Source organism: Flavobacterium cyclinae, assembly GCF_021172145.1.
Classification (GTDB): domain Bacteria; phylum Bacteroidota; class Bacteroidia; order Flavobacteriales; family Flavobacteriaceae; genus Flavobacterium; species Flavobacterium cyclinae.
The window spans coordinates 2,823,652-2,881,322 of sequence record NZ_CP089095.1 but is presented as its reverse complement, the minus strand read 5'-3'; the positions used below and the strand labels follow the sequence as shown (position 1 = coordinate 2,881,322).

General features: G+C 32.7%; 46 protein-coding genes and 2 tRNA genes (2 of these 48 only partly in view). 31 read left to right on the top strand and 17 right to left on the bottom strand.

Annotated elements, in window-relative coordinates:
* Positions 1-1,742: the 3' portion of a zinc-dependent metalloprotease gene (locus tag LOS86_RS13090; protein WP_231842519.1), read on the top strand. The gene continues 1,570 nt to the left of window position 1, outside the view; only the last 1,742 of its 3,312 coding nucleotides appear in the window; its start codon lies beyond the left edge, outside the window; it ends in the stop codon at positions 1,740-1,742.
* Positions 1,743-1,790: 48 nt separating this feature from the next.
* Here the strand turns inward: LOS86_RS13090 and pth are convergent, their stop codons facing one another.
* From pth to LOS86_RS13075, 3 genes are all read right to left on the bottom strand, one after another.
* On the bottom strand, positions 1,791-2,408 hold the full coding sequence (pth, locus tag LOS86_RS13085) for an aminoacyl-tRNA hydrolase (protein ID WP_231842518.1): 618 nt from the start codon (positions 2,406-2,408) through the stop codon (positions 1,791-1,793).
* A 91-nt stretch (positions 2,409-2,499) separates the two neighbouring features.
* Positions 2,500-3,102 (bottom strand): 50S ribosomal protein L25/general stress protein Ctc, encoded by a 603-nt coding sequence (locus LOS86_RS13080; protein ID WP_231842517.1) that lies wholly within the window; start codon positions 3,100-3,102, stop codon positions 2,500-2,502.
* A 47-nt stretch (positions 3,103-3,149) separates the two neighbouring features.
* On the bottom strand, positions 3,150-4,091 hold the full coding sequence (locus tag LOS86_RS13075; protein WP_231842516.1) for a ribose-phosphate pyrophosphokinase: 942 nt from the start codon (positions 4,089-4,091) through the stop codon (positions 3,150-3,152).
* 166 nt (positions 4,092-4,257) lie between these two features.
* Here LOS86_RS13075 and LOS86_RS13070 point away from each other — a divergent pair.
* Positions 4,258-4,337 (top strand) — tRNA-Leu (locus LOS86_RS13070).
* Between the two features lie 117 nt (positions 4,338-4,454).
* Complete coding sequence (locus LOS86_RS13065; protein WP_231842515.1) at positions 4,455-4,952, top strand: hypothetical protein; 498 nt, start codon at positions 4,455-4,457, stop codon at positions 4,950-4,952.
* 1 nt (position 4,953) lies between these two features.
* Here the strand turns inward: LOS86_RS13065 and LOS86_RS13060 are convergent, their stop codons facing one another.
* Together LOS86_RS13060 and rbfA are read right to left on the bottom strand one after the other, a co-directional pair.
* A complete protein-coding gene (locus LOS86_RS13060) occupies positions 4,954-6,156 on the bottom strand; it encodes an ABC transporter permease (protein WP_231842514.1) in 1,203 nt (400 codons plus the stop codon).
* Positions 6,157-6,549 (bottom strand): 30S ribosome-binding factor RbfA, encoded by a 393-nt coding sequence (gene rbfA, locus LOS86_RS13055; protein WP_231842513.1) that lies wholly within the window; start codon positions 6,547-6,549, stop codon positions 6,157-6,159.
* A 113-nt stretch (positions 6,550-6,662) separates the two neighbouring features.
* Between rbfA and mce the strand changes: the two genes are divergently transcribed.
* The 3 genes from mce (at position 6,663) to LOS86_RS13040 (ending at position 7,602) form a co-directional block, all read left to right on the top strand.
* The gene (gene mce, locus LOS86_RS13050; protein WP_231842512.1) at positions 6,663-7,064 is read left to right on the top strand and encodes a methylmalonyl-CoA epimerase; all 402 of its coding nucleotides are present in this window, start codon (positions 6,663-6,665) and stop codon (positions 7,062-7,064) included.
* Positions 7,065-7,122: 58 nt separating this feature from the next.
* Positions 7,123-7,196, top strand: a tRNA-Ile gene (locus LOS86_RS13045).
* Positions 7,197-7,398: 202 nt separating this feature from the next.
* On the top strand, positions 7,399-7,602 hold the full coding sequence (locus LOS86_RS13040; protein WP_231842511.1) for an Fjoh_0651 family PID-CTERM protein: 204 nt from the start codon (positions 7,399-7,401) through the stop codon (positions 7,600-7,602).
* Positions 7,603-7,611: 9 nt separating this feature from the next.
* On the opposite strand, the gene LOS86_RS13035 is transcribed toward LOS86_RS13040, so the two are convergent.
* On the bottom strand, positions 7,612-8,202 hold the full coding sequence (locus LOS86_RS13035) for a riboflavin synthase (RefSeq protein ID WP_231842510.1): 591 nt from the start codon (positions 8,200-8,202) through the stop codon (positions 7,612-7,614).
* 58 nt (positions 8,203-8,260) lie between these two features.
* Here LOS86_RS13035 and pdxA point away from each other — a divergent pair, with 58 nt between their 5' ends.
* From pdxA to accC, 6 genes are all read left to right on the top strand, one after another.
* Positions 8,261-9,310, top strand: a complete 1,050-nt coding sequence (gene pdxA, locus LOS86_RS13030) for a 4-hydroxythreonine-4-phosphate dehydrogenase PdxA (protein ID WP_231842509.1) — start codon at positions 8,261-8,263, stop codon at positions 9,308-9,310.
* A gap of 81 nt (positions 9,311-9,391) precedes the next feature.
* Positions 9,392-9,931 (top strand): YceD family protein, encoded by a 540-nt coding sequence (locus LOS86_RS13025; RefSeq protein WP_231842508.1) that lies wholly within the window; start codon positions 9,392-9,394, stop codon positions 9,929-9,931.
* A 9-nt stretch (positions 9,932-9,940) separates the two neighbouring features.
* Positions 9,941-10,135, top strand: a complete 195-nt coding sequence (gene rpmF / locus LOS86_RS13020) for a 50S ribosomal protein L32 (protein WP_231842507.1) — start codon at positions 9,941-9,943, stop codon at positions 10,133-10,135.
* Positions 10,136-10,300: 165 nt separating this feature from the next.
* On the top strand, positions 10,301-11,299 hold the full coding sequence (locus LOS86_RS13015; protein ID WP_231842506.1) for a beta-ketoacyl-ACP synthase III: 999 nt from the start codon (positions 10,301-10,303) through the stop codon (positions 11,297-11,299).
* A gap of 23 nt (positions 11,300-11,322) precedes the next feature.
* Positions 11,323-11,811, top strand: a complete 489-nt coding sequence (gene accB / locus LOS86_RS13010) for an acetyl-CoA carboxylase biotin carboxyl carrier protein (protein WP_231842505.1) — start codon at positions 11,323-11,325, stop codon at positions 11,809-11,811.
* A gap of 92 nt (positions 11,812-11,903) precedes the next feature.
* Entirely contained in the window at positions 11,904-13,253 is a 1,350-nt protein-coding gene (gene accC, locus LOS86_RS13005; RefSeq protein WP_231842504.1) for an acetyl-CoA carboxylase biotin carboxylase subunit, read from the top strand.
* Positions 13,254-13,347: 94 nt separating this feature from the next.
* Here the strand turns inward: accC and LOS86_RS13000 are convergent, their stop codons facing one another.
* Positions 13,348-15,249, bottom strand: a complete 1,902-nt coding sequence (locus tag LOS86_RS13000) for a S9 family peptidase (protein WP_231842503.1) — start codon at positions 15,247-15,249, stop codon at positions 13,348-13,350.
* A gap of 85 nt (positions 15,250-15,334) precedes the next feature.
* On the opposite strand from LOS86_RS13000, the gene LOS86_RS12995 reads away from it, so the two are divergent.
* Together LOS86_RS12995 and LOS86_RS12990 are read left to right on the top strand one after the other, a co-directional pair.
* Positions 15,335-16,597, top strand: a complete 1,263-nt coding sequence (locus LOS86_RS12995; RefSeq protein WP_231842502.1) for a dicarboxylate/amino acid:cation symporter — start codon at positions 15,335-15,337, stop codon at positions 16,595-16,597.
* 1 nt (position 16,598) lies between these two features.
* Complete coding sequence (locus tag LOS86_RS12990; protein WP_231842501.1) at positions 16,599-17,282, top strand: VTT domain-containing protein; 684 nt, start codon at positions 16,599-16,601, stop codon at positions 17,280-17,282.
* Here LOS86_RS12990 and LOS86_RS12985 read toward each other — a convergent pair.
* On the bottom strand, positions 17,279-18,733 hold the full coding sequence (locus tag LOS86_RS12985; protein ID WP_231842500.1) for a TlpA family protein disulfide reductase: 1,455 nt from the start codon (positions 18,731-18,733) through the stop codon (positions 17,279-17,281). The two genes, LOS86_RS12990 and LOS86_RS12985, sit on opposite strands and share 4 nt — an antisense overlap.
* 195 nt (positions 18,734-18,928) lie before the next feature.
* Here LOS86_RS12985 and LOS86_RS12980 point away from each other — a divergent pair, with 195 nt between their 5' ends.
* The 9 genes from LOS86_RS12980 to LOS86_RS12940 all read left to right on the top strand — a co-directional run bounded on the left by LOS86_RS12980 (position 18,929) and on the right by LOS86_RS12940 (position 32,201).
* The gene (locus tag LOS86_RS12980) at positions 18,929-20,365 is read left to right on the top strand and encodes an NADP-dependent isocitrate dehydrogenase (RefSeq protein WP_231842499.1); all 1,437 of its coding nucleotides are present in this window, start codon (positions 18,929-18,931) and stop codon (positions 20,363-20,365) included.
* Between the two features lie 134 nt (positions 20,366-20,499).
* On the top strand, positions 20,500-21,612 hold the full coding sequence (locus LOS86_RS12975) for an NAD(P)/FAD-dependent oxidoreductase (RefSeq protein WP_231842498.1): 1,113 nt from the start codon (positions 20,500-20,502) through the stop codon (positions 21,610-21,612).
* A 1-nt stretch (position 21,613) separates the two neighbouring features.
* Positions 21,614-22,351, top strand: coding sequence for a monofunctional biosynthetic peptidoglycan transglycosylase (gene mtgA, locus LOS86_RS12970; protein WP_231842497.1), 738 nt, complete (start codon positions 21,614-21,616; stop codon positions 22,349-22,351).
* Positions 22,352-22,471: 120 nt separating this feature from the next.
* Positions 22,472-25,393: a sensor histidine kinase gene (locus LOS86_RS12965; protein WP_231842496.1), complete on the top strand. Its 2,922-nt coding sequence runs from the start codon at positions 22,472-22,474 to the stop codon at positions 25,391-25,393.
* Positions 25,374-26,126: a LytR/AlgR family response regulator transcription factor gene (locus LOS86_RS12960; protein WP_231842495.1), complete on the top strand. Its 753-nt coding sequence runs from the start codon at positions 25,374-25,376 to the stop codon at positions 26,124-26,126. The genes LOS86_RS12965 and LOS86_RS12960 overlap by 20 nt, the downstream gene beginning before the upstream one ends.
* A gap of 93 nt (positions 26,127-26,219) precedes the next feature.
* Entirely contained in the window at positions 26,220-28,526 is a 2,307-nt protein-coding gene (locus tag LOS86_RS12955) for a T9SS type A sorting domain-containing protein (RefSeq protein ID WP_231842494.1), read from the top strand.
* Between the two features lie 198 nt (positions 28,527-28,724).
* Positions 28,725-30,974: a T9SS type A sorting domain-containing protein gene (locus LOS86_RS12950; protein WP_231842493.1), complete on the top strand. Its 2,250-nt coding sequence runs from the start codon at positions 28,725-28,727 to the stop codon at positions 30,972-30,974.
* A 4-nt stretch (positions 30,975-30,978) separates the two neighbouring features.
* Complete coding sequence (locus tag LOS86_RS12945) at positions 30,979-31,293, top strand: hypothetical protein (protein WP_231842492.1); 315 nt, start codon at positions 30,979-30,981, stop codon at positions 31,291-31,293.
* A gap of 107 nt (positions 31,294-31,400) precedes the next feature.
* Positions 31,401-32,201: a TIGR00266 family protein gene (locus LOS86_RS12940; RefSeq protein WP_231842491.1), complete on the top strand. Its 801-nt coding sequence runs from the start codon at positions 31,401-31,403 to the stop codon at positions 32,199-32,201.
* Between the two features lie 72 nt (positions 32,202-32,273).
* On the opposite strand, the gene LOS86_RS12935 is transcribed toward LOS86_RS12940, so the two are convergent.
* The 8 genes from LOS86_RS12935 to LOS86_RS12900 form a co-directional block, all read right to left on the bottom strand.
* Positions 32,274-34,376, bottom strand: coding sequence for a prolyl oligopeptidase family serine peptidase (locus LOS86_RS12935; RefSeq protein WP_231842490.1), 2,103 nt, complete (start codon positions 34,374-34,376; stop codon positions 32,274-32,276).
* Positions 34,377-34,483: 107 nt separating this feature from the next.
* Positions 34,484-35,044 (bottom strand): type 1 periplasmic binding fold superfamily protein, encoded by a 561-nt coding sequence (locus LOS86_RS12930; protein ID WP_231842489.1) that lies wholly within the window; start codon positions 35,042-35,044, stop codon positions 34,484-34,486.
* Between the two features lie 10 nt (positions 35,045-35,054).
* Positions 35,055-37,436 carry a TonB-dependent receptor gene (locus LOS86_RS12925; protein ID WP_231842488.1) on the bottom strand — a complete coding sequence of 794 codons (2,382 nt, stop codon included), beginning with the start codon at positions 37,434-37,436 and terminating at the stop codon, positions 35,055-35,057.
* A 64-nt stretch (positions 37,437-37,500) separates the two neighbouring features.
* Entirely contained in the window at positions 37,501-37,824 is a 324-nt protein-coding gene (locus tag LOS86_RS12920; protein ID WP_231842487.1) for a hypothetical protein, read from the bottom strand.
* Positions 37,825-38,136: 312 nt separating this feature from the next.
* Positions 38,137-39,126, bottom strand: a complete 990-nt coding sequence (locus tag LOS86_RS12915; RefSeq protein WP_231842486.1) for an aspartate-semialdehyde dehydrogenase — start codon at positions 39,124-39,126, stop codon at positions 38,137-38,139.
* 156 nt (positions 39,127-39,282) lie between these two features.
* Positions 39,283-39,654, bottom strand: a complete 372-nt coding sequence (gene mscL / locus LOS86_RS12910; protein WP_231842485.1) for a large conductance mechanosensitive channel protein MscL — start codon at positions 39,652-39,654, stop codon at positions 39,283-39,285.
* Between the two features lie 67 nt (positions 39,655-39,721).
* Entirely contained in the window at positions 39,722-42,166 is a 2,445-nt protein-coding gene (locus LOS86_RS12905) for a bifunctional UDP-N-acetylmuramoyl-tripeptide:D-alanyl-D-alanine ligase/alanine racemase (RefSeq protein ID WP_231842484.1), read from the bottom strand.
* Position 42,167: 1 nt separating this feature from the next.
* A complete protein-coding gene (locus LOS86_RS12900; RefSeq protein ID WP_231842483.1) occupies positions 42,168-42,800 on the bottom strand; it encodes a thymidine kinase in 633 nt (210 codons plus the stop codon).
* A 101-nt stretch (positions 42,801-42,901) separates the two neighbouring features.
* Here LOS86_RS12900 and LOS86_RS12895 point away from each other — a divergent pair, with 101 nt between their 5' ends.
* From LOS86_RS12895 to LOS86_RS12875, 5 genes are all read left to right on the top strand, one after another.
* On the top strand, positions 42,902-43,879 hold the full coding sequence (locus LOS86_RS12895; protein ID WP_231842482.1) for a DUF8457 domain-containing protein: 978 nt from the start codon (positions 42,902-42,904) through the stop codon (positions 43,877-43,879).
* Between the two features lie 180 nt (positions 43,880-44,059).
* The gene (gene rsmI, locus LOS86_RS12890) at positions 44,060-44,743 is read left to right on the top strand and encodes a 16S rRNA (cytidine(1402)-2'-O)-methyltransferase (RefSeq protein WP_231842481.1); all 684 of its coding nucleotides are present in this window, start codon (positions 44,060-44,062) and stop codon (positions 44,741-44,743) included.
* A gap of 305 nt (positions 44,744-45,048) precedes the next feature.
* A complete protein-coding gene (locus LOS86_RS12885) occupies positions 45,049-45,474 on the top strand; it encodes an OsmC family protein (protein WP_231842480.1) in 426 nt (141 codons plus the stop codon).
* Between the two features lie 148 nt (positions 45,475-45,622).
* On the top strand, positions 45,623-47,323 hold the full coding sequence (gene recJ, locus LOS86_RS12880; RefSeq protein WP_231842479.1) for a single-stranded-DNA-specific exonuclease RecJ: 1,701 nt from the start codon (positions 45,623-45,625) through the stop codon (positions 47,321-47,323).
* Positions 47,316-48,572: an MFS transporter gene (locus tag LOS86_RS12875; RefSeq protein WP_231842478.1), complete on the top strand. Its 1,257-nt coding sequence runs from the start codon at positions 47,316-47,318 to the stop codon at positions 48,570-48,572. Before recJ ends, LOS86_RS12875 begins: the two co-directional genes overlap by 8 nt.
* Here LOS86_RS12875 and LOS86_RS12870 read toward each other — a convergent pair.
* Positions 48,569-49,321 (bottom strand): UDP-2,3-diacylglucosamine diphosphatase, encoded by a 753-nt coding sequence (locus LOS86_RS12870; protein WP_231842477.1) that lies wholly within the window; start codon positions 49,319-49,321, stop codon positions 48,569-48,571. The two genes, LOS86_RS12875 and LOS86_RS12870, sit on opposite strands and share 4 nt — an antisense overlap.
* 150 nt (positions 49,322-49,471) lie before the next feature.
* On the opposite strand from LOS86_RS12870, the gene LOS86_RS12865 reads away from it, so the two are divergent.
* The 3 genes in view from LOS86_RS12865 to LOS86_RS12855 are tightly spaced (at most 45 nt apart) and all read left to right on the top strand, a layout consistent with a single transcriptional unit that may run on beyond the window.
* Positions 49,472-55,312: a T9SS type B sorting domain-containing protein gene (locus LOS86_RS12865; RefSeq protein ID WP_231842476.1), complete on the top strand. Its 5,841-nt coding sequence runs from the start codon at positions 49,472-49,474 to the stop codon at positions 55,310-55,312.
* Between the two features lie 45 nt (positions 55,313-55,357).
* The gene (locus tag LOS86_RS12860) at positions 55,358-56,290 is read left to right on the top strand and encodes a PorP/SprF family type IX secretion system membrane protein (RefSeq protein WP_231842475.1); all 933 of its coding nucleotides are present in this window, start codon (positions 55,358-55,360) and stop codon (positions 56,288-56,290) included.
* A gap of 20 nt (positions 56,291-56,310) precedes the next feature.
* Positions 56,311-57,671, top strand: the 5' portion of a protein-coding gene (locus tag LOS86_RS12855) for an OmpA family protein (protein WP_231842474.1). Its footprint extends 505 nt past the window's final position; only the first 1,361 of its 1,866 coding nucleotides appear in the window; the start codon lies at positions 56,311-56,313; its stop codon lies off the right edge, out of view.

Here is a 57,671-nt window from a genome sequence, read left to right as displayed (position 1 = left end):
ATACTTGGGAGGTTTGTCCATCTGTAGCTAGAGACTTAAATTTTTCATTAACTGTAAGAGATAATGTTTCAGGAGTTGGGCAAACAGCAACAGATTTAATGAAAGTAACAGTTAATGGTGTTGCAGGTCCTTTTGTTGTAAATTCACCTAATACTGCCGTTTCTTGGCAAGCAGGTACCAATCAAAATGTTACATGGGATGTTGCGGGAACTGATGTAAACGGAATTAATGCAAAATATGTTGATATTTACTTGTCAACTAATGGAGGAACATCTTTTCCAATATTATTAGCAAGTAAAGTACCTAATGATGGTTCTGAGATAATTTCTGTTCCAAATACTGTTGGTACAACTAATCGAATTATGGTTAAAGGATGGGATAATATCTTTTTTGATGTTTCTAATTCGAATTTTTCTATTACAGCCCCAACGAGTACTATGAATATTTCGTTTAATGGAGTTGAAGGAGAACAAAATAAATCTATTTGTCAAGGTTCTTCTGTATCATATACAATTAATTATCAAGCATTAGGTGGTTTTTCTGGAACAACAACTTTTAGTGCTTCTGGAAATCCTGCAGGAACCACTGTTTCTTTTTCTCCAACTTCCATTTCAGCAAATGGAAATGTTGTTATGACAGTTTCTAATACAGCAGGAATTACTCCAAATGTATATGGAATTACAGTTACAGCTACTTCAGGTTCTGTTACAAAAAGCGCTATGTTTTACTTAGATTTGTTAAACGCAAACTTTGGAACTCCTAGTTTAACTTCTCCAGCAAATAATGCTGTAGGATTAGGAACAAGTTTTGATTTAACTTGGGTAGCAGATCCTAATGCTACATCTTATGATGTTGAAGTAGCAACAGATATTGCATTTACTAATATTTTTATAGCAACAAGTTCAAATACAAACTCCTTTTCGTTGTCTGGATTAGCTGAAGGCACTGTTTATTATTGGAGAATAAAACCTAAAAACTCAGGTTGTAGCGGAGTGTTTAGTACTGAAAGTAAATTTACAACAGGAGTTTGTTCAGGATCTTTGAATTCTATTGATGTGCCTTTGGTAATTGCCACAACTGCAAATGTTACTATAGAATCTACATTAAATATTCCTTCAGGGGTAGTAATTAGCGATATTAATTTAACGATGAATTTAACACATACATGGATAAATGATTTAACAGCAACTTTAATTTCACCTGCTGGAACTCAAGTTCAATTGTTCGCAAGACCATGTACAAGTGCTAATATTCAAAATATTGTGGCAACATTTGATGATTCAGGTTCTACTGTTGTTTGTGGATCAAACCCTGGAATTTCTGGTGTTGTTCAACCTACTCAGGCGTTGTCTGCTTTTAATGGCGAAAATTCAACAGGAACTTGGACATTAAGAATTTTAGACGCATTTAATCAGGATGGAGGATCTTTAGATAGTTGGAGTTTAAATATTTGTTCAGTTCAAACTTTAAGTGTTGATGAAAACGAATTAAGTATTGGAGATTTACTTGTTTATCCAAATCCAAATAATGGTAATTTTAATATTCAATTTACTTCAACATCAGGTAATGAAATTAAAGTTAATGTTCACGATGTGAGAGGTAGAGAAATTTTTAATAAATCATATAATTCAAATGGATTATTTAATGAGTCTTTACAATTAGAAAATGTTCAATCTGGTATTTATCTTGTTACAGTTCAAGATGGTTCTAGAAAAGAAGTTAAGAAAATTGTAATCCAATAATTTATTTTGAAAATTAACAAAAAAGGGAAGTATTTAATCTTCCCTTTTTTATTTACCATTATAGGTGTTCATGGTGTTGTTTAATCCTGCTAAAGCAAAAGATTTTATGATTTCTGAACTAACTTCAAGGCGCTCTTTTAGTTTTTCTTTTTCTTCTTCTGTCCACTCGCCTAGCACATAATCTACTTGTTGGCCTTTTTTAAAGGCATCACTGATACCAAATCTATAACGAGGATATTCCGTTGAATTTAATAATAATTGAATATTTTTAAGTCCATTATGGCCACCATCGCTTCCTTTGGTTTTGATTCGGATGGTGCCAAATGCTAAATTCAAATCATCGGTTATAACCAACATATTTTCTTTTTCGATGTTTTCTTTCTCTAACCAATATTTTACTGCTTTCCCACTCAGATTCATATACGTGTTTGGCTTAAGTAATATTATGGTCCTTCCTTTGATTTTTAGTTCTGCTACTTCACCCAATTTTACAGTTTGAAAAGAAATCCCTTCTCTATGAGCTAAATAATCTAAAACTTTAAATCCTATATTGTGTCGTGTATTTGCATATTCTGAGCCAATATTTCCAAGCCCAACGATTAGGAATTTTTTCATGGGTAAACTGTCTTCTTTTTGTTTCTTAAATAGATTTGATAACCAATTCATATTGCAAAAATACTGCAAAGTTTAGAATATGGAAAGCATAAAAAAAGCACCAGTAAATACTGATGCTTCTTTTGTATGGTTTGTAAAGAAATTATTTTTTCTTTTTTGCTCCTTTTTCTGCTTTTGCTGCTTCTTGAGCTGCTTTCATTGCCGCACGAGAAATTCTCACTTGACATACTACAGTATTATCTGGGTGCATTAATTTGAAATTGTTAGTTTCAATTTTTGTAACATATAATTTGTTACCCATTTGTAATTCTGAAATGTTAGCTTCAACAAAGTCAGGTAAGTTTTTAGGTAAAGCTTTTACTTTTAAACGACGTTGGTTTAAACGTAAAACACCTCCTAATAATACCCCTGGAGAAGTTCCTGTAACTTTAACTGGTACTTCCATGATAATTTCTTTGTTATCACTTAATTGGAAGAAATCGATGTGTAAAATTTTATCAGAAACTGGGTGAAACTGAATGTCTTGCATAATAACATTGTAAGACGTTCCGTTTAACTCAACTACAACTGTGTGCGCGTTTGGAGTGTAAACTAAATCTTTAAATGCTCTTTCGTCTGCAACAAAATGAACTGGTTGATTTCCTCCGTAGATAACGCAAGGAACCATTCCAGCATCACGTACGGCTTTAGTTGCCTTTTTACCTACGTTTTCTCTTTCTGATCCTTTAATCGTAATTGATTTCATTGTAAAATATATATAATTAATAAATACGTAATAAAGTGGTTTTTAGATTACATCAAAAATTTACCACTAATTGAGTTGTTGTTTTGAACCATGTGCATAACTTCTGCAAATAATGGTGCACAACTTACAACTTTAATTTTTTTAGATTCTTTCTTTAAAGGAATAGAATCGGTAACAATTAATTCTAATAATTTAGAATTTTCTATTTTTTCATATGCCTCACCTGATAATATTGGATGCGTACATATTGCTCTAACACTTAATGCTCCTTTTTCCATCATTACATCAGCTGCTTTTGCTAATGTTCCTCCAGTGTCAATCATATCGTCAACTAAAATAACATTTCTGCCTTTTACTTCTCCAATAAGCTCCATGGTGTCGATTACATTGGCTTTCTTTCTTTGCTTGTAACAAACTACAACGTCAGATTCTAAAAATTTAGAATACGCATAAGCTCTTTTTGAACCTCCCATATCTGGTGATGCGATAGTTAAATTTTCTAAATTCAAACTTCTCACATAAGGTAAAAAGATAGTAGAAGCAAATAAGTGATCTACTGGTTTTTCAAAGAACCCTTGAATTTGATCTGCATGTAAATCCATAGTCATAATTCGGGTTGCTCCAGCAGCTTCTAATAGTTTTGCAACTAACTTAGCTCCAATTGGTACTCTTGGTTTGTCTTTTCTGTCTTGTCTTGCCCAACCAAAATAAGGTATAACCGCAGTAATATGTCTTGCAGATGCTCTTTTTGCCGCATCTATCATTAACAATAATTCCATTAAATTGTCCGAACTTGGGAAAGTTGAACAAACAAGGAATACGCGCAATCCTCTTATTGATTCTTCAAAAGAAGGCTGAAATTCGCCGTCACTATATTTAGAGAACGTTACTTTACCTAGCGAAACTCCATACTTTTCAGCAATTTGTTCAGCTAAATACACACTCTGAGAACATGCAAAAATTTTTGCTTCTGGTTCTTGATACAGCATGTTAAATTATTGTTTAGTAGTTAGTTAGTGTTGTGTTGTGTAAATGAGGTGCAAATTTAGAAATAAAATTGAACTCTGAAAGCATATTTTTAACTATTTTTTTATGAATTGCAGAAATATTTTTTACATTTGCACCCACTTAATGATAAAAGTATCATTTTCCATTGCCCGGATGGCGGAATTGGTAGACGCGCACGACTCAAACTCGTGTACTTAGGTGTGTGGGTTCGATTCCCACTCCGGGTACTTTCACGGAAAACCTCTCAGAAATGAGAGGTTTTTTTATTTAAACGAATTCTGATTATTATTCAATTAAATTTTAATTATTAGTTCTATATTTGAACTTCTTAAAAATTGATGATAATGAAAAAGATACTATTAATATTAGGACTTGTTAGTACGATTTTGTTTGTTTCTTGCAAAAAAGATGTTGAAAGTACGACTACTGAAGAAACTCAAAAATCTGCTCAACCTTTTTCGGGTGAGGCATGGTTGAAGCAAAGGATGGGAACAAAATCGCAACCACAAACTTCACAACCACAATCACAGCAAGCGGTTCAAAATCAACAAACAACTACAACAGCACCAGGAATGAATCCACCTCATGGACAACCAGGACATCGTTGTGAAATACCTGTTGGAGCTCCTTTAAATTCCAAACCGGCACAAAATGCACAAGCTCAAAAACCAACTCCTGTAGTAAGCCCTAAACCTGTTGAGAAACCAGTGATGAATGTGAATTCTAATAGTGGGTCTGCTACAATTGTAGGGATGTCAACTCCTCCAGGAATCAATCCGCCACATGGTCAAGAAGGACATCGATGTGATATTGCAGTAGGTGCACCTTTACCAAAAGAGTAGGTTATTCTTGTAGTAAGGTGTTGTTTACTGTTCCAGAGGCAATCCAAGAAGAAATAATACCCAAAACAAGTATAGTAGAAATCACAATTATTGTATTTTCCCATTCAAAATGAACTGGATAAGGCATGGTGGGTGTAATCATTATGATTGAAAATTCTTGTTGGAGTACAATTATTGCAATTGCTAAAATTAAGCCTAATGTTAACCCAAAAGAAGTAATAATAATTCCTTGGGTGAAAAATATTTTACGTATCGATCTTTGATTTACCCCTAAATGATATAAGGTTTTAAGGTTGTCTTTTTTATCAATAATAATCATTACTATAGCGCCAGCTAAACAAAATAAAGTAAGTATAACTACTAATGTGCTAAATAAATAAATAAATAAATTTTCAGATTGAAGCATTTTATAGAGCGAGTCATTTAGTTGGGCTCTATTTTTAATAGTGATAGATTTTCCTAAAATTCTGGATAGTTCTTCTCTAGCAGAATTTTCACTTGCATTAGGATATAACTTGATTTCTAGATTTGTAATCTCATTTTCTTTTAATTCTAAAAATTGTTTTGCAATATCTATTGAACAAAAGACATATTTGCCATCTAATTCTTCATTAATAGAATAAATGCCTGAAGGGAATAATAAAATTTTATTAAATGCTTCGTTTGGGTTTTCAATATTGCCTTTACCAGGTTTTGGTGCATAGGATTCTAAACCATTATTATAATCAAATAATCCCAATCCTAATTTTCTACTAATATCTGCTCCAACAACAATATTTTCAGAATTGTTTTCAAACCATTCTCCAGCATATAAATGTTTGTTAAAGTCTGTAACTTTAATAAAATTATCGTCTACACCTTTTATATGAGCAACCATTTCTTTGTTGTCATACATAAAATACACCCGTTCCTCTACAATTTTACTAAATGAAGCAATGTTTTTACTTTTTTTGAGCAAGTTTTCTTGATTTTGATCAACAAAAAAAGTTTTCCCAATACTAGTTTCAATTTTTAAGTCTGGATCAGAAACATTGGCAAAATTCAAACTAAAGATTTTTAAACCGCTAAATACAGATAGGAATATAAACAAGGCCATAGTGCTGGCTATAATTCCAACAGAAGCAATTCCGGTAATAATATTGATTGCTTTATTTTTGCTGAAACTTACAGCATATCGTTTGGCTATATATAAGGAAAGGTTCACTTACGATTTCTTTCTTTTGTCTAATAAATCTCTGTTAATGATAGGGTTTTCTTCACCCGATAATGCTTTGTCAATTTTTTCAATATAATCTAAGCTATCATCTATGTAGAAAATTAAATTTGGAACCTTACGCAATTGATTTTTAACACGTTGTGCTAAATCGTGTTTTATTAAAGGAGTATTACTTTTTATTGCATTTAGTATTTCTGGGGCTTTTTCTGTTGGGAAAATACTCAAATGAACTTTTGCGATAGATAAATCTGAGGTTACATTAACTTTTGAAACCGAAATCACTAAATTATTGATATTATTTTTACGGATTTCACCTTGTAAAATCGAAACTAAGTCGTTTTGTAAAAGTGCTCCAATTTTTTTTTGTCTGTTTGTTTCCATGTTGCAAAAGTACAAAAAAAAGCATCAAGCAAAATTTCTTTTGGAAGGATAAGCAGTTCTGAAATATTAATAGTTGATTTTTTCTACCTTTGTTCAGGAAAAATAGAGTATTTATGAGAAAAATTGAACATATAGGCATTGCGGTTAAAAACCTGAAAGAATCTAATTTGTTGTTTGAAAAATTATTTGGGCAACCCCCTTATAAAGAAGAAGAGGTTGTAAGTGAAGGCGTTAAAACCTCATTTTTCATGAATGGTCCAAACAAAATAGAATTGTTAGAAGCTACAAATCCAGAAAGTCCAATTGCTAAGTTTTTAGATAAAAAGGGCGAAGGTATTCATCATATTGCCTTTGATGTGGAGGATATTATAAGCGAAATTAATCGATTAAAAGCAGAAGGGTTTGTTGTTTTAAATGAAATTCCAAAGAAAGGAGCCGATAATAAATTAGTGGCTTTCTTGCATCCAAAAGGCACAAATGGCGTTTTAATAGAGCTTTGCCAAGAAATTAGATAAAGTTAAAAAAAGATTTGCGTGCAATAAAAAATAGTCTTAATATTGCATCCTCAATACTGGTCCTATAGCTCAGTTGGTTAGAGCACCTGACTCATAATCAGGTGGTCCCTGGTTCGAGCCCAGGTGGGACCACTATGTTTTTTGAATGAATGAAAACACTTAATTTAAGAAAATTTTAAGTTTTTTCAAAAAAAAACTTGTAAAGTATAAAAATATTTATATTTTCGTGTTTCATTAATTTTATTATTTAATAATATTAACTTATTATTAATAAATTTATTTAATTAGTAAAAGATAAAGTATAATTTATACTTTTGCCCCTATAAGAACGATTATGAATAAATTATTAACAATTTTCGTAGTACTATTTGGTATTCAAGGCATTTTTGCCGCTGACCCAGCTCCGCCACCACCAACACCGCCACCGCCACCAGGATTACCTATTGATGGAGGAATTGTTGTTTTATTTGTGATGGCAATTATCTTTGGTTATTATTTATCTAATAAATATTTATCTATAAAAAAAGGCTCTTTATAAGAGCCTTTTTTATTTTCTTAATTCGTTTAATCGACTTACATATTTACCTATCACATCAAATTCTAAATTAACGGTTGTACCAATTTTAAACGTATTAAAATTAGTGTGCTCGTATGTGTAAGGGATAATTGCCACACTAAAAGTGTTTAATCCTGAGTTTACAACAGTTAAACTTGTTCCGTTTATGGTAATTGAACCTTTTTCAATAGTGATATTGTTTAAAGAAGCGTCATATTCAAAACTAAAAACCCAACTTCCATTTGCTTCTCTAATTTCTGTGCAAATTCCGGTTTGATCAACATGTCCTTGAACTATATGTCCGTCAAGTCGGTCTCCAAGTTTCATGGCGCGTTCTAAATTTACGATATCACCCGCTTTCCAATTTCCTATTGAAGTTTTATCAATTGTTTCTTTGATTGCAGTTACAGTGTAATTCTTATTATCAATTTTTACTACTGTTAAACAAATTCCATTATGGGCTACGCTTTGGTCAATTTTTAATTCATGTGTAATGTCAGATTCTACCGTAACATGCAGGTTTTCCTGATCTTTTTCGATTTCTTTTATAATTCCAAGGGTTTCTATAATTCCGGTAAACATAACTGATTTAATTTTACTAAATTTGCACTTCAAAAGTAAGCAATAAATCACATTTGTCATGGTTAAAAAAGCAGAAAATATAATTGTAGGAATTTCGATTGGAGATTTAAATGGTATTGGAAGCGAAGTTATTTTAAAAACATTCGAAGATAATCGAATGTTAGAATTGTGTACACCCGTAATTTTTGCAAATGCTAAGATTGTTTCTTTTTTAAGAAAGGAACTAAATATTGATGTGGCCATTCACGGAATAGATAAAATTGAACAGTTAGTTGTTGGTAAAATTAATGTGTTGAATGTATGGCGTGAAGGTGTAAATCTTGAAATGGGTAAGAATGATGATGTTGTTGGGAGTTACGCCATAAAATCGTTTGCAGCAGCGACAAAAGCTTTGAAGGGAGGTTTTGTAGATGTTTTAGTAACGGCTCCTATTAATAAGTATAATATTCAATCTGAAGAATTTAAATTTCCAGGACATACAGATTATTTGGATAAAGAATTAGAAGGGGATGCTTTAATGTTAATGGTTCATGATGATTTGCGTGTTGGATTGCTTACTGATCATGTTCCAGTAAATGAAGTAGCAAAACATTTGAATGAAAAATTAATTTCTAGTAAAATTAAAACTGTCATTCAAACTTTAAAGCAAGATTTTGAAATAGAGAAGCCAAAAGTTGCTGTTTTGGGTTTAAATCCGCATTCAGGTGATAATGGAGTAATTGGTCAAGAAGAAGAAAAAATAATAAAGCCTGCGTTGAAAAAATTATTTGAGGCTGGAAATATGGTTTTTGGACCCTTTTCTGCGGATGGTTTTTTTGGTTCAGCACAATATGAGAAATATGATGCGGTTATTGCAACGTATCATGATCAAGGATTAATTCCTTTCAAAACATTATCTTTTGGAAATGGAGTAAATTATACAGCTGGATTAAATAAAATTAGAACATCTCCCGATCATGGTACAGCTTATGAAATTGCGGGTAAAGGTGTTGCTAATCACGAGTCATTTAAAGAGGCGGTTTATTTAGCAATTGATATTTTTAAGAAAAGAAATGACTATCAAGAGCTGATAAAGAACCCTTTAAAAACAAAAGAAAAACAGTTATAAACAAAAAAATGTTTACAACTAGTTTGAATTTATAAATATTTTATATCTTTGCACACCTTTTAAAAAGGTAAAACTGTTGTTATGAACAATTTAAAAGAATATTTAATTCCCTTTGTGGGATTAAAAATAGGGAAGCATCAGTTTGATTATCAAATAGATAATACGTTCTTTAAAAACTTTGATTACGACGAATTTAATGACGTTTCAGTCAAAGTAGATATTGTTTTAGAGAAGAAAAGCACCATGCTTGAGCTTGAAATTAAACACAAAGGAACTGTAAATGTGCCTTGTGATGTTTCAGGTGAAGAGTTTGATTTACCTATCAAAGGAAAATTAAAACTTTTAGTAAAGTTTGGAGACGCTTTCAATGATGATAATGAAGAGTTGTTGATTTTACCTCATGGTGAGTTTCAAGTAAGTGTAGCACAATATATTTATGAGTCAATCATATTATCAGTGCCATTACGAAGAATTCATCCAGGAGTTAAAGATGGTTCATTATCACATGTAATTGACAAATTAGAGTCACTATCCCCTCAAGAAAACAAAAAAGAAGAACAACAAAATAATGATATAGACCCTAGATGGGAAAATTTAAAAAAACTATTAACGGATAAATAAAATAGAACAATGGCACATCCTAAGAGAAGACAGTCGTCTACAAGAAGAGATAAAAGAAGAACGCATTACAAAGCAACAGTTGCTCAAATTGCTACTTGTCCTGTAACTGGTGAAGCTCACTTATACCACAGAGCTTACTGGCATGAAGGTAAAATGTATTACAGAGGTCAAGTTGTTATTGACAAAACGGAAGCTGTAGCTTAATCGTACCAAAAAAATAGAGAAAACTCTCACATCGTGAGAGTTTTTTTGTTAAATACCTATTCGAGTTTGTAATTCTACATTTCGAATAGGATTCGTTTGAAATTTTTTTTGTAATTTCCACCACTTTTTAAATTTTAAAAATTTGAAAAGAAAAATTAATCGAAGATGAATAAAATAACAGCAGCAATTACGGCAGTTGGAGCTTATGTTCCTGATTATGTTTTGTCGAATCAAGTGTTAGAAACATTAGTAGATACTAATGATGAATGGATAACCACTCGTACAGGAATTAAAGAAAGAAGATTGTTGAAAGAAGAAGGAAAAGGAACTTCATTTATGGCAATTAAAGCCGCTCAAAATCTATTAGAAAAAGCCAATTTAGATCCTAAAGAGATAGATTTGTTAATTATGGCAACAGCAACTCCAGATATGCCAGTAGCATCAACAGGAGTTTATGTGGCAACAGAAATTGGAGCAACTAATGCATTTGCTTATGATTTACAAGCTGCTTGTTCAAGTTTTCTTTATGGAATGTCAACAGCTGCAGCGTACATCGCTTCAGGTAGATATAAAAAAGTTTTATTAATTGGTTCTGATAAAATGTCATCGATTATCGATTACACTGATAGAGCAACTTGTATCATCTTTGGAGATGGAGCAGGAGCGGTATTATTTGAACCCAATACAGATGGTTTAGGACTTCAGGATGAAATCTTAAAAAGTGATGGAATCGGAAGGGAGTTCTTAAAAATTGAAGCAGGTGGTTCTATTTTACCTCCTTCAGAAGAAACGGTTAAAAACAAACAACATTTTGTATTCCAAGATGGAAAAACCGTTTTCAAATATGCTGTTTCTGGAATGGCAGATGTTAGTGAAAAAATCATGGAGCGTAATAATTTATCTCATGATGATATTAACTGGTTAGTAGCACATCAAGCTAATAGAAGAATTATTGATGCTACTGCAAATAGAATGGGATTAGATGAATCTAAAGTTTTAATTAACATTCAAAAATACGGAAATACTACTTCGGCAACCCTACCTTTATTATTATCAGATTTTGAAACCCAATTGAAAAAAGGGGATAACATTGTATTTGCTGCTTTTGGTGGCGGATTTACATGGGGAGCTATCTATTTAAAATGGGCTTACACTAAAAAATAACAAACTTAACTAAATCAAATATTATGGATATTAGAGAGATTCAAAACCTAATCAAATTTGTAGCAAAATCAGGTGCTACAGAAGTAAAATTAGAAATGGACGATTTTAAAATCACCATAAAAACTACTGCTGAAGGTACAGAAAGTACTACAACTTATGTACAACACATGCCTATGGCAGCAGCTCCTCAGGTTGCGGCTCCACAAGTTGTAGCAAATGCTGCAGCACCGGCAGCACCAGCGGCGGCACCAGCAGCAGATGACAATTCAAAATATGTTACAGTAAAATCGCCAATTATTGGTACTTTCTATAGAAAACCAGCTCCAGACAAACCAATGTTTGTAGAAGTAGGTTCAACCATTGGAAAAGGAGATGTGCTTTGTGTAATTGAAGCAATGAAATTATTCAACGAAATCGAATCTGAAGTTTCTGGTAAAATCGTAAAAGTTTTAGTAGATGATGCTTCTCCTGTTGAATTTGATCAACCTTTATTCTTAGTTGATCCATCTTAATAAAGTTAGAAATTAGAGGTTAGAAGTCGAAAATTATTTCGCTTCATAATTGTCTAATTGACACATTGTCTAATTGTCTAATTATAAAGTACATGTTTAAAAAAATATTAATTGCCAATAGAGGAGAAATTGCACTTCGTGTAATTAGAACCTGTAGAGAAATGGGAATTAAAACCGTTGCAGTTTATTCTACAGCAGACGCAGATAGTTTGCACGTAAAATTTGCTGATGAAGCGGTTTGTATAGGACCACCTCCAAGTAACTTGTCATACTTAAAAATGTCAAATATTATAGCAGCTGCAGAAATTACAAATGCAGATGCTATTCACCCAGGATACGGATTCTTATCTGAAAATGCTAAATTTTCTAAGATTTGTCAAGAACATGGGATTAAATTTATTGGAGCTTCTCCTGAAATGATTGAAAAAATGGGTGACAAAGCTACGGCAAAGTCAACGATGTTAGAAGCAGGAGTACCTTGTGTACCTGGTTCTGAAGGAATTTTAGAATCTTTTGAAGAAGCAAAAAAAGTAGCAAAGAAAATTGGTTATCCAGTGATGATGAAAGCTACTGCTGGTGGTGGAGGTAAAGGAATGCGTGCTATATGGAAAGAAGAAGAGCTTGAAAAAGCTTGGGAAAGCGCACGTATGGAAGCTGCCGCAGCATTCGGGAACGATGGGATGTATATGGAAAAACTTATCGAAGAACCTCGTCATATTGAGATTCAGGTAGTAGGAGATTCGTATGGTAAAGCATGTCACCTTTCGGAAAGAGATTGTTCAGTTCAACGTCGTCACCAAAAATTAACTGAAGAAACGCCTTCTCCATTTATGACGGATGAATTACGTGAGAAAATGGGAACAGCAGCGGTTAAAGCAGCAGAGTATATCAAATATGAAGGTGCTGGAACGGTTGAATTTTTAGTGGATAAGCACAGAAATTTCTACTTCATGGAAATGAATACTCGTATCCAAGTAGAACATCCTATTACGGAGCAAGTAGTTGATTACGATTTAATTCGTGAGCAAATTTTAGTAGCAGCAGGTGTGCCAATTTCGGGTAAAAATTATTATCCACAATTACACTCTATAGAATGTCGTATTAACGCTGAAGATCCTTATAATGATTTCCGTCCTTCGCCAGGTAAAATTACGGTTTTACACGCACCAGGAGGACACGGAGTACGTTTAGATACACATGTTTACGCTGGATATACAATTCCACCAAATTATGACTCTATGATTGCTAAGTTAATTACGACTGCTCAAACTAGAGAAGAAGCAATCAACAAAATGAAGCGCGCTTTAGATGAGTTCGTAATCGAAGGAATCAAAACGACAATCCCATTCCACAGACAATTAATGGACGAACCAGATTATGTGGCTGGAAATTATACTACAAAATTCATGGAATCTTTTGTAATGAAAGATCCTCAAGAATAAATAGCAAAAAGCGATTTCAATTTGAAATCGCTTTTTTTAGTTATTACTTTCTAGTTTTTATTTTCATGTTGAATTTGTATTTGCCCTTGAATTTTTAAAGTGTTTCTTTCAACCAACTAAAAAATTCTCTTTGCCAAACTAATGCATTTTGTGGTTTTAATACCCAATGGTTTTCATCTGGAAACAATAAGAATTTACTTTTAATTCCTTTTAATTGTGCTGCTTGAAAAGCTTCTTGACCTTGTCCAATTGGTACACGGTAATCTTTTCCTCCTTGGATAATTAAAATTGGCGTGTTCCAGTTGTTGATTAACTTAATTGGATTGAATTCGTTATATGTTTTTTGAGCAGTTGCATTGTCTTTTTCCCAATATGCACCACCAGAATCCCAATTCGTAAAGAACACTTCTTCCGTAGTTCCATACATACTTTCAGTATTAAAAATACCAGCATGAGCAATAAATGTTTTGAAACGATCTTTATGAATTCCAGCTAAATAAAATACAGAGTAACCACCATAACTCGCACCTACAGCTCCTAAACGGTTTTTGTCTACGTATGATTCTTTTGCTACATCATCAATAGCGGCTAGGTAATCATCCATAACTTGTCCGCCCCAATCTCCTGAAATTTGTTCGTTCCAAGCGGTTCCATGACCTGGCATTCCTCTACGATTTGGCGCTACAATTACATAACCTTGCGAAGCCATTAATTGGAAATTCCAACGGAAAGAATACGATTGTGTCAACGCACTTTGTGGTCCACCTTGGCAGTATAAAAGGGTTGGGTATTTTTTAGTTTTATCAAAATTTGGAGGTAAAATTACCCAAACCAACATCTTTTTACCATCGGTAGTTGTAACCCAACGTTTTTCTGTTTTACAAGAAGCGATTTTAGCATAAGCTTCATCGTTTACTTTTGTAATTTGTTTCCAAGTTTTCTTTGCTAAATCATACGAATATACTTCCGGAGCATGATTCATATCATTACGAGTTACTAATACTGAAGTTCCTGAAAAACCAACAATTCCGTTTACGTCAAAATCACCATCAGTTAATTGTGTTACTCTAATAGCAATTTTAGTTAGCCCCGGAAAATTAACTTCAAAAAGTTGTTTAGTACCTTTTGTTGCCGCAATGAAATACACTTTTTTTCCATCGGCACTCCAAGTATAACTATCTACAGTTCCATCCCATCCAGCTGTTAAATTAATATCTATTCCTTTAAGGCGAACAATAATGTCATTTTTATCTGCTTCATAACCATCGCGTTTCATTTGCAGCCAAGTCAAATCTCCTTTTGGTGAAAACTGAGGAGCAGTGTCGTAACCTAAATTGCTTTCAGTAAGATTTTTTGTGGTTTTGGTTGTTAAATCGTATTCATATAAATCGGTGTTGGTGCTGGTTGCGTAAGCAGTTCCGGCTTTCTTTTTACAAACGTAGATAATTTTTGTTCCATCAGGTGACCAAATGTAATCTTCATCACCACCAAAAGGTTTTTGAGGTGCATCATAAGGTTCGTTTGGCATAATATCTATTTCAATCGCATCTTTTTTATTTTCCGAATAAAAAACGTGGTTGTGAGTTCCATCGTTCCAAGTGTCCCAATGACGATAATCCAAACCAGTATACACTTGAGCTGTGGTTTTAGATAATTCTGGATAAAGGTCTTTTCCTAGCAGATTTTCAACTTTTACTTCTTTTGATGATAAAAAATGTTTTCCATCAGGTGAAACATTCTTATCTGCTAAAAGCGATTTGTAATCTTCCACCAAAGTAGCATTTCCACCTTGAACAGGAATAGTGTAATATTTTGAATTGATTTTATTTTCTTCAACAGAAGGCGTTCCCACTTTATAAATTAAAAGTTTTCCATCTTTTGAAATTCCTAATGGGGTAACTCTTCCTAATTGCCATAAGGTTTCGGGAGTTAAGTTTTGTTGTGCTAGTATACTCATACTTATCATGCTGAAAATTAAAAAAATGTAATTTTTCATGTTGATTAAATTTAAAACGAAGCTAAATGTAGTAATTTTTTCAAAAAATATGACTATTTTCACAATCTAAAATATTTTGCAAAAAATGAGAAAACTGGCGCTACATTGGCAAATTTTACTAGGAATGGTATTTGGAGTATTATTTGCTTTTTTATTGATACAATTTGAATGGGGTAAAGATTTAATCGTTGATTGGGTAAAACCCTTCGGAACTATCTTTATCAACTTATTAAAATTAATAGCTGTACCTTTAATTTTAGCGTCATTAATCAAAGGAATTTCTGATTTAAAAGATATTTCTAAATTATCTAAAATGGGTGGAAGAACCATAGGTTTGTATGTTTTAACAACAATTTTTGCGGTTTCTATAGGATTAGTAGTGGTAAATCTTATCAAACCAGGGAGTTATATTTCAGAAAAAACCAGAACTGAATTAGTAGCTAATTATACAGCTGATGCCAATTCTAAAATTGAAGCTGCTGCAAAGCAAAGTGAAGTTGGTCCATTACAATCCTTAATCGATATTGTGCCAGATAATATTGTGAAAGCCTCTTCAGATAATGGTAATATGTTGCAAGTAATTTTCTTCGCAGTGATATTTGGAATCGCCATGATTTTAATTCCAGAAGAAAAATCAAAACCAGTTAAAGATTTTTTCGATAGCTTTAATGAAGTTATTTTAAAAATGATTGATTTAATCATGTTGTTTTCTCCGTTTGGAGTTTTCGCATTATTAGCCGCAATTGTTGCCGAATCGCCAAGTTTGGATTTATTTAAAGCACTTGGTATGTATGGTTTAACGGTTCTTTTAGGATTGTGTCTAATGATTGGGGTTTATTTGTTAATTGTTAGAGTATTTACAAATAGAAGCCCAAAATTCTTTTTCAACGGAATTTCTCCAGCGCAATTATTAGCTTTTTCCACAAGTTCTAGTGCTGCAACTTTACCCGTTACTATGGAAAGAACTGTTGATAATTTAGGTGTAGATGATGAAGTAGCCAGTTTTGTTTTACCAATTGGTGCAACTATAAACATGGACGGTACAAGTTTGTATCAAGCAGTAGCTGCCGTATTTATTGCGCAGTCTTTTGGAATGGATTTAAATTTTGCAACCCAATTAGGTATTATTGTTACCGCAACTTTGGCTTCTATTGGTAGTGCAGCTGTTCCTGGAGCTGGTATGGTAATGCTTGTAATTGTATTAGCACAAGCAGGTATTCCTGAAGCTGGTTTGGCCTTAATTTTTGCTATCGACAGACCATTAGATATGTGTAGAACAACCGTAAATGTTACAGGTGATGCAGCGGTTTCCATGATTGTAGCAAAATCAGTTAATAAATTAGCATAAAATGGATAATTTTCATTGGACAAAACTTTTTAATCCAGAGTTTTACATAACAATGGAAGTTGGTGGAATTCCTATTGGGATTTACATGGTGCTATTTATTGTTTTCGCAGAGACAGGATTATTTGCAGGTTTCTTTTTACCAGGCGATAGCTTGCTATTTCTTTCGGGAATTTACAGTAGGGAATTGGTAGAAACTTTTTTTATGATTCCAAGTGATTTGTCTAATGTTACCATTTTATCCTTATTAATTGCTACTGCCGCTACGCTAGGTAATATTTTTGGATATTGGTTTGGTGCCACTAGTGGTCAGTTTTTATACAATAAACAAGATAGTTTCTTTTTCAAAAAGAAATATTTGTACGAATCGCAAGCTTTCTTCGAAAAACACGGAGGTAAAGCCATCATATTTGCTCGTTTTCTTCCAATTGTGAGAACATTTGTGCCAATTATAGCCGGAATTGTTCACATGGAAAAAAGTAAATTCATGCTTTATAATGTGTTAAGTTCTTTGCTTTGGTCTTTTCTTTTAGTATTTGCAGGACATTATTTATACGGGTTCTTTAATGAAGAATTTGGTATCGATTTAAAAAAACACATCGAAACGATTATCTTAATATTAATTGCGATAACTTCTTTTCCTTTAATAATGAAGGCAATTAAAGCTAAAAGAAAATCTCAAAATTAATTTTTAGCACTTAATAAGTTGTCTAGTTCTTGTTCAATTTTTTTTGAATCAGGAGAAGAAGCTTTTGAATTCGAAATCTCTCCATTTTTATTTAATAATACATAACGGGGAATAAAATCAATTGCTAGATTTTTTAAATATTCAGAGGTCTTTGGATTAATGATAACATAGCTATTTTCTAGTAATTTCTCATATTGATTAGCTTTTTTCCAAGCCTCAAAATTTGAATCTGTAGATAAGTATAAAAAAACCACTTCTTTTTCCTCATATTGCTCATGAAGTTTTCTTGAACTTGGAAGTGCAGCTCTACAAGGAGCACACCAACTCGCCCAAAAATCTATATATATTATCTTTCCTTTGTTAGCATCAATCACTGCTGATAATGTAGTCGCTTTTTTATTTTCGTCGTATAAAATAACGTCAGTGGTGTTTTGTTTTAAAGCTTCAATATCTACTAAAAATGCTTTTTCAAAACCTTCAATTAATATTTTGTCGTTGGAGTGTTTTTTAAATAGTGTAATGTAAGTTGATAATTTTTGAGGATCTGATTTTGCAATTCGATTTAAATAAACAAACAATAAATATTCTTTTGCTTTTGAAGAAAACAAATTTGATTCTTCAATTTTTTTAAAACCATCTTCATAATCATCATATTGCATACTAACATCTTTAGTTTTGGTTTTGTTATTTGCCGTTTTTAATTCAAAATCTTTAATCTCTTTTTCGTATTTCTTTATTTTGAACTCGTTTTTAACATACAGCTCTAAGAAATAACGATATGATTTTAACCAAATTAATTCTTCTTTTTTAAGATTGATTTTATAATCAGAAAAATTTGTTTTTGTGTCTGTGTTTAAGGTATAAAAAGTGATGTAATTCAATTGCGTTTCAAAAGTTTCCTTTGAAATTTTACCCGAATTCAAAGCATCTTCTAGTTTTGTTTTTGAATTTTGAATAAAGTTGCTCAATTCAGTTTTATATTCTTTTTCTTCTTTTGAATTTCGACTTCTTTTATTGGTTTGAAAAAAGCCAAAATTATCAATTGGAAAACTTAAATTTAATTCGTGTTCTAGGTTCAAATCAAATGATTTTACTTCACGATTTAATATATTAAAATTCGGAAATCCATTCTCGTAATCAATTTCTACTATATCATTTGCGTATAAAATCACTCTCGAACTTTTATTCAATTCTTTCCAATTATGGATTAAAAAAATCTTATCTGATTCAATATTAAGTTGTATTGTGTCGTTTTTTTCTTTGTTATTTGGTAAAAGATATGTTTCTCTGTATGAATTGTATTCTGAATAATTTATCAACGAATTCATTCTTTTAAATCCTGAAGTTTCTTCAAAGTGATAACTACTTTTTTTAAAAATTAAAATGATTTTGTTTTGTCCAATTAATAAAGATGAGAAAAATAGGGTAGCTGTTAGTAAATATAATTTCATTTTTAGATTTTAGTTATATAACGATATTTCATTATAAAAGTATATAATGCTATTTAAATAAAAATATTTTTTTCTACTTAATATGTAATTTTTATTTTAACATAAAAATATTTTATCTTTTTTATTAAATATATAAATAAAAATTTATATAATATTTTTTAGAGATTTGCATCATAAATCTTAAAATAAATAGATATGACTAGAATTACGGTAGCAAAAGGAGATGGAATTGGTCCAGAAATTATGGATGCCACTCTTGAGATTATTAAAGCAGCTGGAGCCAAAATTGAAATCGATGAGATTGAAGTTGGTGAGAAAGTGTATTTAGCAGGAAACACTTCAGGAATATCAGATGAGTCTTGGGATATTATTAGAAGAAATAAAGTTTTTCTAAAAGCTCCAATTACAACACCTCAAGGAGGAGGATACAAGAGTTTAAATGTAACCACTAGAAAATTTTTGGGTTTATATTCTAATGTAAGACCTTGTATGAGTTTACATCCATTTGTAGAAACAAAGCATCCTAATATGGATATTGTAATTATTAGGGAAAATGAAGAAGATTTGTATGCCGGAATTGAACATCAACAAACAGATGAAGTGGTGCAATGTTTGAAACTAATAAGTAGACCAGGTTGTGAAAAAATTATAAGATATGCTTTTGAATATGCAAAAGTGTATGGTAGAAAAAAAGTAACGTGTTTTACTAAAGATAATATCATGAAGCAAACAGATGGGTTATTCCATCAAGTTTTTGACGAAATTGCAAAGGAATATCCAGAGATTGAAAACGAACATTGGATTATTGATATTGGAGCAGCAAAAATGGCCGATACACCAGAGGTTTTTGATGTAATTGTAACTTTAAATCTTTATGGTGATGTCTTGTCTGATATAGCGGCACAAATAGCAGGTTCTGTTGGATTAGCGGGTTCCGCAAATATTGGAGAAGAATGTGCTATGTTTGAAGCTATTCATGGATCAGCCCCAAGACGTGCTGGCCAAAATTTAGCCAATCCTTCAGGTTTGTTAGGAGGTGCAATTATGATGTTAAATCACATAGGACAAGGTGAAGTAGCAGAAAAAGTACAAAATGCATGGTTAAAAACTATTGAAGATGGAATTCATACATATGACATCTATAAAGAAGGAATTAGTAAAGAAAAAGTAGGGACTAAAGAGTTTGCTCAAGCCGTAATTTCCAACTTAGGAAAAACACCTTCAAAACTTAAACCTGTTTCTTATGCAAAAGAAACAACTCTAAATCTTCCAAAATATGTGAAGAAACCTAAAAAGAACAAAGAGTTAGTTGGAGTTGATTTATTCGTTCACTGGGAAGGTACTAATCCAAATGAATTAGCAGCAATAATGCAAAGTATAAATTCTGAGAACAAACACTTAACCATGATTACTAATCGAGGAATTAAAGTGTGGCCAAATGGTTTCGAAGAAACATATTGTACGGATCATTGGCGTTGTAGATTTAAACCTACAAATGGAAAATTAATGTTTAAAAACGGAATTATAGCTTTGTTATCAAGAGCTTTAGATGCTAAAATTGATGTTATAAAAACAGAAAACTTATATGAGTTTGATGAAGTTCCGGGATATTCATTAGGTCAAGGGCAGTAATTTTATACCAATTATTTACATAAAAAGTTTACTGATTTAATTCGGTAAACTTTTTTTATTTTTTCCAACTTCAAATTTTAGAATTGATAGGTAACTAAAAACAAATTCTTACATTTACTTTTTAAAAATACACCATGCAACTGAGTTATTGGGAAATAAAAAATTGGTTTTCAAACATTGATTTTACTATAGTAGGTAGTGGAATTGTAGGTTTACATACAGCACTAGCATTACGAGAAAGATTTCCATCTGCAAAAATTTTAATTCTCGAAAAAGGTATTTTACCTCAAGGTGCAAGTACTAAAAATGCAGGTTTTGCCTGTTTTGGAAGTATTTCGGAAATCATAGACGATTTAAAAACACATACCGAAGAAGAAGTAATACAACTTGTTCAAAAACGATATGCAGGTTTGCAATTACTCCGAAAAAATCTTGGCGACTCAATTATCGATTTGAAACCTTATGGTGGATATGAATTATTTTTAAAAGAAGATGAATCGTTTTATGCCGAATGTATTCAAAAAATCCCTTTCATTAATGATATTATAAGACCGCTTTTCAAAACCGATGTTTTTGCTAAAGAGCTAGATCGATTTAATTTTGGAGGCATTTTTGAAAATTTGATTTTTAATCCGTTTGAAGCCCAAATCGATACGGGTAATATGATGCAAGCTTTGCTAAAAAAAGCGCATCAAAGCGATATATTAATTTTAAACTCTCAAACCGTAACAAGTTTTCAAGAAGTAAACGATAGTGTTGAGGTAGAAACGAATGAAATTACCTTTAAAACCAATAAATTATTATTTACTACAAACGGCTTTGCATCGCAATTAACAAACAACCAAGTAAAGCCAGCTAGAGCGCAAGTTTTGATAACTAAACCTATTCCAAATTTAGATATTAAAGGCACTTTTCATTTAGATAAAGGCTATTTTTATTTTAGAAATATAAACGATAGAATTCTATTTGGTGGCGGAAGAAACTTAGATTTTGAAGGTGAAACTACCACTTCTCATGATACAACCGAATTGATTCAGAATCGTTTGGAAGAATTATTAAAAAAGGTAATTTTGCCACATCATGAATTCGAAATTGAACACCGATGGAGTGGCACTATGGGTGTGGGAATTCATAAAAAACCAATAGTGGAACAACTTTCAAGCCATGTCTATTGTGGAGTTCGCATGGGCGGAATGGGAGTTGCCATAGGCAGTTTAGTCGGACAAGAATTAGCAGATTTGATTTAAAATGGCAAAAAAAACTACTACGAAAAATAAAGCACCAAAAACACAAGCAAAAAAAAGAACAACAGGTCAAAAGATTTTACGTTTCTTTTGGTTGCTATTTTTATGGTTTAACATCATTAGTTTTTCGGTGGTGTTGCTTTTTAAATTTGTTCCGGTTCCATTTACACCATTAATGGGAATTCGCGCTTTAGAACATAATGCAGCTGGGAAAGATATGATGTGTAGCCACGATTGGGTGCCCATAGACGAAATTTCTTTAAATCTACAAAAAGCGGTTATTGCCAGTGAAGACGGACGTTTTTTAGAACATTGGGGTTTTGATTTTGAAGCCATGCAAAAGGCGTTTAAAAACAATCAAAAAGGAAAACGTTTAAAAGGAGGAAGTACCATATCTCAACAAACGGCAAAAAATGTTTTTCTTTGGCAAGGTAGAAGTTACCTTCGTAAAGGATTGGAAGCCTATTACACGGTTTTAATTGAATTAATTTGGGGTAAAAAACGCATCATGGAAGTCTATTTGAATAGTATTGAAATGGGAGATGGTATTTATGGAGCTGAAGCAGCTGCAAAATATTGGTTTCGAAAAGATGCGGCTACATTAACACGCTATGAAGCAGCTGGTATTGCAGCAATATTACCTAATCCAAGAAGGTTTAAAGCTTCAAATTCATCTTCTTATATTAATAGAAGAAAAGCTAAAATTAGTAAAGAAATTGGCTTCGTAAAACTCGAATATTAATTCATTCAGAAAGAAAATTAGAGGTTTTAAAAAGTTTATTCAAGATTTTTGGTGAGTTTCTACTATTTTTATGGTTTAATCTCAATTTTGAAAAGTAAATTTCTACATTTTATATTCTTTTTGTTTGTTGTCCAAATTTGGGCACAAGATCCTGTTACCATTCATTTAACCGATAAAGAAGGTTTACCCGATTATGAAATTTATGACGTATTAGAAGATTCTAATGGCTACATATGGATAGCTGCAAATAAAGGATTGTTTCGATATGACGGAAAAGTCTACACTTTGTTTTCACATCCTCAAAAAAGAGGATTGTCGGTTTTTGGATTACTTCAGGATAGTAAAGGTAGAATTTGGTGCAATAATATTTCGGGGCAGTTTTTTTATATTTATAATGAAAAGATGTCCCTTTTTGTAGACTTAAAAGATCAAATTAATGGTAAATTATCGGAATTTAAAATACTTCATAACGAACTAATCGCTTTAACAGAAAATGGTATTTACAAACAATCAATTGATGCAAAGTCAGGGAATTTTTTTAAAGATGAAGAAGTAGCTTCTGTTTATTATCATTCACCATTTTTTTTTAATAATCAATTCTATTTTATTCATGCTAATAATGTTAGGAAGTTAAATGATACTAAAATTAGCGATGGATTGCCTATAAATTTTCAAGGAAAAGCCATAAATAAATTTTGTTATCTCAATGTAAATGGAAAAATTTTATGCGTTTACAATGATGTTTCTTCTCATGTTTTAGAATACAAAAACAATAAGTATTTAAGTGTAAATCTTAAAGAGCTTACAGATAAAAATATCAATAAATTACTAAATATTGATAATGAAATTTGGATTTGTACTGCATCTGGAGTTTATATTTATCAAATAATTAAAGATGATTTAGTTTTTAAAAGAAGTTTTCTAGAAAATGAAGTTGTTACCAATGTTTTAAAAGATAAAAATCAGAATTATTGGATAGCTACTTTACAAAACGGAATATTTGTTATTCCAAACATAAATATTTTAAAATTAAATGACCTGAATGATTTAAAAATCACCGATTTAGAAAGAATTAACAGTCAATTTATTTTGTTTGGTACTTTTGATGGAAAATTAGGTTGGATAGATACACATAATTTTAAAACACAACTTTTTGAGTTGCCATCAAATTCTAAAGTAACAAAATTGTTGTTTGATGAAGTTAGAAATGTAGTCTATGTGAGTCAAGATAAAGCGGGACATGTATGGGATTTGAAAAAGAGAAAATTGTATAATTTTTCACAAATTTTTGCAGCAAAAACACTTTCAATTCAAAAAAACAATCTTCTATACGGGACGTATAACAATGCCCAAATGATTAATTTACCAACTAATCATAATCTGTCATCAGAAAAAATTCATCAATTGAGTAAACCTTCATATAGTTCAACCAATATTCAATATGCTTTTCAAGATTTAAGAAAAAAACGTTCTTACACATCGGCATTTAACGATGATTCATTTTATATGGGGTATGTGGATGGGCTTTTTAAGCAAGAAAAGGCAAACTTAACAGAAATAAAATTTCAAAATCATTCTATTTTTTCAGTTGATTTAGTGATTGATTACGATAAAAACGCGTGGATTTCCACCTTTGAAGACGGTCTTCTTAAAATTGAAAAAGGAAATAAAATTCAAAACTATTCTATTAAAAATGGACTCTTATCTAATTATTTAGGTAAATTAAAAGTAGATCAAGATAAAATTTGGATTGCGACAGATAATGGCTTGCAACTTTTTGACATGCAAACTCAAAAATTCCAAAATTTATTAAAGAGTGATGGTTTAGAAACTTATGATTTTGTTGATATTGAAATTACAAATGAAAATGTAATAATTGCATCAAAAAAAGGAGTTTATTTATTAGACAAAAAGTATTGTTTTAAAGAATATAAAACACCAGATGTTTTTATTACTTCGGTAGAAGTAAATAATGAAAAAATAGCCAATAAGAAAAAATTGGTTTTGGATTATGATTCAAATTCTTTAAAAATCGCATTTAATGTAACAGGTTTTCAAAAGGAAGCGTTTATTAATTATCAATATCGTTTGCATTCTAATGACAATTGGCAAACATTAGATAACGGACTCAACTTTGTTAAATATAATAGTTTACCATCCGGAGATTATTCATTTGAAGTTAGAGCTATAAATAAAAATAGTGTTGCCTCAAAAAGCCAAACGATTTCAATTGAGATTAATTCTCCTTTTTGGCAAAAATGGTGGTTTTATCTAGTGCTTTCGTTGATTACGGTAGCCATTAGTTGGTTTTTGTTTTATTACAATTCGTTAAAAAAGCAACAAAAGCAAGAACAAATAGTAAAACAAGCCAAATCAGAGCGGGAATTGTTGTTTTCTCAACTTGAGAATTTAAGGTCTCAAATGAATCCACATTTTATATTTAATGCCTTGAATTCTATTCAAGAATATATCATGTCGAATGAAAAAGATATGGCAAGTACCTATCTTGTAAAATTTTCACGATTAATACGATTGTATTTAAATCAAAGTCGAAATCAAGAAGTACTTTTAAAAGATGAAGTTGAAGCATTAAAATTGTATTTAGAATTAGAAAAAGATCGATTTGAAGACACTTTAAATTACAGTATTGATATAGAGTCTAATCTGCTTCACAAAACTATCTTTGTTCCTTCTTTATTTATTCAGCCTTATGTAGAAAATGCAATTAAACACGGTCTTTTACATAAAGTTAACGACAGAAAATTATCAGTTCAATTTAAACAATCTGATGCTAAGCTAATTTGTATTATTGATGATAATGGAGTAGGAAGAAAAGAAGCAGAAAACTATAAAAAAGGAAGAGTTGAACAGCACAATTCATTTGCTACAACAGCCAATCAAAAAAGAGTAGTTTTACTTAATAGAATGCGCAAAAATAAAATATCAGTAGCAATTATTGATAAAGTAAATAGTAATAATGAGGCACTTGGCACACAAGTAATCATAGAAATTCCATTTGATAATGAAAGCAGTAATCATTGATGACGAGTTAAAATCCAGAAAGTTAATTCAGGTTTTAATAGAAGAAAATTGTTCTGAAATAATGGAAATATTTCAAGCTTCAGATCTCGAAAGTGGTGTAGCAATTATTAAAGAACATCAACCCGATATCGTTTTTTTAGACATTGAAATGCCTAAACATTCTGGGTTGCAAATTTTAGAATTTTTTAATCCAAACGAAGTTGCATTTCAAATCATTTTTATAACAGCATATAATGATTATGCACTTCAAGCATTTAAGTTAGCGGCAGTTGATTATTTGTTAAAACCTATTGATAAATCCGAGTTTATACAAGCGGTTCAAAAAGCTAAAACGTTGTTAGAAAGTGAAAAAGTGAATCAAAAATTAGAAGATTTAAAAAAAGCATTTCAACAACTATCATTAAATAAAATGGCATTGGAAATCCCAAAAGGGATAATGTTTGTATCCCATGATGATATTCTATTTTTTGAAGCTGATGGTATGTATACCAAAGTTTATTTAAAAGGAAATGAAAGTCAATTAATTTGCAAACCTCTGAAGCATTTTGCAGATCAATTAGAAACTAAAACGATTTTTTATAAACCGCATCGTTCTTATTTGATAAACATGAAGTATCTAAAAGAATTGTCTAAAAATGATGGAGTTTATCTTATAATGGAAAACAATAAATCAATTCCGTTGGCAAAAGAAAAGCGAGAAGAGTTCATGAAATTAATTCATGAAGTTTTTTAATCTTCCATTCAGAAAAAAAATGTAACTATTCAGAAAGAAATACTATTTTTTTCTTCTTATTGAAGTCAACTTTGTTTCATAAAATATATTATTATGAAACTAAAATTACTTTTTACATTACTTCTTGCAAGTTTTTTTACTTTGGCACAAGTGCCAACAAACGGATTGGTTAAAGAATATTTATTTACAGGAGGAAGTTTAGCATCAACAGTTCAAACTCCGCTTCAAGCAGGCACGGTTAATTTAATTTCAAATGGTTCTTCAGTAAATGATAATGATCGATTTCAAAATAGTTTGCCAGTAAATGCAAATGCAAAAAACTTAAACGGATCAATTTTATACTGTGGAAGTACAGCATCTGCAAATGTTCAAAATTATGCTTTTAGTTTTTGGATGAAAGCAGATGAAAATGATGGTTATGCTAGAAATATTTTACATCAATTACAAGTTCCTGGTACAGGAAATGGGAATGTAGGTAGTTTCATTACATTAGTAGCTGGAAGACTTCAGTTTCAAACTTATGTGAAATATAATCCTAATTCTGCTGTTAGTAATCATTTATGGAACAGTTATCCTACTCCTTTTAATTACTTTTCAAATAGCCCATATCAATGGCATCATATTGTTCTTAATGTTGAAACAACCCTTAATGAAACACCTAATGGTTCAGATACAACTTATGAACTGATTGTTAATCAAAAAGTATATATAGATAATTATTTAGAAAGTAATATTACAAATAATGTAGTAGCAACTCTTCCAACAGGTACTTTTACTTATCAAGTCTTAGATCCATCAAAAGGACTAATTATTGGAAATCAAAGTACCGTTTCTTCACCTTTATTACAATATAGAGATGTAATAGACGATATTAGGTACTATGAAACAAGTCTGTCAGAATCAGATGTAGATGCTTTATTTCATGAAAATGTTACTCCAGGCCCTATCTATGTTGATGCATCAGCAACAGGTACTATGTCGGGTAACTCTTGGTCAAATGCATATACTACATTATGGGATGCAATTGTTTTAAATCCATTTAAAAAAGAAGTTTGGGTAAAAGCAGGTACTTACAAATTTCCTGGGCAACAATATCAAGGATTTGAGTTTTTATCTCATGGTAAGTTTTATGGCGGTTTTGATGGAACTGAAACGAGTTTAAATCAAAGAAATCCTGAAACAAATATAACGGTAATAAGTGGTGATACAAACGGAAATGACTCTACAAATCCAAATGATATTATTTACAATCATTTCACGAGAAACGATAATAAATATCATACTATCATTTTAGATGATGGAGTACATGAATTACTAATTGATGGATTTACAATTTCTGGAGGAAATGCTAATGGTACAATAATGACAACCGGAAGCAATCAATTTTACAGAACTAGGGGTGGTGCCATACAGGTATTAGGTAAAAATATTAGTGAAAATATTTCAGCCACTTTCAGAAATTGTATTTTTCAACATAACACAGGTTTTGAAACAGGAGTATTTGGGGTGTATTATAATTCAAATGCTCCACAGGTTTCATATGATGTAAATTTTGAAAATTGTATATTTAAAAATAATCATTCAAATAGTGGTAGTGCTATTTTACACGTTGGATCAATATCGAATCAATGGGTAGGCAAAGGAGAAATCGTAAACTGTTTATTTCATGATAACGTTTCTGTAAATGGTCCGGCAGCTGTTTATCTTTTTGCAAGTACTGCTGGTGGAGGCCCAACACAACTTGGATTAGATGTAAATATTGTTAATTCAACTTTTTCAAAAAATAGAGGAGGAATAATTTCGGGTGGACCAAATCAGGTATTGCGTTTTGATAATGCTAGTAATTGTGGATTTTATAATAATATATTATTTGGAAACGCAACAAATGGAAATCAATCTTCTATTCAAACATTTTATTCGCCTAATATTTCACAATATCCTACTATGAATGCAAATATTACAGAAGGATATTCATCTGGAACTAACGTAAATGTGAATCCGCTTTTTAATACTGATTTTACACTCCAATCAAGTTCTCCAGCAATAAATTCGGGAAATAACACTTATTTATCATCATTGTACGCAACAGATTTGTCAGGGAACAATCGTTTTGTAGGAACTGTTGACAAAGGAGCTTATGAATATGATGCAGCATTGTCAAATTCAGATTTTAATTTATCTAATGATTTTATTGTCTATCCAAATCCGGTTTCAGAAACATTATACATTCAAACGGAAGAAAAAATTAAAAAAATAACGTTGTATTCATTAGATGGGAGAAAACTAATTGAAAATTATTCAAATTCTATTCATGTTAAAGAGTTACCATCAGGAATATTTCTAGTTACCATTGAAACTGAAAATGATAAGATTAATAATCAAAGAATTATTAAGAAATAACCTGTATTTTAAAGTATTGTTCAATTTGAATTCATAATTATTTTATAAATGAATTATTTAAATGAATCCTGATACGTTCAGGATTTTTTTATTAAATCAATCTCTTTTTTCCATTTAGAAAAAAAACACCCCCTTTCAGAAAAAATTCATCATTTAAATTATGATTTACTATAATCTTTACACTATAAATTTATTATTATGAAACTAAAATTACTTTTTACATTACTTCTTGCAAGTTTTTTTACTTTGGCGCAAGTGCCAACAAACGGATTGGTTAAAGAATATGATTTTACATATGGTTCTGGAAATCAATATCTTAATTCAAATATTCAATCAAGTTTACAATCAGGTTTAGTAGATTTGATTAAAAGTGGTTCAAATGCTGCTTTTACAGATGATAGAAACAATAATATAAATAGTGCTCTACAATTAAATGGAGATTACTTATATTCAGGTGGAACGGAACAAACATATGTAAACGCATATACAATTAGCTTTTGGATAAAATCTACAACTATAGATAATGCAAATTCTAAATTTATCATTCATCAAAAAGGAAATTCACCAGTAAGAGGTCTTATCGTTGAATTATACAACGGACAATTACAATTTTATAATGTATTTGGGTATGGTAATACTTCAATTACAGATGTAAATACGGTTTATGTTACTTCAAGTATTAATGTGGCAGATGGGAATTGGCATCATGTAGTATGTGCAGTAAATTCAACTGCTTCAAGCACTGTTTTTGCTCCATATGTTGCATGGACAATAAATTATTATTCTAAAATGTATATAGATAATTATTTAGTTGGAAATGCAAATCAAACAGTTGTGCCGTCATATACAAATGGTCAATTAGTTAGAGAGGCTATAAATAGAATGCAACCTTTTTATATTGGAAGTTATCCAGGAAATACAAACCCATTACAAAAATATACAGATCAAATTGATCAAGTAAAATATTATGAAAGAGAATTATCAGTTGCAGAAATTGGTGAATTGTATTATGAAGAACATCCTCAATCTCCTATTTATGTTGATGTAAATGCATCGGGAAACAATGATGGTACTTCATGGGCAAATGCATACACAAACTTACAATTGGCAATTACTAACAACCCTTTTAGAGATGATATTTGGGTAGCGCAAGGTATCTACACACCATTTGGAAGTGGAAGAAATTCAACTTTTTTAATTGATAAAAAAACTAAAATTTATGGCGGATTCAATGGTACTGAAACTACATTAGAACAACGAAATTTTAGAAACAACCTGACTATTTTAAATGGCGATGTAAATGGAAACGATAATTCTAATATAAATCCATCTGAAGCTACTCGTTCCGAAAATTTATATCATATTGTAACAGTAAAAGGCGATCCTAGGATTGTTGTAATAGATGGGTTTTATTTATCTGGAGCAAATGCTAATGGTACAACTTTAACATCAGGAACTGCTTCTGCACAATATTTACACAATAGAGGAGGTGCTTTGTTTTTACATTCTTATTTACAAAATACTGAAGTAGATTTAAATGTTTCAAATTGTGTTTTTGAAAAAAATTCGGCAACAGATACTTCGGTTTTTTCAAATTGGTATTCTACAGGTGTTAACAGTATGTATCAAAACATCTATTTTACAAGTTGCATCTTCAAAAATAATTATGCTACACAAAATGCTCATGTACTTTTTTTAAGTTCGGGGGGATATGCTCAAATGACAACAGGTAAAATTATTAATTGCTTGCTACATGATAACACAACTATAAATGGCCCTGCAGGTCTCTACTTTTTTGCAAGTACTGCAAATGGAGGAAATGGAAGTAGCATGTCTTGCCAAATATTAAATACTACAATTTCAAATAATTCTGGAATTAATGGGAGTGTAATACGAGTTGATAATACCAATAATGTTCATGCGAGAAATTCAATTATTTGGGGTAATGGTTCTAATACTCCTATAACAAAAAATAATGCTATATTTTCTTGTATCTATTCAAACATTGAGCAAGGAGCACAAAATGGTGGCAGTAATACAGATCCTCTATTAGATTCTAATTATAAATTAACATCTTTATCGGTCGCAATTAATACAGGTATAAACTCAAATTTACCAGCCGAAATTACAACAGATTTAGCAGGTAATAATAGGTTTGTAGACACAGATGTTGATTTAGGAGCTTATGAATTTGATGCGGCATTGTCAAATTCAGATTTTAATTCAACAAAAGCATTTACAATATATCCAAACCCAACAAATGGCGATTTATATATTCAATCTGATGATGAAATAGCAAAAGTGATTTTGTATTCGTTAGACGGAAGAGTGCTTTTAGAAACTCAAAATACCTATTTACAAATTCATGATTTACCATCAGGCCTTTACATAGTATCTTTGGAAAATAATGTTGGAAAAAAATCAATTCAAAAAATCGTTAAAAAATAAGATAATGAAAAGTATTTTAATTGTTGTTTATTTCTCAATTGTAGGAATAAATGTAGTTAATATTAATTACGCAGATGCCACTTTAAACGAAATAAACATTGAAAGTAGTTTTTCGTTAATTAATGACACTAAAGATAAAATATCAATTCATACAGGTACAGGTTTTGTGTCTTTAAATAAAGGTTCAAAAACCAGTATTGGATGTAACGTTGGAAAAGAAGTTCGATGGGCAAATGAAGGTAAAAAAGGAGATGTTATTTTTAAAATTACTGCCGATATGTGTGGAAAAACATTGAAATTATCCGAATTAATGAAATAAATAAAATCAAAATATTTCAAAACCGAAAGCAAATCTTGTTTTCGGTTTTTTATTTTTATAGTAACATTTTATTTTAGTCTTCGACTAATAATAAAAAACTAAAAATTATGCAAGCACACGAAATAGATTACCATATTTATGGTGAAGAAATGCAATATGTTGAAATTGAGTTAGATCCGCAAGAGGTGGTTATTGCCGAAGCAGGAAGTTTTATGATGATGGACAACGGCATTAAAATGGAAACCATTTTTGGTGATGGAAGTAAACAAGAAGGAGGGATTTTTGGAAAATTATTATCAGCAGGGAAACGAGTTTTAACTGGTGAAAGTCTATTTATGACGGCCTATCAAAATATCGATATGGGGAAGCGTAAAGTCTCTTTTGCTTCACCCTATCCTGGAAAAATTGTAGCGATAGATTTAATGAAATATGGCGGAAAGTTTGTGTGCCAAAAAGATGCTTTTCTTTGTGCTGCAAAAGGAGTTTCCATTGGAATTGATTTTTCAAAAAAATTAGGCCGCGGTTTATTTGGTGGTGAAGGGTTTATTATGCAAAAATTGGAAGGAGATGGAATGGCATTTGTTCATGCAGGAGGTACATTAGCTCGAAAAGAACTTCAACCTGGCGAAGTATTAAAAGTAGATACAGGTTGTATTGTTGGATTCACAAAAGATGTTGATTATGATATTGAATTTGTAGGCGGAATTAAGAATACTATTTTTGGTGGTGAAGGTGTTTTCTTTGCTACCCTTCGAGGTCCTGGTGTAGCTTATATTCAATCATTGCCGTTTAGTCGTTTAGCTGATAGAGTTATTCAAGCAGCTCCTCAAATGGGAGGAAAAGATAAAGGGGAAGGTAGTTTATTAGGCGGACTTGGAAATCTTTTAGATGGAGATAATCGTTTTTAATTTGAATATTTAAATAAAAAAATCCCGAAAACTTTCATTTTTTCGGGATTTTTCATTTAAACCTAAATCCAATTATTTAAGGGTTGTGATGCCCATATTATACAATGTAAATACTTGCATATCCACATTTTCTTGTATCGATGCCGCTACTGATTTTCCAGCTCCGTGACCCGCATTTACATCAATACGAATTAAAACTGGGTTATCTCCAGCTTGTTTCGCTTGCAATTCAGCAGCAAATTTGAAACTGTGAGCCGGTACTACTCGGTCATCATGGTCTCCTGTTGTTACCATTGTTGCTGGATATTTCACACCTGCTTTTACGTTATGTACTGGTGAATATCCTTTAATGTATTCAAACATTTCTTTGCTTTGTTCCGATGTTCCGTAATCGTATGCCCAACCTGCTCCTGCAGTAAAGGTATGATAACGCAACATGTCTAATACTCCAACTGCAGGTAACGCCACTTTTACTAAATCTGGGCGTTGTGTCATTACGGCACCAACTAATAAACCACCATTAGAGCCTCCTTTTATCGCTAAATAATCAGAAGAAGTGTAGTTTTCCTTGATTAAATATTCAGCAGCAGCAATGAAATCATCAAAAACGTTTTGTTTTTGCAATTGCGTTCCTGCATCGTGCCATTTTTTACCATATTCACCACCACCGCGTAAATTCGCAACAGCGTAAACTCCGCCATTTTCTAACCAAACCGCGTTTGCAATACTAAATGATGGGGTTAAACTCACATTAAATCCTCCATATCCATAAAGGATGGTTGGATTTTTTCCGTTTAATTTGGTTCCTTTTTTATACGTAATAATCATCGGAACTTTTGTGCCATCTTTTGAAGTATAAAACACTTGTTTTGATTCGTAATCAGCTGAATTGAAATCCACTTTTGGTTTTTGATATACTGCTGATTTTCCGGTTTTTGGATCAAAAGTGTAAATAGTTCCTGGTGTTACATAATTCGTAAACGAAAAATATAAAGTAGTTTCTTTTTCTTTTCCACCAAAACCACCAGCTGTTCCAACACCTGGCAATTGAATATCACGCACTAATTTTCCGTTGTAATCATATTGTTTAATGAACGAAACCGCATCTTTCATATAACTTGCGAAAATATAACCACCACCAGTATTTGGCGACAATACATTTTCAGTTTCTGGAATACAATCTTTCCAGTTTTCTTTAGCTGGATTTGCTAAATCAAAAGTCACTACGCGTTTGTTTGGTGCTTTATAATTGGTGACTAAATAAATTTTAGAACCTTTGTTGTCTAAAACATCATTATCATTTTCGTAATTGTCAATTAACGTTTCGATTTTAGCATTAGGCTTTGATAAATCTAAATAGTATAATTCATTTCCAGAAGTTGAATTCGCTGCCGAAATAAATAAATACTTCTCATCTTCCGAAACATAACCACCAACATATCTTCTTTTTACATCGCCACCGAAAATTAATTTATCTGTTTTTTGTGAAGTATTTAATTTGTGATAATACAATTTGTGTTGGTCTGTTTTTGCTGATAATTCACTTCCAACAGGTTTATCATAGCTTGAATAATAAAAACCTTCGTTTTTGTACCAAGAAACGCCACTGAATTTTACATCTACAATGGTGTCGCCAATGATTTTCTTAGTTTTAGCTTCCATTACAATCACTTTTCTCCAATCACTACCGCCTTCTGAAATAGCATAAGCGACTAAACTTCCGTCTTTACTGAAATTTAATCCGCCTAGAGATGTAGTACCATCTTTTGAAAAGGTATTTGGATCTAAAAAAACTTCTTCTTTACCCGCTTTGTCTTTTCGGTACAAAACCGATTGATTTTGAAGTCCATTGTTTTTGTAGTAATAGGTAAAATCACCTTCTTTGAATGGAGCCGAAATTTTTTCGTAATTCCATAGTTGTTCCATTCTAGATTTAAGTTGATTTCTGTATGGAATTTGTTCTAAATAACCATACGTTACTACATTTTGTGCTTTTACCCATGCTTCCGTTTCTGCGCTTCGGTCGTCTTCTAACCAACGATAAGGGTCATTGATTTTTTCACCAAAATACGTGTCAACATGGTCGATTTTTTTTGTTTCAGGATAATTGATTTTTGTTTGTGCGTTCATAACAAGTGTACAAACAATAGCGGATACTGTTATTGTTTTTTTCATATTGTGTTTGTTGATTAAAACAAAGATATTCAATTGAATTCTAAAGATTTGTTAAAAAACAAAAACGACTGAAATTTCAGTCGTTTTTTATCTTAAAAATGAGCTATTTAGTTAATAGTTAACGGAAAATAAACTTCAGCATCTGTATTCCCTGCCGCATTTGTAATGTCTCCTTCTGCAACACCAACTGCGTTTTTGTTTGGTAAGTGTCTTAAAGTAACAGTTAATGTTCCTGTTGTTCCCGAAGCTCCTGCAACAAAAGTAAAATGTAAACCAACAGGATTTCCTTCAGAATCTAAATCGCTAGCACTATAGGTTATATTACCTAAAGCTCCACTTAAAAAATAAAATATTTGATGATCTAAATTTTCTTCTTCAATTTCTGCAGTTATATCTTCAAATGGATCTGCTAATTCGTTAGAGAAGGTTGTGGAACCTTGATAAGTTGTACCTGCAGTTAAGTTTCCAGAAACAGTCACAACTGGAGCATTAGGACCATCTCCATCTAAATCTCGAGAAGTTAATGTAATCACTTGCCCTCCACCAGTTAAGGTTGTGGTAACGGTTGTTATAACTTCTTCTTCATTTACTACTTCATCATCGTTTGAACAAGATGTTGAAAATAATACTGGTATTACTAATAGTACGATAAGTTTTAAATTTTTCATGTTTTGTTTTTTAATAATTAAATTTTAATTGAATTTGAACATTTCTACCCATTTCATCCGCATAAAAGCGTTGACGATTTAGGTAATCTCGATACGTTGTGTTCATTATGTTTTGAATACTAAATGAGGTGGTTAAGCTATTTCTTTTATTGATTTTAAATGTCATTTCGCTATACAAATGTAATAAATGATAGCCATTTGGTGGCGAACTTATATCAACTATTACCGGAGTTAGTATATTATTTACCACAATGTTAGTTTCAAAATTGTAATTCGGGAATTGATTTTGTCTGAAAACTGTTTCACTCTTTAATTCACCTACGAAATTAAACCAAGATTCGTTTTTGTATTGAATTTTATTATTAATGACAAATGGTGGCATATCAATCAAATACTCGTTAGTACTTAGATTTTGTCCGTTTACATAAGCCATTCCTAATTCGTGTGAAAAATGGTTGGAAATTTCCCATTTGGTATTGACATCAAAACCCGCTAACAAAGCTTCCGTTTGTTTGAATTCCCAAACTGGAAAAGCACCACGAATAGTAGTTTCAAAACCAGTAGGTTGCAAATAAATGAAGTTCGAAATTCGGTTAATAAACGGATTAATTTGGATACGAAACGATTTCCAATCTTTATTAAAAGTCGTATTGAATTTATACGCTTGCTCTTTTTCCAAACGTAAATCACCTAATTCAATTTGACCTGTTGAATGATGCAATCCATCGCTAAATAATTCGGACGGATTTGGATTTCGAGAAGCTAAACTCACATTCACTAACCATTCCATTTCATGATGAAATTGCTTTCTAAATCCGATATTTGCCGTAATATTATGATAATCAAAAGTAGGTTTCGTTAACCATTGATTGCCTTCTTCGCCCACAATAAAATGTGAAAATTCGGCATCATAGCCACGTTCTGTCCATCTTGATTTCAAATAATATTTTGTTGCTTCGATAGTCGAAAAATCATAACGAATTCCCGATTCTAACGAAGTCGCATTGTCGAATTTATAAACGGCAATTCCGTATAAACCAGCATCTAGTTTTTCATAACTCGGAATTAATGGACGAACACCTGTTTTTGGATTCGCAAAATTGTTTTGGTAACCCAAATTCAATCCCGATTTCAATCGCCAATTTCCAATATTTGTTTTGTAATCTGCTAAAAAAGTATGTGTTGCCAATTGTAAATCAAATGCGGCTTTGTCATTGTTAGCACTACTTCTTCTTACATCAAATTCTAAACGATTATTGAATTGAAACGCATATTGAAAATCAATCGAAGCGTTTTCGCTCAGCCATCTTTGGTAATTCACTTTTGCCAAATGATGTTGTACTTCTTGTTTTGGCGCATCAATCGAGTAGGTGAAAGGTTCAATTACGCTTGGTTGTTGTTTGTTGATGGAATTGTATAAATCATTTACATTTCCAATATGAGATGCTTTGATGATTCCAATTTGCGCATTGTAAAAACTGTACATCGCATTGAAATTATACTTTTCTTGAGCATAACGAATGCCACCCGAAAAATTTTGTTCGCGATTTCCCGAATTCGACAACATATAATCAGGCGTTTCTTTATCGCCTAAGTATTTGAAAGTTCCCAGAGCATTCCAACTCCACCCATAGCGATTTCCTTTTTGAAGACTTGAACTTAAGCTTCCACCCATTCCGTTTGAAGCTAAGTTGAGAATTGTTTTTCCAACCAAAGTGTCTTTTTTAATCAATTCAGGTTCGATGACTACAATTCCACCAATAGCATCACCACCATATTGCAAGGCAGAAGCGCCTTTAATCACAGTGATTTTTCCGGCTGAATTGATATCGAGATTTGGTGCGTGTTCGGTTCCCCATTGTTGGTCTTCTAATCGAACATTATTGTTGATAATTGGCACACGATTGCTATGCAAACCATTAATTATTGGTTTAACAATTGTACTTCCCGTTTTTAAAATAGAAACTCCAGAAACTTCTTTCAGGGCTTCACCCAAGGTTTGATTGCTAAATTTTTCAATGGTAGCGCTTTTCAAAACTTGTTCGTTGCTACTTTCGCTTTTTGAATTCGAAAGTTGTCGAATAGTAATATCATCTAACTTGGTAACATCTAATTTCAATTGACGATTGATAGTTAAATCGGTTGAAATTTCGATAGTTTCCTCAATAGCATGATAGCCTATAAACGAAATATAGAGTTTCTGTTTCCCTTTTGGAATGCCTGATAAAACATAACTTCCGTTTGCATCGGTTGAAGTTGTTTTATTAGCAATGTGTACGTGAGCATCTCTCAGTGGTAAGCCATTTTCATCCAAAATAACGCCAGTAATCGTAACTTGAGCGTATCCGAAAAAGCCAACCAAAAAGAAAAATAATATCGATAAGAATCGCATTTCTTTTAGTTTAAATGAACAACAACGTATCATTATTTTTTGGTAATGATATCAAAATATATTTTTAAACTAAAGCAGGCGGACCGCGAAGATAGAACGAATTTCCATCAAACGTAATGCAAGATTCATTACTGTTGAATTGATACGGAATTTCGTAAAACGAAGGAATAAAGTCAAGGTGAAAAACTTCTGGTGAAAGGAAAGCGGCAAATTTGAAATCACAAATCGGACAGTCGTCACTTTCGGTAAACGTTTTTTCAGAAGTTTTAAAATTCAAATGATGTGAATCATCACAACATTCTGTTTTTAAATGGTGATCATGCGAAAAAGTGTGAATAGATTGATAACTTACTGTAAATAATACGGCAAGCATCAAAAACAAATTCATATGTAGTAATTTCTTTTTCACCATCACAAAGATACTGCTTTTAGGGTAAAGCCAAAAAACAAACCACGAATTAACGAATTTTTAAGTTTTGATGACTTATTCGTTAGTTCGTGGTTATTTGTTTTTGCCACTGAATAAAGGATTCAAAAGGATTCAATCCGTGCTAATCCATGTAATCAGTGGCTAAAAATTTATACTAGATTATTTCCAAACAAGTATTTTGAAATTAATTCAAAGTGAATTCTTATTGCCACGGATTAAAAGATTCAAAAAGATTCAATCCGTGTTAATCTGTGAAATCTGTGGCTAAAATTATACTAGATTATTTTCAACCAAATATTCTGCAATTTGAATTGTGTTTGTTGCTGCTCCTTTTCTTAAGTTATCTGCCACAATCCACATGTTGATGGTGTTGGGTTGGCTTTCATCTCTTCGAATTCTACCTACGAAAACATCGTTTTTTCCTTGTGCGTAAATTGGCATTGGATACGTAAACGTTTCTAAATTATCTTGAACCGTTACACCAGGTGTGTTTTGTAAAATTTGACGTACTTCGTTTACATCAAAATCATTTTCAAACTGAACGTTAACCGCTTCACTGTGTCCGCCAACTACTGGAATACGAATTGCCGTTGCGGTAACCGCAATAGTATTATCATTTAAGATTTTTTGCGTTTCGCGTACCAATTTCATTTCTTCTTTGGTGTAACCGTTTGCTTCAAAACTATCACATTGAGGAATGGCATTTCGGTGAATAGGATATTTGTAAGCCATTTCACCTTCAATACCTGCATATTCATTTTCTAACTGACGCACTGCTTTTACTCCAGTTCCGGTAATCGATTGGTAAGTAGAAACTACAATACGTTTGATGTCATATTTGGCATGTAGAGGTGCTAGAGCCATTACCATTTGAATCGTTGAACAGTTTGGATTTGCAATAATTTTGTCTTCCTTAGTTAAAACCGATGCATTGATTTCAGGCACGACTAATTTCTTAGTAGCATCCATTCGCCAAGCAGAAGAATTATCGATTACGGTTGTTCCTACAGCAGCAAATTTTGGAGCCCATTCTAAAGAAGTTTCTCCACCTGCCGAAAACAAAGCAATCTCAGGTTTCATATCTACAGCGGTATGTAAACCTACTACTTTATAGGTGTTACCTTTCCATTCGATTTCTTTCCCCACTGACTTTTCAGAAGCAACTGGAATTAACTCCGTTACAGGAAAATTACGTTCTGCTAATACTTGAAGCATTATTTCGCCTACCATTCCGGTAGCGCCTACTACGGCTACTCTCATTGTATGTGTTATTTAATGATGCAAAAATATAGAATATTCAAACGACTTAGCAAATATTGATGAAATTATAACAAAAGTTTTGATTTGTAACAAGTTTCTAAAAAAATACCCCGACGAATCGGGGTTTAATTAGAATATATAATGTAGCGGTATCGACTATTTTTTTAATAAATCTCTAATTTCAGCTAACAATTGCTCTTGTGTTGGTCCTGCTGGAGCCGCTGGAGCTGGTTCTTCTTTTTTCTTAGCAGCGTTCATTCCTTTAATAATTAGGAATAATACGAAAGCTACAATTACAAAATTTATTACAGCTGATAAAAACATGCCGTATTTTACACTTCCAAAAGCGGTAAGATCTTCGATTTTAGATAAGTTAGCTGCTTCTAAAGCTGGTTTTAATAACAATGGGGTAAGAACATCTTCAATAAATGAACTTACAATTTTTCCAAATGCTGCTCCAATGATAACTCCAATGGCTAAGTCTACTACATTACCACGCATGGCAAAAGCTTTGAACTCTTTTAACATAATCAGGGATTTTAAAGTTTAAATTTAGTTTTCAGTTTAACGAATATACAAAAATTAAAACAAAATGTTAATTCTTGAAGAAAATTCGTTTCACACGTTGCGAAATTCCAGTCAGAATTTCATACGGAATTGTTCCAATAACACTTGCCATTTCTGTTACTTTTGGATTTTTGCCAAAAACAATGACTTCATCTCCCGTTTTACAGGAAATGTTCGTAACATCTACCATCATCATGTCCATACAAATGGAACCTAAAATCGTAGCTTTTTGATTATTGATGGTAACAAATCCTTTTTCATTGCCCCAAGCTCTTCGAATGCCATCTGCATAACCAATCGGAATTGTAGCGACTTTCATTTTTTGCGTCACTCGAAATCTTCGGCTGTAACCAATGCTTTCTTCTGGTGAAACTTCTCTTATTTGGGAAATAATGGTTTTTAATGTACTTACATTTTCCAACACTTTCAATTCGTGTTCCGAATTTCCAATACCATACAAACCAATACCTAATCGCACCATTTCCATCTGTTTTTCAGCATAATTGAAAATTCCAGAGGTGTTTAAAATATGACGAATCGGTTTTGAAGGTAATACTTTTTCTAATTCGGAATACATCGCATCAAAACGTTGAAATTGTAATTTCGTGAAATCATCAAATTGCAAGTCGTCACTCGCTGCTAAATGCGAAAACACGCTTTTCACCTTGACGAAATTGTTGTTTTTTAATAAGGAACACAATTCGTTTATTAAATGCGGTTCAAAGCCTAAACGATGCATTCCGGTATCCAATTTAATATGAATTGGATAGTGCGAAATATTTTGTTGTTGGGCAATCTTTAAAAATGCTTGCAAACCGGTAATCGAATAAATTTCGGGTTCTAAATTGTAGGCAATCATGGCTCTAAAACTATTGTTTTCGGGATTTAAAACCATAATTGGAGTAGAAATTCCGGCTTTTCGTAGTTCAATGCCTTCATCGGCAAACGCTACGCCTAAATAATCGACTTTATGATGTTCGAGCAATTTCGCAATTTCGTAACCGCCATTTCCGTAGCCAAATGCTTTAACCATCACCATGATTTTGGTTTCAGGTTTTAGTTTGGATTTGTAGAAATTCAGGTTGTGACTAATCGCATCTAGATTGATTTCTAAAATGGTTTCGTGATTTTTCTCTTCCAATAAAACTACGATTTCATGAAAGTTGAATCCGCGAGCACCTTTTACTAAAACGGTTTCGTTTTGAAAGGATTGCGTGTTGAATTGCTGTAAAAATTCTTGCGTAGTGGCAAACGAAATCACATTCGGTAAATCGTTCAATTGTTTTCCGATGGTTTCGCCAATGGTAATAATACGCTCGATTTTGTTTTTCGAAAGTGATTGTTTTACTTGATTGTAAAGTGTTTCAACGGCAATGCCACTTGTGAAAATATCGGATAAAATAATCGTTTTTTTGTCGTGTAATTTTTGTTGTTCTAAGAAATCCAATGCAATTTTCAACGATTGATAATCCACCGAATAACTGTCATCGATGACCAAACAATTGTTGATGCCTTTTTTAGCTTGAAGTCGTAATTCTACTGGATATAATTCCGATACTCTATTTTGAATAAACGGAATTTCTTCACCTAAAAACAGCATGAAATTTACACAAGTAATTACATTTTCAATCGAATTTTCATCAGTAAACGGAATAGTTACACTAAAAGTGTTGGCTGCGTTTTTAAAAGTTAATTCGGTTTTACCATTTTCATTTTTCTTAGAAACGAAAAGATTCGCGCTTTCATTCGAAAAACTCCAAGTGTGTTTTTGGCTGTTTTTTGGAAGTAAAGCTTCAATTTCAGTATTTTTTTCCAAGAAAACATCCGAACAATTTTCAAAAAGTTGCACTTTCTCTTTAATTTTAGCTTCGCGATTCGCAAAACCTTCATCGTGAACCGAACCAATATTTGTTAAAATGCCGTATTTCGGTTGAATGATGTGTTCTAAATTTGACATTTCATTGGGTAACGAAATTCCAGCTTCAAAAATTCCCAAATCGTAATTTCCTTCAATGGCTAAAATTGATAAAGGAACACCGACTTGCGAATTGTAACTTTTCGGATTTCGAACAATCAAATGATTCGGACTCAACAAGAAATTCAACCATTCTTTTACGATGGTTTTTCCGTTGCTTCCGGTAATTCCCACAATTGGAAAATCGAATTGTTTTCGATACCCAATCGCAGTTTGTTGTAATGCGTTTAACGAATTTTCAACGATAATGAAATTCGCTTTTTCGTATACATGTTCTGGAATATATTCGACTACAAAATAGCGAACGCCTTTTGCAATCAACTCTTCCAAATACAAATGCGCATCGTGATTTTGTCCTTTGATGGCAAAAAACAAGGTGTTACTTCCATTTTGTAACGAACGGCTGTCAATCGAAATATGACTTGCCGTAAACTCAGCCGAATTTCCGTGAAAAACGCCTTTACAAAATGAAATAATATGTGGGATAGTAAGATTCAATTTATTGAGTATCGTCTTTTTGCTTGTTTACAATTTCAACATCTTTCACTTCCATGTTTTCACGAATAGCTTTGAAATAAGCAGCACGGCTTAACGGTTCATATTCTTCAGTTTCACCAAGCATTACTAATCTTTTATCATCCGATTTTCTAAAACTATAATGCGCTAAATTTCCAGTGCGAGTACAAACGGCGTGTACTTTGGTAACATATTCGGCTGTAGCCATAAGTGCAGGCATCGGTCCGAACGGATTTCCTTTAAAATCCATGTCCAATCCAGCGACAATCACTCGAATTCCTGAATTGGCCAAATCATTACAAACGGCAACAATTTCTTCATCGAAAAATTGGGCTTCGTCAATACCCACCACATCGCAACCTTGAGCTAAAATTCGAATATTTTCAGCAACAGGAACGGGTGTAGAACGGATTTCATTTTTGTTGTGCGAAACCACCATTTCATCGTCATATCGAGTGTCGACAGCCGGTTTGAAGATTTCTACTTTTTGTTTGGCAAACTGGGCGCGTTTTAAGCGGCGAATCAATTCTTCGGTTTTACCCGAAAACATGGAGCCACAAATTACTTCAATCCAGCCAAATTGTTCTTGTTGATTTACGGTATTTTCGAGAAACATTTTGTATCTTTCGTACGTTAAAAATTATTTTCTGTTACATTTGTAATCAAAACAAAATTATTAAAAAAGTATCGATATATTCAATTCCATCCAATAAAGTTATGAAGAAAAGAGTAACCGCTGAATTAATCAGTATTGCCCACCGAATTTTAAAGTTAAAAAACCATTCAGAAACGGTTCAATTGCAGCAAGAAGCTAAAAATTTGTACGATCAATTGACGATTTTACGCTTTTATGAAGAGAATTTTGAATTGGTAAAACCCGAAATTTCAGAAGAAGTTTTAGAAGCAAAATTAGAAGGAAAGCAAGTCGATGTTTTTGAACAACCAATTCCTATTGTGGAAGAAGTTGCGATTGCAAAAGAAGAAACAGTGGTTGATTCTGAAGCTTCGGAACCTATTACAGAAGCAACTCCAATCGATGAAGAAAAAATTGTGGTGGCGGAGTTGATTGTAGAAGATGAAGAAGAGGAAGTTGCGATGGCTCCAATGGAAGAAGAACCAGTTGAAGAAGAAATAATCGAAGAAGCACCAGTTGCCGATTCCGAAGTTTCGGAACCAAAAGTAGAAGAACCTGCGAAACAAATTTCGTTTGAAGATTTATTGGTACACGATTATCAAGAATTAGAATTTGTAAAGGTTGAAGATGTTCCTTCAGAAGTTGAAAAAGCAAACGATACAATTTTTGAAGCAGTTGAAACTGTAAAAGTAGAAGTAGAAGAGGTTGTAATCCCTGAGCGTGTTGCTGATTCCGAAGCTTCGGAACCAAAAGTTTTAGAAGAAGAAGTAAAAGCAACTTTTGAAAAAGTAACTCAAGAACCAAAAATCAGTTCTTTAAACGACAGATTAAACAAGGCGATTTCTTTTGGTTTGAATGATAGAATTGGATTTGAGAAAAAATTGTTTGGCGGAAGTCCCGATGATTTTAATCGTGTAGTTTCGCAATTGAATACGTTTGATAGTTTTGAAGAAGCAAAAGCTTTTGTAGATGATTTCGTAAAGCCAGATTATAACAATTGGGAAGGAGCGGAAGAATTCGAAACGCGTTTCATGGAAATTGTGGAGAAGAAGTTTAGTTAGTTTTAGTCGCAGTCTCAGTTTTCAGTTGCAGATTTCCTTTACGGAATTCGAGCTAATTCTTGAAATTCGTGTTTTTAGTTTAACCACATAGAAACATAGGTTTTTCTTGTTTGAGTTTTGTTTAGCATACATAGTTAATTAGTGCTAATTCGTGAAATTCGAGTTTATAAATAGTTTTAAATGAGTAAATTATATATCGTTCCAACGCCAATTGGCAATTTAGAAGACATGACTTTTCGTGCGATTAAAGTACTAAAAGAAGTCGATTTAATTTTAGCAGAAGATACGCGCACCAGTGGAAAATTGCTAAAACACTTCGAAATTGCTACACACATGCACAGCCACCACATGCACAACGAACACAAAACCGTTGAAAATTTGGTGAAGCGATTACAAGCAGGCGAAACCATTGCTTTAATTAGCGATGCGGGAACTCCAGCCATTTCCGATCCTGGATTTTTGCTTACGCGCGCTTGTGTGGAAAACGGAATTGCCGTGGAATGTTTGCCAGGAGCAACAGCTTTTGTACCCGCTTTGGTGAATAGCGGTTTGCCAAACGATAAATTCGTTTTCGAAGGTTTTTTACCTGATAAAAAAGGAAGACAAACCCGATTTTTAGCCTTACAAGAAGAATATCGCACGATGATTTTCTATGTATCGCCACACAAATTAAACAAGACCTTAGCCGAATTTGCACAATATTTCGGCGCTGACAGACCGGTTTCAGTATCTCGAGAATTATCCAAATTACACGAAGAAACCATTAGAGGAACCGCCGAAGAAGTCTTAAAACACTTTGAAGCGAAACCGGCTAAAGGAGAGATTGTGGTTTGTGTTGGAGGATTAATCAAGATTAAAGGATAATGAGTTTTAAGAAAATAGGATTTTTTCTTTTTGTCATAATTGTAACAAACATTGTTATTTATTTTGGAATCATTCCTAATATTCAAATTTTTGCAAATAGTCATTCAGCAAATGGAGATTATTTAATGATAATTACTTTTTTGGTTGCTGTAATAAGTTTTATATTTTCTTTATACTTGATTTTTTTCAAGAAAAATAAAAACGGTTTTCTATTATTGTTATTTGCTCTTAATATAGCATTATGGATTCTAAAAATGTTTAGCATTAATTGCAAATTTTGTTCAATGGCATAATATTTAAAAAATATGGAAACACACAACATAACTACTACCTGGAAAGGTAACATGCAATTTGAGTCCACTAACCCAAGTGGCGATATTATTTCAATTGATGCTGGTCCTGAAAATGGAGGCGAAGGAAAAGGCTTGCGTCCAAAGGCGTTGATGTTATCGGCTTTAGCGGGTTGCACCGGTTTAGACGTTGCTTCTTTAATGGAGAAAATGAAATTAGAAGTAGCCGATTTTAAAATTGAAACTTCAGGTGAACTAACCGAAGAACATCCAAAAACGTATCACAAAGTAAAAGTGGATTACCATTTTTATGGCAACAATTTAGACGAGAAAAAGCTAGAAAAAGCCGTGAATTTATCGGTAGAAAAATATTGTGGCGTGATGGAAATGTTCCGCCAATTTGCAAAAGTTGAGGTGGCGATTTTTTACCATAAATTATAATTTTTTGCCACGGATTCTACAGATTTTCACGGATTTAATCCGTATAATCAGTGCAATCTGTGGCTGAAATAAAAAATTTTTATACCTTTGTCATTCAATTATATAAGCCAAAATAAATAATTCATAATTTTTAATTTGTAATTAAACTATGCGTTGGAATCCAAAATCTAAGCCAAATCCAGAAAAAGTACAAGCCATTCAGCAAGCACTTCAAGTCGATGAAATTGTCGCGACACTTTTAGTTCAACGAGGTATTGAAACCTTCGAACAAGCCAAAACTTTTTTCCGTCCCACTTTAGCCGATTTGCACAATCCGTATCTTATGAAAGATATGGACAAAGCTGTTGCGCGAATTGAAAAAGCCATTGCTAACAACGAAAATATCTTAGTTTTTGGAGATTACGATGTCGATGGAACAACCGCTGTTTCCCTAGTCTCGAGTTATTTACGTACTTTTTATCCGAATGTTGCGACGTATATTCCAGATAGATATGCAGAAGGTTACGGCATTTCTTACATGGGAATTGATTATGCCGAAGACAATGATATTTCCTTAATTATCGCTTTGGATTGTGGCATCAAATCAATTGACCACGTGAATTACGCCAAAGTAAAAAACATCGATTTCATTATTTGCGACCATCACCGACCTGGTGATATTTTGCCCGAAGCCGTTGCGGTTTTAGATCCAAAACGCGAAGATTGTTCGTATCCATATGATGAATTGTGTGGTTGTGGTGTTGGATTTAAATTGATTCAAGCTTTAGCCGAAAATCGAAATCAAACCATTGAAGATTTAGTGGGATATTTAGATTTAGTAGCAATAGCAATTGCAGCAGATATTGTTCCGATTACTGGTGAAAATCGAGTGTTGGCGAAATTTGGTTTAGAAGTTATTAATTCGAATCCGCGACCAGGCATCAAAGCGTTGATTCAGAATGTAAAGAAAAAAGTCTTGACGATTACGGATGTAGTTTTTATCGTCGCACCAAGAATCAATGCAGCAGGAAGAATCAAGCACGGAAACGAAGCGGTTGCTTTATTAACTGAATACGATTTAGATCAAGCGGAACAATTTGCTTCTGAAATCGAACAGCATAATTCCGATAGAAAAGAATTAGACAAACAAATTACGAAAGAAGCTTTACTTCAAATTGAAGAAAATAACGAACAAAACCGATTTTCAACTGTTGTATATCAAGAAAATTGGCACAAAGGTGTTATCGGAATTGTCGCTTCAAGATTGGTAGAAAATTACTATCGTCCAACGATTGTTTTTACAAAAAGTGGCGAAAAATTAGCTGCTTCGGCACGTTCTGTAAAAGATTTTGATGTTTATAATGCGTTGGAAGCGTGTGCAGAACATTTGGAACAATTCGGTGGCCACATGTATGCTGCAGGAATGACGCTTTTAGAAGAAAACTACGAAAATTTCAAAAATGCTTTCGAAAAAGTCGTGCAAGAAACCATTCATCCCGATTTGTTGACACCTGAAATTTCATACGATGCCGAAATCGAATTATCCGAAATCAATCCAAAGTTAATGCGCTTGTTGAAACAATTCGAACCATTCGGACCTGAAAATATGACGCCTTTATTCTTAGCGAAAGGATTAACGGATTCTGGTTATGCGAAAACATTGGGTTCTGATAACGAACACTTGAAAGCATTCATAAAACAAGGAAATTCGGAATCTTTTGGAGCGATTGGTTTTGGATTGGGGAATAAATTAGACTTGGTTACCAACAAAAATAAATTTGAAGCAATTTTCTCCTTAGAAGAAAATGAATGGAAAGATACTGTAACTTTGCAATTGCAATTCCGTGATATCAAAGCTTCAAATGGCTAAAAAAGACCCATTTTCATCTTTACGAATACCCGAATTTCGCTGGTTTTTAGCCATGCGATTGTTTATTGTCTTGGCTTGGTCAATGCAATTTGTATTGATTGAGTGGGAAGTGTATCGCCTCACAAAAGACCCGCTATCATTGGGATTAATTGGTTTGATGGAAATCATTCCAGCCATAAGTATGGCGTTGTTTGCCGGACATATTGTAGATCAAAACGAGAAAAAAGGCTTATTGATTAAATGTTTTTCAGGATTAGCTACAATTAGCGCTTTTTTGTGTTTATTGGTTCATCCAAATTTTATCGATTCTTTTTCAAAAAATACCATTTTGTACGGAATTTACGCTTTAGTTTTTGTGGGTGGAATCATTCGTGCTTTTTTAATTCCATCCGTTTTTAGTTTATTGGGATTGATTATTCCTAAAAAAGAGCAACCTAACGCAGCTACATGGAGTAGTTCTACTTGGCAAGTGGCGGCTGTAATTGGTCCTGCTTTAGCGGGATTTGCTATTGGTTGGGTTGGTGCGTTTTGGTCGTTGGTTTTTGTGGTTTTTTGTGTGATTATGGCTTTAATCGTGCTAACACAAATTGAAAAAAAACCGATTTTAAATCCAAAATTAGGCGAACCTATTTTCAAAAGTTTGAAAGAAGGATTGTCTTTTGTATTTAGTTCAAAACCTATTTTGAATGCTATTTCTTTAGATATGTTTGCGGTTTTATTTGGTGGAGCTGTTGCTTTATTGCCCATTTTTGCGCAAGATATTTTAAAAGTAGGTTCGGAAGGATTCGGAATTTTAAGAGCAGCTCCAGCTATTGGAGGATTAATTACGATGTTGATTTCAACTTCAATTCCGTTACATCAAAAAGCAGGTAAAAAGTTATTATTAGCTGTTTTCGGATTTGGAATTTGTATTATTGTTTTTGGTTTATCGACTAACTTTTGGTTATCCGTAGTAGCTTTATTTTTGAGTGGCGTTACCGATGGAATTTCAGTAGTAATTCGTCAAACGATTCTTCAAATTTACACACCTGACCATATGCGAGGACGTGTGTCTTCTGTGAATTCAATTTTCGTGGGTTCATCTAATGAACTTGGTGCTTTTGAAAGCGGCTTGGCTTCTAAAATTATGGGAGTGGTTCCTGCGGTTGTTTTTGGCGGAATGATGACCTTAGGAATTGTTGGAGTTACAGCTGTAGCCTCACCAAAATTTAGAGAATTGGATATTGAAAAAGATTTAGAAACGATTTAGTTTTTGAATTCTTTCAGTTCCATTTTTTCGCCATCAAAAACACCATAGGTGAAGTAACCAATCCAATCGCCTAAGTTGATGTACTTGGAATTTTCAGTCAATTCGATTTCCAAAGGTAAATGACGATGACCGAAAACGAAGAAATTGTATTCTTTAGTTTCTAATTTTCTTTTGCAATATTGTACTAACCATTCGTTATCTTCTCCTAAATATTTTACATCCTCTGCTCCAGAAATCAGTTTGTTTTTTACCGATAAATATTGAGCTAATTTCACACCAATATCAGGATGTAACCAACGAAATAACCATTTCGAAAACGGATTGGTAAACACTTTTTTCATTCGTTTATAACCCATATCACCTGGCCCTTTACCATCTCCATGACCAATTAAAAACGTTTTCCCGTTAAAAGTGAATTCTTGATTATCATGATAAACGGGAATATTTAACTCTTTTTGGAAATAATCGTGCATCCATAAATCATGATTTCCTACAAAAAAATAAATTGGAATACCAGAGTCTTTTATTTCGGCTAATTTTCCTAAAACTCTTACAAAACCTTTAGGGACAACCGTTTTGTATTCGAACCAAAAATCGAATAAATCACCAAGTAAAAAAATAGCATCGGCATCTTGTTTAACAAGATCTAGCCATTGAATAAATTTTTGTTCTCTAGGAAAGCTTGCATCAGGTGTGGGCGCGCCAAAGTGTTGGTCAGATGCGAAATAAATTTTTCTATTGGATTTCAATACTTCTTACTTTTTACAAATATACATAAAAAATCAATTTTTCACCGATGCTTTTTGTCGATAAAAAAAGTATTTTATCGATATTAAGTTGATGACTAAATTAATTGTGTAACTTTGAAAAATTAATCAAACTATAACTATATCTTAACAATGAAAAAATTATTATTTTTTTTCATGTCATTATCCACTTTTATAAGCTTTGGACAACTTTCCGAAGGTTTTGAAGGTGCGACATTTCCTCCTGCTGGATGGCATATTGGTGACAATGGAATTGGTTTAACTAGAAGTTGGACTACAACAACAGCTACTGGATTAGGCTGGGTGTATGCAGGTACAAAAGCTGCAATTATTAACAGAGAAAACGTTACAGGAATTGCTGAAGACTGGATGGTTACTCCATTAGTGAATGTTCCTGTAAATGGTCAACTTCGTTTTTTTGCTAGATCTATAGCAAATGGAGAACAAGGAAGTGTTTACAAAGTAAAAATTTCTACTACTTCTCAAACAGATCAAACAACTTTTGTTGATATTGTAACACCTCCTTACACGGAGTTAGATATTATTAATGCTCCATTTGAACAAAAAATAATTCCTTTGACGGCATATGTTGGTCAAAGTGTTTACATAGCATTTGTTATGGAAAATGATAATGGAGATGCTTGGATTATAGATAATGTAAATGTAGATGAACAGTGTTTTGCTCCTACAAATGTTAACTCAATACCGCTTTCAACAAGTGCTGAATTGTCTTGGACTTTCACAGGATCTGCAACTCAATTTGAAATTGAATATGGGCCTGCTGGTTTTGTACAAGGAACAGGAACAATTGTTACTCCTGTGTCAAATCCTCATACTTTAACAGGACTTTCTCCACTAACAAATTACACATATTATGTAAGAGCAATTTGCGGAACAGATAATGTTAGTTCATGGTCTACTGGAGGAAATTTTACAACAACAGCATTACCTCCTGTTTGTGGAGGAAACTTTATTGATTCTGGTGGTTCAACAGGATCGTATTCTAGTAATGAAGATATTATTACTACTATATGTCCAACAAATCCAGGTGATATAGTAACTGTTACCTTTACCTCTTTTAATGTGGAAGATAGATGGGATGCATTGTATGTGTATGATGGTAATTCAATAGCATCGCCAATTATTGATAGTGGATTAGGTAATGGTTTAGGTCCTAATGCAGGGATTAGTGGTGGTTTTTGGGGTACAACAATTATTGGCCCTTTTACAGCATCTAGTCCTAGTGGCTGTTTGACATTTAGATTTAGAAGTGATGGTTCTGTTACTAGACCAGGATGGACTGCAAATGTTACATGTACTCCACCTCCTACTTGTCCTAGACCTTCAAATGTTACTTTTAATGCTATCGGTGAAACCGATGCATTGATAAATTGGATTGAAAATGGTCCTGCAACTCAATGGCAGGTTTTGGTTTTGCCTGCAAATTCTCCAGTTCCTACGGCTGCAACTCCAGGTTGGCAAACAACTTCAACAAGACCTTATTTGTATACAGGATTAAACTCGGGAACTCAATATAAAGCTTATGTTAGATCTATTTGTAGTTTAGGGGTAGATGAAAGTGATGTTTCAGTTGGTGCTACATTTGCTACTCTTATATCAAATGATGAATGTGCAGATGCAATTAGTGTTCCAGTAAATACGGGAACAGCTTGTATAAATTTTGTTGAAGGAACTGTTTTAGGGGCTACTGCATCAACTGATCCTAATACTTGTGGAGGAACAGACGATGATGACGTATGGTTTCAATTTACAGCGACTGAAGGAACTCACACCATATCTTTAGTAAATATTGCTGGAAGTACTACAGATTTATATCATGTTGTATATTCTGGGACTTGTGGAGCACTAACACAATTATATTGTAGTGATAACGAAAACAGTGTTGCTGCTAGTTTAGTTCCAGGTCAAACTTATTATATTAGGGTTTATTCTACAACTGCTACTCCAGGTCAAAACACAACTTTTACTTTATGTGTTGGTACTCCAGTAGATTGTTCAGATGCTTCGGCATTTTGTGGTGATACAGGATTAGTTTATACTAACTCAGTAGGAGTACCTAGTTATGGAAGTATTGGATGCTTATCTACTACCCCTAACCCATCGTGGTATTTTATGCAGGTAAGTCAGTCTGGGAATTTAAATTTTCAGATTTCTCAAGTTGGTACAAATGGTAATGGAATTGACGTAGACTATATTGTTTGGGGGCCTTTTACTCCAGCAGAATTTGCTACTTCTTGTAATGATTTATATGATTTCCCTGATGGAAATTTAACAATACCAAATAATATCGCTTCTTGTAGTTACTCTTTTGTATCTATTGAAAATTTCTCAATTAATAATGCACAATTGAATGATATTTATATTGTGTTGATTACAAATTTTAGTGGTCAACCAGGTACTGTATCATTTACCCAAACTAATTTAAATGGAACTGGAGCTGGTGCAACAAATTGTGATATTGTTTGTAGTACAAGTTTAGGTCCTGATCAAACACTTTGTGCGGATTCTTATCAAATAGTTTCTTCTAATACAACAGCAGATGCTTATGAATGGTTCTTTAATGGGGTAGTTATTCCAGGAGAAACAACAAGCACATTAACTGTTTATCAATCAGGAACATATAAAGTAAGAATTACTTGTGGAATTAATAATATTGAAGACGAAATAGTTGTTACACTTAATGAAACTATTGTTCCAACATTTGCAACTCCTGGATCTGTATGTTCTGGTAGTCCAAATATTGCATTGAGTAATACTTCAATTAATGGTGTAACAGGTCAATGGTCATTATCTGGAAATCCAGTTACTGAAATTGATACGGCTACACCTGGTACTTTCTTATATATTTTCACTCCAGATGTTGCAACTTTCCCATGTTCTCCTACATTTGAAATGAGTGTTGAAATCTTAGGTACTTGTACTTTTAATTCTTTCGCAACAGCAGTTTGGATTCAAGATTGTACAAATACTGCTACAGAAGGAGAATTTTATAATGTTACTGGAATTGGTTCTGATTTAATTGGACCTGCTGCAAATGTTTTCCCAAGTTCAGATCTAGGAATTTATGTTCAAAACTCAGGAAATTTAATTTTTAGAGGAGGTGAATTAAAATCATTTAAAACTCCAACTTCAAATGTATGTAGTGCTAGATTAAATTATAGAGTTTATGAAGCAACTGCTACTCCTGGAGCTTTTACAGTATTAAATTTACCATTCTTCGATGATTGTGTTGCTGGAAATTTTGCTTCGGGTGGAACTTGTAATCCAGGTGATCAAAAATGGCAAGAAGTATTAAATAATGCTGAATCTCCAATAGATTTAACAAATTATCCTTCTGGTAATTATGTTATAGAAGTTTATTTTGATTTAACTGGAGATAATAACAGTACAACAGATTGTGACGATACTATATTTGTGAATAATAGTGGAAATAATTTTAAAGCTAATTTTACTATTCAAGCTTTACCTGTTTTCACATTCACAAATGAACAATGTGGTAGTTCAAACGCAACAATTACTGCTTCAGGATTTATTGCAGGTGAAACGTACACAGTTACTTACACAGATGACACAGTAGTAGTTGGGCCAACAAATTACATTGCAAATTCAAATGGTCAAATTATTATTGCTGGATTAGACGCAGGTTCATATGCTGATTTTAATTTCCAAGTAAACGGTTGTGATATTTTTGTTGCTACTCCTATTGTAATTACTAATTTCTCACCAAGCATTACACAAGTTACTTCAAACAATGAAATTTGTGTAGGTGATAATGCAGTATTTACTATTGAAGGTTCTCCTGGATTTAATGTGAACTACACAATTAATGGTGGTGTAATCCAAACAATTGCATTAGATGCAACAACTGGTTTAGCAACTGTTACTGTTACGAATCCAGTACCAAGTACTATTACATTACAATTAGTAAGTATTTTTAATCCATCGTGTTCAATTTTAGTTACAAATTCTGCATCTGTTTTGGTTAATGATCTTCCAACAGCAACTTTAGCTGTTGTAGATAGTAATATATGTTTAGGAGTTGGTAATGCTGATTTTGTAATTTCTGGAACACCTAATGCAACAGTTTCTTATACTATTAATGGTGGGGCTACTCAAATAGCTACTATTGATGCAACGGGTTCTGTTACGGTTTCAATTACGTTACCAACAGCAGATGTAACTTTAGAATTAACGGGTGTTACTTTAGGTATTTGTAGTAATGTTACTCCTGGACAAACTAGTACAATAGTTGTTACTTCTATTCCTGTACCGGTAATCAATATAACGCAAACACCAGTTTGTGCTGATCAAACGGCTTCATTTACTGTAACTTCTCCAATTAATAATCAAATAAATATTCCAACGGATTTATTTATTTCAGAGATAACAGATCATACTTCAGGGTCTTTAACTTATGTTGAAATTTATAATGGAACTGGAAGTGCTGTAGATTTAGCAAACTATAAATTAAAAGTTTATACAAATGCAACAGGTACTCCAACTTGTAATTTACCTTTAAGTGGTATTCTTGCAAATGATGATGTAGTTGTTGTGAAGTTAAGTAATAGTGCAAATCAAGGAGGTATTGTTCCTGATTTAACTTTCACAACATGTGCTGGAGTTAATAATAATGATAACATTATTTTAACTACAAGTACTGATGTTGAATTAGATAATTGGGGTGTTAACCAAGTAATCTTTACTCCAGCAGGAGGTGTTGGTTACAACTACAGAAGAATTACAACAGCGGTTTTACCTACAATGACTTGGGATCCTGCTGATTGGGATGTTATCGATTGGACAAATACAGCTCCGAATCTTCCTGATTATTCAGATGTGGGTATTTATAGCTTATATGTAACTAATTATGAATATACTTTAAGCGACGGTGTAACAACAACAACTCAAGCAAGTACTAACTTTACTGGAGTAGCACCTGGAAATTACACATTAATTGCAACAGATTTAGTGACTGGTTGTAATTCAAATCCTTTGAGTTTTACAATTAATCCAGTTGTATATGCAGATCCAGTTACTACAATTTCTTACCCAACACCAGTTTGTATTTCGGATGCAACAAATCCATCTCCAAATACTTCTGCTGCAGGGTTTGCTTCAGGTGGAGTTTATAGCTCAACTGTAGGTCTGTCAATAGACCCTATAACAGGTGTTATTGATTTAGCATTAAGTACACCGGGTACTTATGTAGTTACTTATTCCGTAGCTATTGATGCTACAAATTGTTTAAATGCAGGTAGTAGTCAAGCTACTATAGTTATTTCACCAAATAATCCATCAACATTTAATAATATTGTTGGGGTTTGTGAAGGAACTGTAGCAACATTACCAGCTACATCTATCGAAGGATATTCTGGAGTTTGGTCACCAGCAACAATAGATACATCTATCATTGGTACAACAACTTATACATTTACACCAAATGCTGGTCAATGTGCTGCTGTTGGTACAATTGATGTTACAATTGATGATAGATCAATGCCTACTTTTACACAAGTAGATGATTTATGTCTTGGCGCAAGTATTCAATTACCATTAGAATCTAATGAAGGTATAACAGGTACATGGAGCCCTTCAGTAGTGAATACTTCACAAGTGGGAATTGTAACATATACATTTACACCTGATGTTGCTTTCTGTGCAGATGTTACTACTATGGATATTAATGTTATTGGTTGTGAGATTCCAAAAGGTATTTCTCCAAATAATGATGGAGATAATGATGATTGGGATTTATCAGGATATGACGTTACTAAAGTGGAGATCTTTAACAGATATGGAACTAAAGTATTTAGTAAATCAAATTATTCTAATGAATGGCATGGACAATCTGATAATGGAAATGAGTTACCAGATGGAACATACTATTATGTGATTGAATTTAATGGTTTACCTGCTAAAACAGGATGGGTATATATTAACAGACAGCAATAATTAAAAAGGCTGCTACGAAAGTGGCAGCCATAAAAAATAAGAATAATGAAGAAACTATATTTAGTAGCTTTAGTTGTATTTTCTACGATTGTAGAATTACAAGCACAACAAGATCCACATTATACGCAATACATGTATAATATGAGTGTAATGAATCCTGCGTATGCTGGTAGTAAGGAGAATTTATCTATGGGATTGTTATATAGAAAACAATGGGTTGAGATAGAGGATGCTCCAACGACTGGTACGTTTTTTGGGCACACTGCAGTTGGTAAGAATGTTGGATTGGGATTAAGTTTTATTTCTGACAAGATAGGTCCGGTAGAGGAGAACAATGTGTATGGGGATTTTTCATATACATTAAATTTAGGAGGAGATCATAAGTTAGCATTTGGATTAAAAATGGGCTTAACCTTTCATAATGTAGGTTTGTATAGCGATATTAATTATACTTTGCCGCAACCAACAGACCCTGCATTTAGTGAAGATATCAGCAATACCTATTTTAATTTAGGATCAGGATTTTTCTATTATACCAATAAGTATTATTTAGGATTATCGGTTCCTAATATGTTAAAGTCAAAACATTTAGATATCCAGCGCACTGGAGATGAGTTAGAATTTGGATCAGAGGTATCACATTATTTTTTAACAGGGGGATATGTTTTTGATATCAATGAAACTGTAAAATTCAAGCCATTTTTCATGATGAAATCGGCCTTTGGCGCACCAACATCATTAGATTTATCGGCTAACTTTTTATTCAACCAGAAGTTTGAAGTAGGAGGAACTTATCGTTTAGAAGATAGTTTTGGTGCTATGTTAAATTATGCGGTTACACCATCAATTCGAATAGGCTATGCGTATGATCATATTGTTTCTGATTTAAAGGTAACAACCCCATCATCACATGAGCTTATCTTGTTATTTGATTTGAACTTCCCAAAGAAAGTATCGAGTTCACCAAGATTCTTCTAACCTAAAACACCAAGGACACAATGAGAAATTTATATATAACATTAAGTTTTGTGATGGCTAGTGGAATTATTAGTGCACAAAACCAATACACAAAGGCAGCCGATAAGTTATTTGATAGATACGAGTATGTTGATGCGGCAAAAGAATATTTAAAATTAGCCGAAGGTAATAAAGCAGATAGTTACGTTTACAAGCAATTAGCAGAGAGTTACTATAATGTATTTAATACCAAAGAAGCGGTAAAGTGGTACGCAAAAGTAGTGGAGCAAAAGCAAGATGCTGAGACGTATTACAAATATGCTCAAATGCTAAAAGCAGAAGGGAATTTTAAAGAAGCCGACAAACAAATGCAACAATTTGCACAGTTAGCTCCAAATGATCAAAGAGCAAAAGCATTTAAAAGCAATCCAAACTACCTTCCAGAGTTACAAGGACAAACTAAGTTGTATGATGTAGCAAAATCAGATGTAAGTAGTGATAAGACTGATTTTGGAGCTGTACTTACAAATGATAACAATGTGTATTTTTCAAGTTCAAGAAACACATCAAGAAAAACCAGTGGATGGAACGAAGAGCCTTATTTAGACATCTATAAAGCTACTTACAATTCAAATGGTACTATTAGCGATGCTGTAGCAGTGGATAACATCAATACCAAATGGCATGATGGACCGGTGAGTATATCAAGTGATGGAACTACAATGTATTATGGTAGTGAGAGTTTTAATGAAAAAGAGTTTACAAAAGATAAAGCAAAGAATGCAAAATTTGGTAAAATATATCTTTATAAAGCTACAAAAGAAGGAGATAAGTGGGTAAATGCTAAACCACTTCCATTTAACAATAAAGAGTATGATGTAAGAAATCCGAGTATAAGTAAAGATGGAAAAACATTGTACTTCTCATCAAATATGCCAGGCGGATTTGGAGGAGAAGATATTTGGAAAGTATCGGTAAATGGAGATGAATACGGAGCACCAGAAAACTTAGGAGCTAAAGTAAATACAGAGGCAAACGAGAGTTTTCCATTCATTACAGATGACAATATTTTGTTTTTCTCTTCAAACGGAAAAACAGGATTTGGAGGATTGGATGTATTTAAGATGGATTTGAATAAAGGTACAGAAGCCATGAATGTTGGTGAACCAGTAAATACATCAAAAGACGATTTTGCTTTCACATACAATGTAACAAAGAAAGTAGGATTCTTCTCAAGTAACAGAGATGGAGTAGATAACATCTACAAAGCAGATCCAGTTTGTAATGTACAAGCATTGGTAAGAGTAAAAGATGCAAAGACAGGAAATGTTATCGAAGGCGCTATGGTAATGTTAGTTGATGAGAAACAAAAAACAATTTCAAATCAAACATCGGCATCAAA

Coding starts and splice junctions, on each gene's coding strand:
- pth (WP_231842518.1), bottom strand. CDS start 2,408: ATGAATTGGTTATCAAATCTATTTAAGAAACAAAAAGAAGACAGTTTA.
- LOS86_RS13080 (WP_231842517.1), bottom strand. CDS start 3,102: ATGAAATCAATTACGATTAAAGGATCAGAAAGAGAAAACGTAGGTAAA.
- LOS86_RS13075 (WP_231842516.1), bottom strand. CDS start 4,091: ATGCTGTATCAAGAACCAGAAGCAAAAATTTTTGCATGTTCTCAGAGT.
- LOS86_RS13065 (WP_231842515.1), top strand. CDS start 4,455: ATGAAAAAGATACTATTAATATTAGGACTTGTTAGTACGATTTTGTTT.
- rbfA (WP_231842513.1), bottom strand. CDS start 6,549: ATGGAAACAAACAGACAAAAAAAAATTGGAGCACTTTTACAAAACGAC.
- mce (WP_231842512.1), top strand. CDS start 6,663: ATGAGAAAAATTGAACATATAGGCATTGCGGTTAAAAACCTGAAAGAA.
- LOS86_RS13040 (WP_231842511.1), top strand. CDS start 7,399: ATGAATAAATTATTAACAATTTTCGTAGTACTATTTGGTATTCAAGGC.
- LOS86_RS13035 (WP_231842510.1), bottom strand. CDS start 8,202: ATGTTTACCGGAATTATAGAAACCCTTGGAATTATAAAAGAAATCGAA.
- pdxA (WP_231842509.1), top strand. CDS start 8,261: ATGGTTAAAAAAGCAGAAAATATAATTGTAGGAATTTCGATTGGAGAT.
- LOS86_RS13025 (WP_231842508.1), top strand. CDS start 9,392: ATGAACAATTTAAAAGAATATTTAATTCCCTTTGTGGGATTAAAAATA.
- rpmF (WP_231842507.1), top strand. CDS start 9,941: ATGGCACATCCTAAGAGAAGACAGTCGTCTACAAGAAGAGATAAAAGA.
- LOS86_RS13015 (WP_231842506.1), top strand. CDS start 10,301: ATGAATAAAATAACAGCAGCAATTACGGCAGTTGGAGCTTATGTTCCT.
- accB (WP_231842505.1), top strand. CDS start 11,323: ATGGATATTAGAGAGATTCAAAACCTAATCAAATTTGTAGCAAAATCA.
- accC (WP_231842504.1), top strand. CDS start 11,904: ATGTTTAAAAAAATATTAATTGCCAATAGAGGAGAAATTGCACTTCGT.
- LOS86_RS13000 (WP_231842503.1), bottom strand. CDS start 15,249: ATGAAAAATTACATTTTTTTAATTTTCAGCATGATAAGTATGAGTATA.
- LOS86_RS12995 (WP_231842502.1), top strand. CDS start 15,335: ATGAGAAAACTGGCGCTACATTGGCAAATTTTACTAGGAATGGTATTT.
- LOS86_RS12990 (WP_231842501.1), top strand. CDS start 16,599: ATGGATAATTTTCATTGGACAAAACTTTTTAATCCAGAGTTTTACATA.
- LOS86_RS12985 (WP_231842500.1), bottom strand. CDS start 18,733: ATGAAATTATATTTACTAACAGCTACCCTATTTTTCTCATCTTTATTA.
- LOS86_RS12980 (WP_231842499.1), top strand. CDS start 18,929: ATGACTAGAATTACGGTAGCAAAAGGAGATGGAATTGGTCCAGAAATT.
- LOS86_RS12975 (WP_231842498.1), top strand. CDS start 20,500: ATGCAACTGAGTTATTGGGAAATAAAAAATTGGTTTTCAAACATTGAT.
- mtgA (WP_231842497.1), top strand. CDS start 21,614: ATGGCAAAAAAAACTACTACGAAAAATAAAGCACCAAAAACACAAGCA.
- LOS86_RS12960 (WP_231842495.1), top strand. CDS start 25,374: ATGAAAGCAGTAATCATTGATGACGAGTTAAAATCCAGAAAGTTAATT.
- LOS86_RS12955 (WP_231842494.1), top strand. CDS start 26,220: ATGAAACTAAAATTACTTTTTACATTACTTCTTGCAAGTTTTTTTACT.
- LOS86_RS12950 (WP_231842493.1), top strand. CDS start 28,725: ATGAAACTAAAATTACTTTTTACATTACTTCTTGCAAGTTTTTTTACT.
- LOS86_RS12945 (WP_231842492.1), top strand. CDS start 30,979: ATGAAAAGTATTTTAATTGTTGTTTATTTCTCAATTGTAGGAATAAAT.
- LOS86_RS12940 (WP_231842491.1), top strand. CDS start 31,401: ATGCAAGCACACGAAATAGATTACCATATTTATGGTGAAGAAATGCAA.
- LOS86_RS12935 (WP_231842490.1), bottom strand. CDS start 34,376: ATGAAAAAAACAATAACAGTATCCGCTATTGTTTGTACACTTGTTATG.
- LOS86_RS12930 (WP_231842489.1), bottom strand. CDS start 35,044: ATGAAAAATTTAAAACTTATCGTACTATTAGTAATACCAGTATTATTT.
- LOS86_RS12925 (WP_231842488.1), bottom strand. CDS start 37,436: ATGCGATTCTTATCGATATTATTTTTCTTTTTGGTTGGCTTTTTCGGA.
- LOS86_RS12920 (WP_231842487.1), bottom strand. CDS start 37,824: ATGAATTTGTTTTTGATGCTTGCCGTATTATTTACAGTAAGTTATCAA.
- LOS86_RS12915 (WP_231842486.1), bottom strand. CDS start 39,126: ATGAGAGTAGCCGTAGTAGGCGCTACCGGAATGGTAGGCGAAATAATG.
- mscL (WP_231842485.1), bottom strand. CDS start 39,654: ATGTTAAAAGAGTTCAAAGCTTTTGCCATGCGTGGTAATGTAGTAGAC.
- LOS86_RS12900 (WP_231842483.1), bottom strand. CDS start 42,800: ATGTTTCTCGAAAATACCGTAAATCAACAAGAACAATTTGGCTGGATT.
- LOS86_RS12895 (WP_231842482.1), top strand. CDS start 42,902: ATGAAGAAAAGAGTAACCGCTGAATTAATCAGTATTGCCCACCGAATT.
- rsmI (WP_231842481.1), top strand. CDS start 44,060: ATGAGTAAATTATATATCGTTCCAACGCCAATTGGCAATTTAGAAGAC.
- LOS86_RS12885 (WP_231842480.1), top strand. CDS start 45,049: ATGGAAACACACAACATAACTACTACCTGGAAAGGTAACATGCAATTT.
- recJ (WP_231842479.1), top strand. CDS start 45,623: ATGCGTTGGAATCCAAAATCTAAGCCAAATCCAGAAAAAGTACAAGCC.
- LOS86_RS12875 (WP_231842478.1), top strand. CDS start 47,316: ATGGCTAAAAAAGACCCATTTTCATCTTTACGAATACCCGAATTTCGC.
- LOS86_RS12865 (WP_231842476.1), top strand. CDS start 49,472: ATGAAAAAATTATTATTTTTTTTCATGTCATTATCCACTTTTATAAGC.
- LOS86_RS12860 (WP_231842475.1), top strand. CDS start 55,358: ATGAAGAAACTATATTTAGTAGCTTTAGTTGTATTTTCTACGATTGTA.